General features: G+C 62.2%; 50 protein-coding genes and 1 tRNA gene (1 of these 51 running past the window's edge). 27 read left to right on the forward strand and 24 right to left on the reverse strand.

Annotated elements, in window-relative coordinates; all coding sequences use genetic code 11:
* Positions 1-146: 146 nt before the first annotated feature.
* The 7 genes from PQQ52_RS31345 to PQQ52_RS31375 form a co-directional block, all read right to left on the reverse strand.
* Positions 147-1,454, reverse strand: a complete 1,308-nt coding sequence (locus PQQ52_RS31345; protein WP_408220370.1) for a solute carrier family 23 protein — start codon at positions 1,452-1,454, stop codon at positions 147-149.
* A gap of 127 nt (positions 1,455-1,581) precedes the next feature.
* Complete coding sequence (locus PQQ52_RS31350; protein WP_408220371.1) at positions 1,582-3,147, reverse strand: methyl-accepting chemotaxis protein; 1,566 nt, start codon at positions 3,145-3,147, stop codon at positions 1,582-1,584.
* A 416-nt stretch (positions 3,148-3,563) separates the two neighbouring features.
* Complete coding sequence (locus PQQ52_RS31355) at positions 3,564-4,178, reverse strand: DUF2239 family protein (RefSeq protein WP_408220373.1); 615 nt, start codon at positions 4,176-4,178, stop codon at positions 3,564-3,566.
* Positions 4,179-4,285: 107 nt separating this feature from the next.
* Positions 4,286-5,797, reverse strand: coding sequence for a sensor domain-containing diguanylate cyclase (locus PQQ52_RS31360; RefSeq protein WP_408220375.1), 1,512 nt, complete (start codon positions 5,795-5,797; stop codon positions 4,286-4,288).
* A gap of 299 nt (positions 5,798-6,096) precedes the next feature.
* Positions 6,097-6,798 carry an NAD(P)H-binding protein gene (locus tag PQQ52_RS31365; protein WP_408220377.1) on the reverse strand — a complete coding sequence of 234 codons (702 nt, stop codon included), beginning with the start codon at positions 6,796-6,798 and terminating at the stop codon, positions 6,097-6,099.
* Positions 6,799-6,969: 171 nt separating this feature from the next.
* The gene (locus PQQ52_RS31370) at positions 6,970-7,845 is read right to left on the reverse strand and encodes an SDR family NAD(P)-dependent oxidoreductase (protein ID WP_408220378.1); all 876 of its coding nucleotides are present in this window, start codon (positions 7,843-7,845) and stop codon (positions 6,970-6,972) included.
* A gap of 55 nt (positions 7,846-7,900) precedes the next feature.
* Complete coding sequence (locus PQQ52_RS31375; protein WP_408220380.1) at positions 7,901-8,473, reverse strand: TetR/AcrR family transcriptional regulator; 573 nt, start codon at positions 8,471-8,473, stop codon at positions 7,901-7,903.
* A 524-nt stretch (positions 8,474-8,997) separates the two neighbouring features.
* On the opposite strand from PQQ52_RS31375, the gene PQQ52_RS31380 reads away from it, so the two are divergent.
* Complete coding sequence (locus PQQ52_RS31380) at positions 8,998-10,677, forward strand: methyl-accepting chemotaxis protein (protein WP_408220443.1); 1,680 nt, start codon at positions 8,998-9,000, stop codon at positions 10,675-10,677.
* Positions 10,678-10,850: 173 nt separating this feature from the next.
* On the opposite strand, the gene PQQ52_RS31385 is transcribed toward PQQ52_RS31380, so the two are convergent.
* From PQQ52_RS31385 to PQQ52_RS31405, 5 genes are all read right to left on the reverse strand, one after another.
* Positions 10,851-10,926: transfer RNA gene (locus PQQ52_RS31385), tRNA-Ala, on the reverse strand.
* Between the two features lie 76 nt (positions 10,927-11,002).
* Complete coding sequence (locus tag PQQ52_RS31390) at positions 11,003-11,323, reverse strand: c-type cytochrome (RefSeq protein WP_408220445.1); 321 nt, start codon at positions 11,321-11,323, stop codon at positions 11,003-11,005.
* 26 nt (positions 11,324-11,349) lie between these two features.
* A complete protein-coding gene (locus PQQ52_RS31395; RefSeq protein WP_408220382.1) occupies positions 11,350-12,144 on the reverse strand; it encodes a BON domain-containing protein in 795 nt (264 codons plus the stop codon).
* Between the two features lie 26 nt (positions 12,145-12,170).
* Complete coding sequence (locus PQQ52_RS31400) at positions 12,171-12,758, reverse strand: phosphoheptose isomerase (protein WP_408220384.1); 588 nt, start codon at positions 12,756-12,758, stop codon at positions 12,171-12,173.
* A 215-nt stretch (positions 12,759-12,973) separates the two neighbouring features.
* On the reverse strand, positions 12,974-13,417 hold the full coding sequence (locus tag PQQ52_RS31405; RefSeq protein ID WP_408220447.1) for a YraN family protein: 444 nt from the start codon (positions 13,415-13,417) through the stop codon (positions 12,974-12,976).
* 37 nt (positions 13,418-13,454) lie between these two features.
* Between PQQ52_RS31405 and rsmI the strand changes: the two genes are divergently transcribed.
* Positions 13,455-14,333: a 16S rRNA (cytidine(1402)-2'-O)-methyltransferase gene (gene rsmI, locus PQQ52_RS31410; protein ID WP_408220386.1), complete on the forward strand. Its 879-nt coding sequence runs from the start codon at positions 13,455-13,457 to the stop codon at positions 14,331-14,333.
* A gap of 179 nt (positions 14,334-14,512) precedes the next feature.
* Here the strand turns inward: rsmI and PQQ52_RS31415 are convergent, their stop codons facing one another.
* Positions 14,513-15,115, reverse strand: a complete 603-nt coding sequence (locus tag PQQ52_RS31415; protein ID WP_408220388.1) for a septal ring lytic transglycosylase RlpA family protein — start codon at positions 15,113-15,115, stop codon at positions 14,513-14,515.
* 638 nt (positions 15,116-15,753) lie between these two features.
* On the opposite strand from PQQ52_RS31415, the gene PQQ52_RS31420 reads away from it, so the two are divergent.
* The 3 genes from PQQ52_RS31420 to PQQ52_RS31430 all read left to right on the forward strand — a co-directional run bounded on the left by PQQ52_RS31420 (position 15,754) and on the right by PQQ52_RS31430 (position 17,573).
* Positions 15,754-16,398, forward strand: a complete 645-nt coding sequence (locus PQQ52_RS31420) for an MBL fold metallo-hydrolase (RefSeq protein WP_097390963.1) — start codon at positions 15,754-15,756, stop codon at positions 16,396-16,398.
* Complete coding sequence (locus tag PQQ52_RS31425) at positions 16,395-17,024, forward strand: 3'-5' exonuclease family protein (protein ID WP_408220390.1); 630 nt, start codon at positions 16,395-16,397, stop codon at positions 17,022-17,024. Before PQQ52_RS31420 ends, PQQ52_RS31425 begins: the two co-directional genes overlap by 4 nt.
* Positions 17,025-17,114: 90 nt before the next feature.
* The gene (locus tag PQQ52_RS31430; protein WP_012431468.1) at positions 17,115-17,573 is read left to right on the forward strand and encodes an Lrp/AsnC family transcriptional regulator; all 459 of its coding nucleotides are present in this window, start codon (positions 17,115-17,117) and stop codon (positions 17,571-17,573) included.
* 65 nt (positions 17,574-17,638) lie between these two features.
* Here PQQ52_RS31430 and PQQ52_RS31435 read toward each other — a convergent pair whose 3' ends face one another.
* The 3 genes from PQQ52_RS31435 to PQQ52_RS31445 form a co-directional block, all read right to left on the reverse strand.
* Positions 17,639-18,883, reverse strand: a complete 1,245-nt coding sequence (locus PQQ52_RS31435; protein WP_408220392.1) for a cation diffusion facilitator family transporter — start codon at positions 18,881-18,883, stop codon at positions 17,639-17,641.
* 256 nt (positions 18,884-19,139) lie between these two features.
* Complete coding sequence (locus PQQ52_RS31440) at positions 19,140-19,442, reverse strand: H-NS histone family protein (RefSeq protein ID WP_120297377.1); 303 nt, start codon at positions 19,440-19,442, stop codon at positions 19,140-19,142.
* A gap of 396 nt (positions 19,443-19,838) precedes the next feature.
* On the reverse strand, positions 19,839-20,501 hold the full coding sequence (locus PQQ52_RS31445) for a HugZ family pyridoxamine 5'-phosphate oxidase (RefSeq protein ID WP_408220394.1): 663 nt from the start codon (positions 20,499-20,501) through the stop codon (positions 19,839-19,841).
* 117 nt (positions 20,502-20,618) lie between these two features.
* Between PQQ52_RS31445 and PQQ52_RS31450 the strand changes: the two genes are divergently transcribed.
* Entirely contained in the window at positions 20,619-21,830 is a 1,212-nt protein-coding gene (locus PQQ52_RS31450; protein WP_408220396.1) for an MFS transporter, read from the forward strand.
* A gap of 257 nt (positions 21,831-22,087) precedes the next feature.
* On the forward strand, positions 22,088-23,791 hold the full coding sequence (locus PQQ52_RS31455) for a collagen-like triple helix repeat-containing protein (RefSeq protein ID WP_408220398.1): 1,704 nt from the start codon (positions 22,088-22,090) through the stop codon (positions 23,789-23,791).
* Positions 23,792-24,010: 219 nt separating this feature from the next.
* Here the strand turns inward: PQQ52_RS31455 and PQQ52_RS31460 are convergent, their stop codons facing one another.
* The 3 genes from PQQ52_RS31460 to PQQ52_RS31470 all read right to left on the reverse strand — a co-directional run bounded on the left by PQQ52_RS31460 (position 24,011) and on the right by PQQ52_RS31470 (position 27,851).
* Positions 24,011-25,027, reverse strand: coding sequence for a cupin-like domain-containing protein (locus PQQ52_RS31460; RefSeq protein WP_408220400.1), 1,017 nt, complete (start codon positions 25,025-25,027; stop codon positions 24,011-24,013).
* Between the two features lie 141 nt (positions 25,028-25,168).
* Positions 25,169-26,314, reverse strand: a complete 1,146-nt coding sequence (locus tag PQQ52_RS31465) for a branched-chain amino acid ABC transporter substrate-binding protein (RefSeq protein ID WP_408220402.1) — start codon at positions 26,312-26,314, stop codon at positions 25,169-25,171.
* Positions 26,315-26,747: 433 nt separating this feature from the next.
* The gene (locus PQQ52_RS31470; protein ID WP_408220404.1) at positions 26,748-27,851 is read right to left on the reverse strand and encodes an NAD(P)H-dependent flavin oxidoreductase; all 1,104 of its coding nucleotides are present in this window, start codon (positions 27,849-27,851) and stop codon (positions 26,748-26,750) included.
* 274 nt (positions 27,852-28,125) lie between these two features.
* Between PQQ52_RS31470 and PQQ52_RS31475 the strand changes: the two genes are divergently transcribed.
* Both PQQ52_RS31475 and PQQ52_RS31480 read left to right on the forward strand, forming a co-directional pair.
* Positions 28,126-28,824, forward strand: coding sequence for a dienelactone hydrolase family protein (locus tag PQQ52_RS31475; RefSeq protein WP_408220406.1), 699 nt, complete (start codon positions 28,126-28,128; stop codon positions 28,822-28,824).
* Between the two features lie 245 nt (positions 28,825-29,069).
* Positions 29,070-30,590, forward strand: coding sequence for an amidase (locus tag PQQ52_RS31480; RefSeq protein ID WP_408220408.1), 1,521 nt, complete (start codon positions 29,070-29,072; stop codon positions 30,588-30,590).
* Between the two features lie 4 nt (positions 30,591-30,594).
* Here the strand turns inward: PQQ52_RS31480 and PQQ52_RS31485 are convergent, their stop codons facing one another.
* From PQQ52_RS31485 to PQQ52_RS31500, 4 genes are all read right to left on the reverse strand, one after another.
* Positions 30,595-31,887, reverse strand: a complete 1,293-nt coding sequence (locus tag PQQ52_RS31485) for an MFS transporter (RefSeq protein ID WP_408220410.1) — start codon at positions 31,885-31,887, stop codon at positions 30,595-30,597.
* A 265-nt stretch (positions 31,888-32,152) separates the two neighbouring features.
* Positions 32,153-32,464 carry a high-potential iron-sulfur protein gene (locus tag PQQ52_RS31490; RefSeq protein ID WP_408220412.1) on the reverse strand — a complete coding sequence of 104 codons (312 nt, stop codon included), beginning with the start codon at positions 32,462-32,464 and terminating at the stop codon, positions 32,153-32,155.
* Positions 32,465-32,665: 201 nt separating this feature from the next.
* On the reverse strand, positions 32,666-33,772 hold the full coding sequence (locus tag PQQ52_RS31495) for an NAD(P)/FAD-dependent oxidoreductase (RefSeq protein ID WP_408220414.1): 1,107 nt from the start codon (positions 33,770-33,772) through the stop codon (positions 32,666-32,668).
* Between the two features lie 429 nt (positions 33,773-34,201).
* Complete coding sequence (locus tag PQQ52_RS31500) at positions 34,202-35,179, reverse strand: AAA family ATPase (protein ID WP_408220416.1); 978 nt, start codon at positions 35,177-35,179, stop codon at positions 34,202-34,204.
* Positions 35,180-35,470: 291 nt separating this feature from the next.
* On the opposite strand from PQQ52_RS31500, the gene PQQ52_RS31505 reads away from it, so the two are divergent.
* Together PQQ52_RS31505 and PQQ52_RS31510 are read left to right on the forward strand one after the other, a co-directional pair.
* Entirely contained in the window at positions 35,471-35,977 is a 507-nt protein-coding gene (locus PQQ52_RS31505) for a hypothetical protein (protein WP_408220418.1), read from the forward strand.
* Between the two features lie 83 nt (positions 35,978-36,060).
* A complete protein-coding gene (locus PQQ52_RS31510; RefSeq protein WP_408220420.1) occupies positions 36,061-36,858 on the forward strand; it encodes an endonuclease/exonuclease/phosphatase family protein in 798 nt (265 codons plus the stop codon).
* Between the two features lies 1 nt (position 36,859).
* Here the strand turns inward: PQQ52_RS31510 and PQQ52_RS31515 are convergent, their stop codons facing one another.
* Positions 36,860-37,840: an aldose 1-epimerase gene (locus PQQ52_RS31515; protein ID WP_408220422.1), complete on the reverse strand. Its 981-nt coding sequence runs from the start codon at positions 37,838-37,840 to the stop codon at positions 36,860-36,862.
* A 338-nt stretch (positions 37,841-38,178) separates the two neighbouring features.
* On the opposite strand from PQQ52_RS31515, the gene PQQ52_RS31520 reads away from it, so the two are divergent.
* The 16 genes from PQQ52_RS31520 to PQQ52_RS31595 all read left to right on the forward strand — a co-directional run.
* A complete protein-coding gene (locus tag PQQ52_RS31520; protein WP_408220449.1) occupies positions 38,179-39,231 on the forward strand; it encodes a LacI family DNA-binding transcriptional regulator in 1,053 nt (350 codons plus the stop codon).
* 112 nt (positions 39,232-39,343) lie between these two features.
* Positions 39,344-40,363, forward strand: coding sequence for an ABC transporter substrate-binding protein (locus tag PQQ52_RS31525; RefSeq protein WP_408220424.1), 1,020 nt, complete (start codon positions 39,344-39,346; stop codon positions 40,361-40,363).
* 400 nt (positions 40,364-40,763) lie between these two features.
* A complete protein-coding gene (locus tag PQQ52_RS31530) occupies positions 40,764-42,329 on the forward strand; it encodes a sugar ABC transporter ATP-binding protein (RefSeq protein ID WP_408220451.1) in 1,566 nt (521 codons plus the stop codon).
* Between the two features lie 40 nt (positions 42,330-42,369).
* The gene (locus PQQ52_RS31535) at positions 42,370-43,347 is read left to right on the forward strand and encodes an ABC transporter permease (RefSeq protein WP_175052177.1); all 978 of its coding nucleotides are present in this window, start codon (positions 42,370-42,372) and stop codon (positions 43,345-43,347) included.
* 29 nt (positions 43,348-43,376) lie between these two features.
* The gene (locus PQQ52_RS31540; protein WP_408220425.1) at positions 43,377-44,336 is read left to right on the forward strand and encodes an ABC transporter permease; all 960 of its coding nucleotides are present in this window, start codon (positions 43,377-43,379) and stop codon (positions 44,334-44,336) included.
* 757 nt (positions 44,337-45,093) lie between these two features.
* Positions 45,094-45,864, forward strand: a complete 771-nt coding sequence (locus PQQ52_RS31545) for a ferredoxin--NADP reductase (protein ID WP_153134273.1) — start codon at positions 45,094-45,096, stop codon at positions 45,862-45,864.
* Between the two features lie 430 nt (positions 45,865-46,294).
* The gene (locus PQQ52_RS31550; protein WP_408220427.1) at positions 46,295-47,131 is read left to right on the forward strand and encodes a sensor histidine kinase; all 837 of its coding nucleotides are present in this window, start codon (positions 46,295-46,297) and stop codon (positions 47,129-47,131) included.
* Between the two features lie 10 nt (positions 47,132-47,141).
* Positions 47,142-47,798 carry a response regulator transcription factor RqpR gene (rqpR, locus tag PQQ52_RS31555; RefSeq protein WP_325044702.1) on the forward strand — a complete coding sequence of 219 codons (657 nt, stop codon included), beginning with the start codon at positions 47,142-47,144 and terminating at the stop codon, positions 47,796-47,798.
* A gap of 143 nt (positions 47,799-47,941) precedes the next feature.
* A complete protein-coding gene (bcaP, locus tag PQQ52_RS31560) occupies positions 47,942-49,333 on the forward strand; it encodes a branched-chain amino acid transporter BcaP (protein ID WP_408220429.1) in 1,392 nt (463 codons plus the stop codon).
* Positions 49,334-50,557: 1,224 nt separating this feature from the next.
* Positions 50,558-51,076: a (2Fe-2S)-binding protein gene (locus PQQ52_RS31565; protein ID WP_408220431.1), complete on the forward strand. Its 519-nt coding sequence runs from the start codon at positions 50,558-50,560 to the stop codon at positions 51,074-51,076.
* 10 nt (positions 51,077-51,086) lie between these two features.
* Positions 51,087-53,468: a xanthine dehydrogenase family protein molybdopterin-binding subunit gene (locus PQQ52_RS31570; RefSeq protein ID WP_408220433.1), complete on the forward strand. Its 2,382-nt coding sequence runs from the start codon at positions 51,087-51,089 to the stop codon at positions 53,466-53,468.
* Between the two features lie 22 nt (positions 53,469-53,490).
* Positions 53,491-54,288: an FAD binding domain-containing protein gene (locus tag PQQ52_RS31575; RefSeq protein WP_408220435.1), complete on the forward strand. Its 798-nt coding sequence runs from the start codon at positions 53,491-53,493 to the stop codon at positions 54,286-54,288.
* A 247-nt stretch (positions 54,289-54,535) separates the two neighbouring features.
* Positions 54,536-55,423 (forward strand): AAA family ATPase, encoded by an 888-nt coding sequence (locus PQQ52_RS31580; RefSeq protein WP_408220437.1) that lies wholly within the window; start codon positions 54,536-54,538, stop codon positions 55,421-55,423.
* Positions 55,424-55,461: 38 nt separating this feature from the next.
* Positions 55,462-56,715: a vWA domain-containing protein gene (locus PQQ52_RS31585; protein ID WP_408220453.1), complete on the forward strand. Its 1,254-nt coding sequence runs from the start codon at positions 55,462-55,464 to the stop codon at positions 56,713-56,715.
* Positions 56,706-57,302 (forward strand): SRPBCC family protein, encoded by a 597-nt coding sequence (locus PQQ52_RS31590; RefSeq protein WP_408220439.1) that lies wholly within the window; start codon positions 56,706-56,708, stop codon positions 57,300-57,302. Before PQQ52_RS31585 ends, PQQ52_RS31590 begins: the two co-directional genes overlap by 10 nt.
* On the forward strand, positions 57,275-57,671 hold the start of the coding sequence (locus PQQ52_RS31595) for an XdhC family protein (RefSeq protein WP_408220441.1). Its footprint extends 626 nt past the window's final position; only the first 397 of its 1,023 coding nucleotides appear in the window; it begins with the start codon at positions 57,275-57,277; its stop codon lies beyond the right edge, outside the window. The genes PQQ52_RS31590 and PQQ52_RS31595 overlap by 28 nt, the downstream gene beginning before the upstream one ends.

Raw genomic sequence — 57,671 nt, forward strand, 5'->3', positions numbered from 1 at the left:
GCAAAGAGAAGTAAGTGCCCGCCCCGCACAGGGGCGACACTAATAAACCAATAAGAAAACAAGGAAAGGCCAACCCCACAGGCGAACAGACAAACAAGCGCCCCGCAGCCAAAAAAACCACAGGCCAAAGGCAAAAAAACCACCCCTTAAGCCACCGGCCCTTGCGCCGGCTTCCTCCTCAGGAGAGCATAAAGAATAATCGCCCCAAAGGTCGCGGTACCAATACCACCGAGTCCAAATCCGCCAAGTTTCAACGAAAAATCCCCCGCGCCCAACACAAGGGTCACAGCGGCTACGATCAAATTCCGGTTGTCGGAAAAATCAACTTTATTCACAACCCAGATACGTGCGCCGGTCACGGCGATCAAACCGAACACCACAATCGACACGCCGCCGAGCACCGGCCCCGGAATGGTCTGAATCACCGCCCCAAACTTCGGCGAGAAGCCAAGCACAAGCGCAATAAGCGCGGCAATAACAAACACCAGCGTCGAATAAATCTTGGTCACCGCCATCACGCCAATGTTCTCGGCATAAGTCGTCACCCCGGTGCCGCCAGCAAAGCCAGACAGAATCGTCGCGAGTCCATCGCCGAGAAACGCGCGGCCGACAAAGCGGTCAAGGTTCTGACCGGTCATCGCGCTCACGGCCTTGATGTGCCCGAGATTTTCAGCAACAAGGATCACCGCGATCGGCGCGAGCAAGGTCATCGCCTGCAGGTTGAAAACCGGCGCGGTGAAGTGCGGCATACCGAACCACGCGGCGTTCGCCACAATCGCGAAGTCGATCGGCTTACCCATGCCGAGACCATTCGTGACGATCGCGTAAATCACGTACGCCATCAGCAAGCCGACCAGAATCAGCAGACGCTGCAGCATGCCGCGCGCAAACACCGCGACCGAGCCGACGCACAGCACCGTCACCAGCGCCATCCACGAATCGAAGTTGCTGCCGCTCACGCCATGCACCGCGATCGGCGCAAGATTCAGTCCGATCACGCAGACAATCGCGCCCGTCACCACTGGCGGCATCAGCGCTTCAATCCATCGGGTGCCCACCGCCGACACGATCAGGCCGATGATCGCGTACACCACCCCGCACGCGATGATCCCGCCCAACGCCACCGGAATGTTCATGTTCGGACCGTGGCCGCCATATCCCGTCACCGCGATCACCAGACCGATGAACGCGAAGCTCGAGCCGAGATAGCTCGGCACGCGTCCGCCCACCAGTACGAAGAACAACAGCGTGCCGATCCCCGACATGAAGATGCACAGGTTCGGATCGAAACCCATCAGCAGCGGCGCAAGCACGGTCGAGCCGAACATCGCAACGACGTGCTGAATGCCCATCGCAAACATCTGCGGCCACGCGAGGCGCTCGTCGGTACCAACAATGCGGCCCTCGGCAGCGTCCGGCTGGGCGCGCCAGCGTGGGAAATAGGAATCGGCCATGGCGGGGGTTCTCCTCTGTCGGCGTTATGGTGGACGGCGCAGCGAATCGGCGCCGCCTGGGAATTACGCGCGAGTGTACGGAGAGCCATCAGGCCTGGCAAGCGCGGCTGAAACCACGCAAAGAGCGCTACCCTTGCCGCGCCTCCAGCGAGAACACGGTGACCGCTGCTTGCAACTGCCTTGCCTGGTCCGCCATCGACGCCGCAGCAGCCGCCGCCTGCTCGACCAGCGCCGCGTTCTGCTGGGTCACGTCGTCCATCTGCGCGACGGCACGGTTTACTTCCTCGATGCCGGTGCTCTGCTCCTGCGACGCCGACGAAATCTCACCCATGATGTCGGTCACGCGTTTCACCGCATGCGTGACTTCCGCCATCGTCTGACCGGCCCGCTCGGCCAGTTCAGCGCCGCTGCCCACGCGCGCCGTCGAACTCTCGATCAGCTCCTTGATCTCCTTGGCCGAAACCGCGCTGCGCTGGGCCAGTGAGCGCACTTCTCCCGCCACCACCGCAAAACCGCGACCCTGTTCACCGGCGCGCGCCGCTTCCACCGCAGCGTTCAGCGCGAGAATGTTGGTCTGAAACGCGATCCCTTCGATCACCGCGATGATGTCGGTCATACGCTTCGAGCCGGCCGCCAATTCGCGCATCGTTTCGACCACATCGCCGACCAGATTGCTGCCACGCGCCGCCACTTCCGACGCGCCATGCGCGACACCGCCCGCCTGTTGCGCATTCTCAGCATTCAGCTTCACCGTCGACGTCAATTCCTGCATGCTCGACGCGGTTTCCTGCAACGCGGCAGCCTGCTCTTCAGTCCGCTGCGACAGGTCGGTGTTGCCCTGCGCGATCTCACCCGAGGCCATCAGGATCGATTCGCTCGAATCGCTGATGCCCGACACGATGCCCGCCAATCGCTCACGCATGTTGTGCAGCGCGAACAGCATGCTGTCGGTATCGCCCGCACGGGTGTCGACGCGCACACTCAGGTCACCATCGGCGATACGGTTGGCGATATGCATCGCGTAATCCGGTTCGCCGCCAAGCTGGCGCGCGAGGCGTCGCGCAATCACGGTCGCGAGCAGCGTGCCCGCCGCGATCGCGCCCAGCACCAACACAAGCATCACGACACGCATGTGCTGATACTGGGCGCTCGCCTCCTGCTGCGCTTCGTTGGCTTGTTGACGGCGATAGTCGATCAGCGCCGTGATGCGATCGCGCAACGCCTCGCTCGACGCAATCGCGCGCCGCACGAGTTCGTTGTTGTCGACGCCGGCGGGAATCGGTTCGAGGCCGATCTGCTGATGCACGATACCCTCCCACACCGCCGACTTGCGCAGCACTTCGTCGAACATCTCCTGACCTTTGCTGGTCGCGATGGTCGCGCGATACTGGTCGTAGGCGCCGTGCATCTCCTTGAGCGAGCCCACGATGCTGTCCTTCAACTTTTGACGGCCGGCGTCGTCGGCGGCATAGCCAAGATTCGCGGCGGCAAGATCGGAATCGATCTTGTGGCGGTTCGCCTCTTCCATCCAGTAGAGGCCGTTCATGTGCTGGTCGCAGATGGCGTCGGTAATGTCATGCATTGACGACAACGTCTTCAGCGAAGTCCCGCCGATCACGACGCAGAATCCGATCACAACGGCAAACGCCAACAGCAGCTTCCTGAACACGGTCATGCGGTCGAACCACTTCATCTCACCATCCTTCATAAGTCCTGAGGGGACGCTCGCGCCGCTGCGCCATAGCGAAATATTTCGCGTTTTTTCCGGATACGTGGCGACGCTCCCACCTCTTTTACGGCGGCCGCAACCGAGACTTGAAGCGATAAATGGCGGGAATAACCGGGACAGGATGATGTAAGGAATGCCTGGCACACGGGGCCAGTTCGCTCCAGCAACGTGTTCTGGGCGTCGGCGCAGCGATTGGGATTTGTCTGATATATGGGGATGAGTCGAACTCTTAAACTTTATTTGCTGCGTTCATCTCCATGAGTAAGCGCACGCGATGTTGTTGTAACTCTCCGACTTTCCGCTCACGCTCCCCCGGCGTGAGCGGCTTTTTTTCGTCCATACGTTTCGTTGACCTGCGCACTCGCCAGTGCGCAGTCGAATTACGGATGCGTGACGAACGCACCTTGGGCAAGACGCAGCGTGTGATTGCGCACGTCCTCTGGCCATGCCGCAACGATGTCCTCAAAACGCGACCGGTTGTCGGCGTAGAGCGCGCGCGTTGCATCTTCATAGTCAGGCAGGTTGCCGGCGAGCGCGGTCATGAATCGATACGCCGCTTCTTGCGCCGCGCGTTTGCGGCCCTTGTCCTCGCCCGCAAGCCGCGCCGCCTCGACCAGTTTGCGCAGCGCAACCGAAGCGCCACCCGATTGCCCGTTGAGCCACTCCCAATGACGCGGCAGCAACGTGACCTCTCTTGCCACCACACCGAGCTTGGGACGGCCGCGGCCACGCGGAGCATCGTCTTCTTTGGCGCCTACTGTTGGCTCGGCTTGCTCGCCGGACGCCTGGCTTGCCAGCCGCGCCAGAATCTCTTCGGGTGAGCCGCGCAAATCAAACTCGACCGGACGACTCGTGATGTCGTCGAAAATCAGCACAGGCGCCTGTTCTCCACGCGCCAGCACCTCTCGTACAGCGAGCGCCACCTCGGACACGGGACCCGAGGCGATACGACGATATCCCTCGAAGGCAATGCAGATAGCAGGATGGGGGGTCATGACAAACTCCAGAAAGATGAATTTGTCGGATTATACCCGGATATAAAATAGATGCAACATATTACCCGGGTTAAATTAACCAAGGGACATTGGCCCTTTCGCGCCCTTCATCGCGCTGGCGACACCACGACGCTCTGCCGATGCGTCCGCGCCGCCACCGGATAACACAGCACGCGGTTGCGGCCGGCGTCCTTGGCCTCGTAGAGCGCCTCGTCCGCGGCGTTGACAAGCGCCCGGCTCGTCGCGAATACCTGGTTCCCAGTGCACGCAATGCCGATGCTGACGGTCAGCACATGGTGCGAGCTCGCGACATGGCGAAGCTCGAGCGCCTGAATCTCGGCGCGAATTTTCTCGGCGATGTTGAGCGCCCCGGCTTCGTCGGTATCCGGCAGCAGCACGGCGAACTCTTCGCCGCCGTAGCGCGCCGCGGTGTCGCCCGGGCGCCGCACGCTCTGCCCGATGCAGCGCGCCACGGCGATGAGTGCATCGTCGCCGGCCGAATGGCCGTAGAGATCGTTGAAGCCCTTGAACGTGTCGACGTCGATCAGCAGCATCGACAACGGCCACCCGTTGCGTTGCGCGCGGCGCCACTCCTCCTCCGCGTGTTCCTCGAAGGTGCGGCGGTTGTTCAGGCCGGTCAGCCCGTCGGTGCACGCCAGCACGCGCAACTCTTCTTCGGCCGCGCGGCGCTGCCGCAGTTGCTGCGAGAAGAGAACGGCGAGCGCGATGATCGCGAGGTCGAGCGCCGCGATCAGCGAGCCGATGATCCACGCGCGACGCCGCCATTCCACATAGATATCGTGCGTCGAGAGCGCGACATCGAGAATCAGCGGATACATATCGATATGGCGGAACGCGTACCAGCGCTCGACGCCGTCGATCGCCGCCGTGCCGAAGAAGTCCCCGCTCGGCTGGCCAGTAAAGCGCGAATAGTTCGAGGTGCCGGTCAGATTGAGACCGATGATCTTCGCGTCGTAGGGGCGCCGCATCAGCATCGTGCCGTCGCTCAACATCAGCGCCATCGAACCACCCGCGCCGAGATTCATGCCGGCGAACAGATGCCTGAAGTAGGTGAGTCGCATCGTGCCGACCACCACGCCGCCGAAGCTGCCGTCCGGCCGCGAGATGCGGCGGCTCAATGCAATGCTTACGTCCTTGCCGGTTATCTTGGGCTGGAAGGGATGGCTGACATACAGGCCAACATTGGGAGAATCGCGCTGAACTTTGAAGTAATCGCGGTCGGCAAGATTGACTGGGCGCGGAGGCGTTGATTGCGAATCGAACATGACGTTGCCGGCTGCATCGACGACGAGAAGCGAACCCAGGTCTTTTGCGCTGGCGGAGCCGTCGAACAGCACCATCTGACGAATCGCCGGCGGCAAGTCCAGTACGCCGGGTTGTTTCAGGCCGTCGATTACCGCCCGTAGCGACAGGTCGTAGATCTCGAGATTGCGCGACACGTCGCGTTCAACCAGCAGAGAGACGTTGAAGACGGAATCCTGTGCGCGCCGCAGCGCGTCATCGCGCATCTGCGCCAATACCCATACCGCAATCGCGAGGATCGCACTGGCCAGCACGATGCTGATGGCAATCACGATGTTCGGTCGGCGCGTCACCATGAGCTTTTCATTCGAGCATGCGCTGACCCACGCGCGTGAAGAAATTGGCCGCGTCCGGAAGGCGCGTCCTGTGAACCGGTAGCCTACCAGACGCTGAGGCGCGTCAAACGAGGGAAATGACCCGTCTTTTGGCGGCCTGCGCGAAAATTCCGACGATGGCGTGCCTCATACCACGGCCGCCAGCACTGGCGCGGCGCCGGCGCCCTGCCTCCAGAACGGCACAGAGCGCAGATGGGCCGTCCGCAAGCGTGCCCGGCAAAAGGCAAAGCAGGAGGCAGCCGTCACGCCCGCCCGGGCGCTCAATTGGCGTGCAGATCGAGCGCCGGCTCGGAAGCGGCGCGGCTGAGCACGCGGATATCGGCGACCTCGAGCACCGCTTTGGCGGCGCCATGGCGCGCGACCTGCAGCATCGCCTGGCCAATGTCTTCGGTACTCAGAATGTAGTTGGGGAAAAGCGCGCGCAGCGTCGACAGGAGAGGTTTGGCCACTGTGTAGAACAAACGGTACGAGCGGGTCTTCGAGCGAGCGCCGTTCAGCGGCTCGATCACACCGGGACGAAACAGGTAGACCGCCTTGAACGGCAGCCGCCGCAGGGCGTTCTCGGTCTTGCCCTTGACCCGCGCCCACATGCTGCGGCCGCGTTCGGTGCTGTCGGTGCTTGCACCGGACACGTAGACGAAGGTCATCTGCGGATTGAGACGCGCAAGCGTCTGCGCCGCGGCCAGCGTCAGGTCATACGTGAGGCGCGCATAGTCGGCCTCCTGCATGCCGGCGGATGAGACGCCCAAACAGAAAAAGCACGCGTCGAAACCCGTCAGCGACGCTTCTACTGCCCGGTAGTCCATCAGGTCCGGCTGAACCAGTTCGACAAGGCGCGGATCGAGCTGGCCAGTGCGAGTACGGCCAACGGTCTGAACCGCCTCGACGTCGGGCGCCCGCAGGCATTCGCGCAACACGCCCTGGCCGACCATACCGGTCGCGCCGAATATCAAAACCTTCATGATGTATGCTCCGTGATCGCGCTCGGCCTGCGCGCGCTGGTCAATCCTTCGAATATGTCGCACAAGCGGGCGGCGACCGCTGTGTCCTAAGCCCGCCGGGAGAATTGAGCGTCGCCCGGCGGCCCCTTCAACTCGAAAACGCCGCGTGGCCCGTCATAGCCAGATCGGCGCTCAAGCTTTCGCCGATGCACTGGGAAACGCCGGCAGCGGCGCGGCCGCGGAGAAATCGGTCGCTGTACTGATCGCTCGCCACGCTTCCGCGCTTGCAGCACGGGCTTTGTCGCCTTCACCGGCGTAATGCAGTGCGTCACTACCCAGCAGAAGATGGGCCGGCAACGAATCGTGATACGCCAGTTTCAGGACGACTTGCGCAACCTTCGCCGGATCGCTGGTTTCGTGGCCGATGTGTTGGGACAGCATATCCACTATCGCGCCCACCGACGGCACATAATCCGGCAGTAACTCTGGTATCGCGCCGCTCGCCTCCGTACCCCAGTCTGTTTTCATGCCACCAGGCTCGAGCGCAGTCACGTGAACGCCGAACGGCGCAAGCTCCTGGCCGATCACCTCGGTGAAACCGCCGACCGCCCACTTCGCCGCCTGATAGGCGCTCAATCCCGCGATCCCGACACGGCCGCCCACCGACGAAATCTGGATCACGTGGCCGGATCGCTGCTTCCGCAGCACCGGGAGCGCCGCGCGCGTGACGTTAACCACACCATAGAAGTTGGTGTCGATCTGCGCACGAAAATCGTCCTCGGTGGTTTGCTCGAACGGCGCCAGATGACCAAAGCCCGCATTGTTCACGACGACATCGAGCCGGCCGAAGGCATCGACAGCAGCCTGCACCGCATTGCGTGCCGCTGCCGGATCCGTAACATCCAGCGCAACGGCCCGAACCTGCTCGCCATAGCGTGTCAGCAGATCGTCCAACTGACGCGGATCGCGCGCTGTCGCCAGGACGCGCTCACCGGCGCGCAATGCTGCTTCGACAATTTCACGCCCAAGCCCGCGGGCACTTCCTGTAACCAACCAGACCTTCGACATCGTATGCTCCTTCATTTAAATGAGCATGTAAGCACTCATTAATTGGACAAAAAATTTAGTTCTGGGCAATCGCGTGCCAGAACGCCTCAAAGCCGGCCTTGCGATAACGGTCGGCCTCGCCCGGTTCGCGAGCGATGAAATCCATGGTGGTTTCCGCCAGCGCCGCCATGATCGCCGACAGGAAAGCCGGCGGATGATCACGCAAGGCGCCGCTCGCCACGCTTGCCTGAATCATGGTGTTGATGTCCGCGAAAGACTCCATGCCGGTCGCGCGCGTGCAGTCGGTCAGCCGCTCCGACACGGACAACTGCGCCATCGCCCGGCGCTTTTGCGGCTGCGCCACGCCCCAGTCGACGAACTTGTCCCACACGTATTGGGCGCGATCGCGCACGCTGGCTTGCTTCGGGTAAGTCGTCATCATCACTTCGCGCAACTCCGCCTTGATGTCCAGGTAGAGCTGGTTCAGCAACTCGTCCTTATTGTCAAAGTAGGTGAACAGCGTTCCTTCAGCCACACCCGCGAGTTTTGCGATGCGTGCGGTGGGCGCGCTCAGGCCCTGCTCGGCAATGACCTCGGTTGCGGCCGCCAGGATGGCGTTGCGCTTGTCTTCGCTTTTCGGACGGGCCATACGTGGTTCGCTTCGATTACAAATCTATAAATGAGTGATTGCTCAATCATATCCAGGAATGCCCGCTTGTTCAAGCCGTTTTATTGATGCTGCCCGGGTGGCACTGGAAGGTCATTTGCTCAGGCGGCGGGCACCGGAACACGAAACGAAAATGCAATTAAATGCTTTCATGTTGCGCCAAAATATATTCAAATCCCTCGCAAATGATGATTTCTTCGCGCATCGCGTGCAAGTTTGCTAGAGAAATACCCGCAATTCCTTAAGTACATGGGGCTCCGATCCGATAACCGGTAAATGGGATACTCATTTGTTGTCCGACATTCGGCGCGTTTTAGCGATGCGTTTGATGGAGGGCATGAAGGGTAAACCGCGCGGGGCTGCCGGGATGATCGGCAGCCAGATAGACGCTCCCATACCCGGACCTGAGAGTCCATTGCGAACGCTTTACCGTTTCGTTATTGGAGAAAAAAATCGTGGCACTCAAAAACCTCACCATCAAGACCAAACTCATTGCCGGCTTCGGCATGCTGTCTCTTATTGTCGTCGCGGTTTCCGGCCTTTCCCTGAAGGCGCTGAGCGATTCAACCGATGGGTTTTCAAACTTTGTACGCGGTATCAACGCACGCGCTGACATGGTCGTGCAGGTTCGAACCGCTGTCGACCGCAGGGCGATTGCGGCGCGCAACCTTGTGCTCGTCACCAAGCCCCAGGACCTCGAAATAGAAAAAGCCGATGTAACGCGCGCGCATGAAAATGTGCAAGCCGACCTGAAAAAGCTCAACGACATGATCGCTAACGCGACTGATACGACGGAGAAAGCACGCAGCCTTGTTGCCGAGATCAACCGGGTCGAATCGGCGTATGGTCCGGTTGCCACCAACATCGTCAATCTCGCGCTTACCAACAAGCGCGACGAGGCGATCGTCGAAATGGACGACCATTGCCGACCGCTGCTCGCCGCGCTGATTCGCGCGACTGACGCGTATGCCGACTACACGCACACACGTCAGGAACAACTTATCAACGAATACACGGCGCATTACGAGAACCAGCGCAATCTGCTGATCACTATCTGCCTTATCGCGTTGGCGCTCGCTGTCAGCGCGTGCGTGGTGATCACGCGCGCCGTGACCGGGCCGCTGCGTTTTGCGATCGACGTCGCGCGTACCGTGTCGGAAGGCGATCTGCGCACGCGCATCACCGTCGACGGCAGCGACGAAACCAGCAAATTGCTGACCGCCCTGCGCGAAATGAACGAGCGGTTGACGGCGATCGTTGGACGAGTGCGCGACAGCAGCGCCAGTATCGCTGGCGCAGCGCGTCAGATCGCAGCGGGCAATATGGACCTGAGCCAGCGCACTGAGCAGCAGGCTGCTTCGTTGCAGGAAACCGCTTCGAGCATGGAGGAACTCACTTCCACCGTTAAGCAGAACGCCGACAACGCGCAGCAAGGCAGCACGCTGGCTGCGAATGCTTCTTCGGTGGCGCAAAAAGGTAGCGAGGTCGTCGGTCAGGTGGTGAACACGATGCATGACATCAGCGACAGTTCGGCCAAGATCGCGGACATCACAGGCATCATCGAAGGCATTGCGTTCCAGACGAACATCCTGGCGTTGAACGCGGCCGTTGAAGCCGCGCGTGCGGGCGAACAAGGCCGGGGTTTCGCGGTGGTCGCGAGCGAAGTCAGAAGTCTGGCCCAACGTTCTTCGAGCGCTGCAAAGGAGATCAAGGATCTGATCACCAACTCCGTGGACAAGATCCGCGACGGTTCGGCGCTTGCAGGCGAGGCGGGCAAGACAATGGCCGAAGTGACTCAGGCTGTAGCACGCGTGACCGACATCATGTCGGAGATCGCCGCGGCATCGACCGAACAGAGCCGTGGGATCGAACAGGTCAACCTTGCGATTACCCAGATGGACAACGTCACGCAACAGAATGCGGCTTTGGTGGAGGAGGCAGCGGCGGCTTCGCGGTCAATGGAAGATCAGGGGCAACAGCTGAACGAAGCCGTGGCATTTTTTCAGGTGAAGGATGTTGCACCTGCGGTTGCGGCTGTTCCTGCCCGGCGTGAAGCGCCGCGGCGCGAGGTAGCTGCTGCTGTTGCAATTGCCCCGAAGCGCGTTGCGCGGGCCACGGCAGTTGCGCCGGTTCCCGCGCTTGCTACTGCGGCTGCAGGCGTGGATGACGGATGGGATAAGTTCTAATCGGAGTCTTTCCGATGACGCGTCGCTCACCTCATGGGCGACGCGTGAGCGAAATCACAAGCAATGCTCAAGGGAGCAGACGGCAGGGTATTCGCAGCGGCGGGTAGAAAACCCGACGCCAGAAATGCGAAAACCGGCGTATAGCCGGTTTTCACCTGGAAACAGAATCCTCTTGGTGGAGAGGAGGAGGATCGAACTCCCGACCTTCGCATTGCGAACGCGACGCTCTCCCAGCTGAGCTACCCCCCCAACGTGCAAACAATTCTAGCACAGGCATTTTGCGTTTGGCCAAGCCCCCTGGGCGGCAAAACCCGATGGCAAAACTTCACTTCGACGGGGCGCCAGCCAGCACCCAATCCACCACCGTGCGAATGTCAGGATCGCTCATCGATTGATGCGCCGGCATCGGAATCATGCCCCACACGCCGGAGCCGCCCTCCTTTACCTTGCGCGCCAATTTTGCCGGCGCTTGCGCATCGCCCTTGTACTTTGCAGCGATCTGCTGGAACGACGGGCCGACCAGTTTACGGTCCACCGCATGACATCCCATGCAGGCATTCGAGTTAGCAACGATCTGACCTCGCGGCGCGTCGGCCGCACGCGCTGAAGATGCCAAAGCCCCCACCAACGCGTTAACTGTCAACATCGCGGCAACAGACGCGGCGCCCCGCTTCATGGCGTCGTTGCCGCCGGATTACCCGGATGCACCGAGTTCGAATTGCTGACCGGCGCCGGCGCCTGCTGATCGAGCGGACGCGAACTTACCGATGAATCGGGAATCGCACCGACGGTCGGCACGCTCGCGTCAGGCTGCGAAGCGGCTACCGGCGCGGTCGCCGCTGCAGCGGCAGCCGCCGCCGCTTCCTGCGGCTGGATGTACTGGAACACCTTGACGACCTGCGTCACACCCGGCACGCGGCTCGCGACGTCGGCGCCGCGATTGCCTTCGTCCATCGTGACAAGCCCCATCAGATACACCGAGCCACGCTCGGCCACGACCTTGAAGTTGTTCGCCGAAATGTTCTTTTCGGCGATCAGCGCGGTCTTCACGCGCGTTTCCAGGTACGTATCATTGGTGCGCGACGAGAACGAGCTCGCCGGCATAATCGCCAGTTCGTTGACGATCGTGTTCACGTTGTTCAAACCACGTACGATGGTTTCGGCCCGCTGCTTCGACGCGTCCCCCGCCACTTCGCCGGTCAGCAGCACGCGGCGGTTGAACACCGCCACGTTGACGTGCGCACTGTCGGGCAAGTTCTGGCTGATCTGCGACAGCGCCTTCACCTGCAACTCGCGATCCTCGGTCTGCGCGCCGAGCGTGCGCCGGTCGGTCGCCATCAGCGCGCCGCCGCCCGCCGCGCCGGCAACGGCCAGAAAGCAACCCTGCAATGTCGCGGACAGTCCCGCCGCGAACCCAACCACCAGCACGGTTCTCACCAGTGTCTTCTTGACGCGGAATACGCTCATCAACTAGCTCTCCTTCGGAATCAGTCTCAGTCTTCGCCCAGCAACATGGCGTCAATGCCGTCGCACAGACAATGGATGGTCAGCAAATGCACTTCCTGAATACGCGCAGTGCGATCGGACGGTACACAAATGTGGATATCGGTATCGCCCAGTACTTCCTGCATACGACCGCCGCCCTTACCGGTCAGCGCGACCACGATCATCTCGCGTTCGTGCGCGGCCTCGATCGCGGCCAGCACATTGGCGGAATTGCCGGACGTGGTGATTGCCAGCAGCACATCGCCAGGCTGGCCGAGGGCCCACACCTGCTTCGAAAAAATCTGCTCGAATGAGTAGTCGTTGGCGATGGCGGTGAGCACCGACGTGTCGGTGGACAGCGCGATCGCCGGTAAGCCCGGGCGCTCACGCTCGAAGCGGCCGATCAGTTCAGCGGCGAAATGCTGCGAGTCGGCCGCCGAGCCGCCATTGCCGCACGCAAGAATGCGGCTACCGTTGGCAAGCGCTGCGAACATCGTGTCGATCGCAGCGGCGATCGGCATCGACAGTGTTTCGAGGGCTTCGAGTTTGACTGCCGCGCTGTCGCGGAAGTGTTGTTGAATGCGTTCGACTGACATCGAGTCTCTTTTTTCTACCGCGAATGGACCGCAAGGCGCGGCCGTGTTGTGAAGTCGTACCGCTCGGATGAACCATACCGGCAACGCAGTGCGTATGCGCAAAATCATCGCGAAATGCAGCGTTTCCTCGCTGCTTCCTGTATGCCGGCGTCGTCCACGAGGCCCGCACGCGAGCGCAAGTTTATCGCACTCACGCGCGTTCTCCGCGCACTGCGTCAGACTTCGTCGGCGCGAAATGCATCCCGCAGCCATACGAGCCGGCCCGCTTCGAACGCAATCACGTCAAAACGGCACGCGGGCTCGTCACACGAACGTCTGCTGCGGGTTGCCAGGTAATGCCGCGCGGCACGCACGATCCGCCGCTTCTTTTGCCACCCGATGCTCGCTGCCGCGCCGCCGTAATGCTGCTGCGCGCGCGCTCGTACTTCGACGAACACCAGCGCGCCGTCACGGTCGCGCATCACCAGATCGATCTCACCGCCCCGGCATAGCACATTGCGCGCGACGAAACGCAGACGCTGCCGCTGCAAAAACTCCATCGCACGCGCCTCGAAAGCCGCGCCGACGAGTTTGGACCCCGTTGGTCTCGAAAAGTTGTGGCCGTCGGCCCGCGCACTCACCTGCCCACCACCCGGCTCACGCGCCGCTGCGTGGCACAATGGCGGCCTCGTTCCGTCTGTCTGCGTCTTCTGCCTCATGACTCCTCTCTCCGAACTCGCGCAAGGGCAGCAGTACCCTGCTGCCGCGCTGTATGTGGTGGCCACGCCGATCGGCAACATCGCCGATGTCACGCTGCGCGCGTTGCATGTGCTCGGACTGGTGGATCGCATCGCCGCCGAAGACACCCGCAACACAGGTCAATTGCTCGCGCGCTACGGCATCTCGAAACCGCTCGTGGCGGTTCATCAGCACAACGAGCGGGCCGCGGCGCTGCGCCTGATCGAACACCTGCAAGCAGGCGAACGCGTGGCCTACGTCTCCGATGCGGGCACGCCCGGCATTTCGGATCCCGGCGCGAAACTCGTCGACGCCGTGCGCGAAGCCGGTTTCCCGGTCATCCCGCTGCCTGGCGCAAGCGCGCTCGCCACTGCCTTGAGCGCGGCCGGCGACTGGGTCGCGACGTTCTCGTTCCTCGGCTTCCTGCCGCCGAAGGCCAAAGCACGCGCTGCGGCTCTGCAACCGCTCGCGAACCATCCGCACGCCATGGTGTTCTACGAAGCACCGCACCGGATCGTCGAAACGGTGCAGGCGCTGGCCGACGCATTCGGCGGCGAGCGCAAGCTCCTGATCGCACGGGAATTAACGAAGTTACATGAAGCGCTGCACCGCGGCACCCTGGCCGAAGGGCCAACGTGGCTCGCCGCCGAGCCGAACCGGCAACGCGGTGAGTTCGTACTGGTGGTGGAAGGCGCGCAGCCGGAAATCGCAGGCGAACACGATCACGACGCGTTGCTGGGCATTCTGCTTGAAGAGTTGACGGTGAGCAGCGCGGCAAAAGTCGCGGCGACCCTCACCGGAGCATCGCGCAACGCACTCTATACGCGTGCTTTGGCGCTGAAGAAAGACGAGGAATAGAGCGCATAGGCAAAAGAAAAGGGTCGCGCCATGAAAAACACCCCAAAGGTTGGATCGGCGTCCAACTTTTGGGGTGCACTTCACGATGCGACCCTTCGTCTTTCGGCAAACACGGCATGCGATGCCGCCGTGCTGCCCGGCGTCACGAACGCGCTTGCGGCGCGCCCGCGGCCATTACATTACTTCTCTGCGGTCGAACCGGAGTTCGACGCCAGCATTTCATTACGCGCAGCGCGTGCTTCCTGCTGCGTCAAACCTTCGATCTGTACACGTGCAGTACCGGCATGGCGCATGTCGAGCGCGGCGGCAGCAGCCATCGACAGGTCGATGATCCGGCCGCGTGCATACGGACCACGGTCATTGATGCGTACGACGACCGAGCGCGAAGTGGCCGGATTGGTCACGCGAACATACGAGCCGAGCGGCAACGTACGGTGTGCCGCGGTCAACGCGTGCATGTCGAAACGTTCGCCATTGGCAGTGCGGCGGCCATGGAAACCGCGGCCGTACCACGAAGCGCGGCCGGTTTGATGAAAGTCCGAAATGCTCGAACCGTCGTCCGTCAGCGGTTTGGCATCAGCCAGCGATGAGCCTTTGGCGGCTGCGTCGGAGGCCGGCGCGCTACCGAAGGATTGCGGGCCGAACGAGCCTGCCTGCGCGCTCTTCGTGCTCAGCGGCATGCCGCTTTCGGACGTGCTGCTCGCGCCCGGAGGCATGGCACAGCCGGCCAGCACAAAAAAGGCAAAAAGAGTCCCCAGACTGCGGGATAACCGAGTTTTCATAAGACGTGCAATCAAATTGTCGAGCCGCATCACGCGAAAAGTTGAGCGTGTTGCCTGCGACTCCGGCGGCAATGGGCGACAACGCGCCGCGCAGAAAAGCGCAGTACGTCAAAGCCCGGATGCGGCTACCCAGCCGCTACCGCACGGTTAATTTTCACGTCTGGCGCAACCTGTCCCCGGCAGCCTGACCAGACCCCACATGCCGCCATCGAACGTGGCAAACACGTTCTTGCGCGCGGAACTCAGCGCGCAGGAACAGCGGCGTAGGCCCCACCCAGCGTCACGGCATTTAAGTCCGTTGCAGGCGCGCGGCGCCCGGCTGGGTAAGACGTGTGCATCGAATGCATCGATACCTGATGGCCGCCGATAAAGCACGACGGCCCATACTTGAGTGGCGATCCGCATTCCCATTTTTGATGGGGACGCATCGCCTTGTGGCATGCACAATTCCCTGTGCATAGACGCATTATACCCAAAAGAAAATTTTGGGATGGCAAGCGACTGAAATCCTTGATGAATTTTCACTCTTGCTGCAAAAATAGGCAGCCGAAAGCCCGCCGCAGCGGGGCTTCGACGCCCTCGACGGACGCTGGCGAGACGCCGGTACAATCAACGTTTTTCCAGCGGCGCCGTCATCCATGAAAGTCACCTTGATCCCCGTCACGCCGTTCCAGCAGAACAGCTCGCTACTCGTTTGCGAGGCAACCGGGCGCGCGGCCGTCGTCGATCCGGGCGGCGACCTGGATGTCATCCAGGGTGAAATCGCGCGCCAGAATGTGACGGTTGAAAAAGTATTTCTCACGCATGGCCACATCGATCACTGTGCCGGCGCGAAGACGCTCGCCACACATTACGGCGTACCAATCGAAGGCCCGCATCCCGACGAAAGCTTCTGGCTCGACAAGCTGCCGGATCAAAGCACGCGCTTCGGCTTTCCCGCGGCCGAGGCGTTCGAGCCGGACCGTTGGCTTCAAGACGGCGAAACCGTGCAATTCGGTGACGAAACCCTCGAGGTCTATCACTGCCCCGGGCACACACCGGGCCACGTGGTGTTTTTCAGCCGCGCGCATCGGCTCGCGCTGGTGGGCGATGTGCTGTTCGCGGGCTCGATCGGCCGCACGGATTTTCCGCGCGGCAATCACGCCGACCTGGTACGCGCGATCCGCGAAAAACTCTGGCCGCTCGGCGACGACGTCACCTTCGTTCCCGGCCACGGTCCCACCTCCACGTTCGGCGCCGAACGCCGCACCAATCCGTATGTGGCCGACGGAGTCAAAGCATGAGCAGCGAAATCTATGTGAGCACCGATGTTGAAGCAGACGGTCCGATTCCCGGCCCGCATTCAATGCTCAGTTTCGCCTCCGCCGCGTACACGGAAGACAAGCAGCTGATCGCCACCTTCTCGGCAAATCTCGAATTGCTCGACGGCGCGAGGCCGCATCCTGTGCAGGAGGCATGGTGGAAAACGCAGCCTGAAGCATGGGAAGCCTGCCGCAAGGATTTGCAGGATCCGCTGGCCGCGCTGACGGCCTACGTCGAGTGGGTCGAAGCGTTGCCGGGTAAGCCAGTGTTCGTGGCGATGCCGGCCGGTTTCGACTTCACCTATATGTTCTGGTACATGATGCGGTTTGTCGGCCGCTGCCCGTTTTCGTGGTCGGCGCTCGATATCAAAACGCTGGCCTTCGCATTGACCGGCCTGCCGTATCGCAAGAACATCAAGCCACGCTTCCCGAAGCACTGGTTCGACGAACATCCGCACACGCATGTCGCGCTGGACGATGCGATCGAACAGGGCGCGCTCTTCTGCAACATGCTCAAGGATCTGCGCGCCGTTCAGGCGGCCACACTGGCGGCGAATAAAGATGGGGACGCCTCAGGGCAAAACGCCGCTGCGGAACCGGCAAATTAGGTAATCTCCCTCGTCGAGGCCGTTTTACGTTGCGTTTCGTTTTCGCGCCCTCTACTATGCGTTGATACGGCGACGCCAACGGAGGCGCAGTTGACACTCGATACCTTCTCTCAAAAAATCCTGCGCCTGCTACAGCTCGACGCACGCCGATCCGTGCAAGAGATTTCCGACCAGGTCGGCCTCTCGAGCACCCCATGCTGGCGCCGTATCAAGGATATGGAGCAATCCGGGGTGATCCAGCGCTACACGGCTTTGCTGGATCGCGAAAAGCTGGGGCTGCACGTCTGCGCGCTCGCGCATATCCATCTCACGCGCCACACCGAGGGCGGGGTCGAACAGTTCGAGCGGGAAATCGCCACTTGCCCGGAGGTCACCGAGTGTTACAGCACGACCGGCGAATCCGACTACATCCTCAAGATCGTCGCGCCTGACATCAAGGCGTACGACAGCTTTCTGCACGAACGCATCTTCAAGATTCCCGCCGTCGCACAGGTGCGCACGAGCGTTGTGCTGCGCGAAATCAAATTCGATACGCAATTGCCGCTGTGAGACGGTGAAGCCGCTCGCGCGTTCCGGGCGGGCTCGGCTCGATTGACGTCATCCAGTGACGACAATCAGGCGGCGCTATGCGGTTCCGCAGCCTTGACGCGGGCGATGGCCTCCCCAGACCCTGCCTCCGTCGAGACGCCGCTTTCGGCCGATGGTGCGTCCAACCCCTGCAGCACGTCCAGCTTGCGGGCACCCAGGCTGAGCTTGAGCGCGTCCAGATCGACACGCGCCAGACATGGCTCACCGCTTTCCGCCGTGCGCGGACCCGCCGCCGGCAAAACCACTTCAATATCGAGCCCCGTACTCAAGTAGTGAATATTGACCGCGGCGGCCTTCACACCACTCGCGGCGAACGCCGCATTGACTGCGGCGACTACCCGATCCCGGTCCGGCAGATTGACGGGCGGGCGCGCAACCGCGTCGTTCTCCGGGTCGACATGAATCAGCGCGTCGAGCACACGGTTGTCGGTCAGCACGCGCAAGCGCGCCGATTCGGCGATGTAGTGCCCTTCCGATACCGAGATCAGCGGGTCGACCAGAATATGCGCATCGACGAGGGCGAAGTCACCCGTCTTGCGGGTGCGCATTTCGTGCACGTCGCGCACGCCGGGTGTCGAGAGCAATAGCGCGCGCATGTCGGCGGAGGCGGCTTCGTCGAGCGCGCGGTCGGAAAGATCTTGCAGCGCATCCCAGCCAAACATCCAGCCCATGCGCGCGACCATGAAACCGACAATCGCCGCGGCGATCGGATCGAGCAGGCGCACGCCTGCGAGGCTACCGACAATACCAAGCGCGACCACTAACGACGAAGCGGCGTCCGAGCGGGCGTGCCACGCGTTTGCAATCAACATCGCTGAACGCACGCGTTGCGCTTCGCGCAGCATGTAGCGAAACAGGCTCTCTTTGGAAATCAGCACCAGCACGGCGACCGCGAGCGCGCTCATATGCACGGCGGGGATGCTTTGCAAATCGGCGAGACGCGTCCCGGCGCGCCACAACATACCGACGCCGACCACAATCAGCAGCGCACCCAAAAACAATGACGCAACCGTTTCATAGCGGCTGTGCCCGTAATTGTGATCCGCGTCGGGCTTGGCTCCACTGTGCCGATTCGCGATTAGCACGACAAAATCGGAAATCAGATCAGCTAACGAATGGATACCGTCGGCGACCAACGCCTGTGAATGCGCAAACACGCCGATGACGATTTGCAGCGTCATCAACACCGTATTGAGCGCAATACTGACAAAGGTACTTTTGCGCGCAACGCGATGTTTCTCAGCGGACTGGACGGCGGCGGTGGAAGGCATATCTGAAACGAAGTAAAAAGTTCAATGCCTGCATTCTACCCGGCGCATCTCGATATGCGCTGAAGAGACCTTAAAAAATCCTTTTAAATCAGATGCTTATCTAAACGAAAAGCATTCGCGTTCCAGTTTCATGGAGTACATGTGACAAAGAGTCACAATAATTTGCAGAAACAATAAAAAAACCGCGCCCTTGACGGTACGCGGTTCTTTCTGGCAACACCGGGCGCTATAAGCGCCACTGATTGGCCTGGGAGTATTACTTCTGGATCAGAAACTTCTCACGATCCAGACCTGCGATCCAGCGCGGCGGCTTGCCACGGCCCGACCACGTGCTGCCGCTATCCGGGTCACGATATTTCGGCGCAACGCCTGCTCGCGGACGGCCAGCTTTAGCAGCCTTGGCACCACGGCCACCACCAAGTTCGGTCAGCGAAATGCCGTAATCGGTCATTTTTTGCTTGATCTCATTCAACACTTCTGCGTATTCGCGCGACTTTGCTTCTTCGATCTGCTTTTCAAGCTTCTCGCGCTGAGCGAGTAGTTCTTTGTAGGACGACATAGGTTCCCTTGTGGTTCGGATAAAATGACTGCCAGTCTTAAGCCAGCTTGCCCTTTGAAGGTGTTCATGCCTCGGAATTTGATGGCGAGATTAACACAAAATAGAAAGCCTACAAAAGCGCCGTCGTAAAATTAATCCAAATTCGTTTCAAAAAATTTCATTGGACCGTGATGTTGCGCAGACCCTTTCAAATAGATAATTTTCGTCCTTTGCTGAAAAACAGGCCCATGCATCAGTAATTATTGGATTAATTATCAAAAAATGAAATTTAAGTCGAGAAATTTGCATCAACATTTCATGGCATGAAAGCTTTAACATGAAACGTCAGAACATATTCGGACGCACGCTGCGCACCGTTATTGCGGCGTGAGTGTTTTCCCGAAACAGCATCAGAACTTAATTAGCGTGCCGCTGGATGCAATCCTCGAGCGCCGCATGCAAGATTTCGGTATTAAGTTTGGCGTCGTCAAAGACAAAACGGGTACGCGTACCATCCAGCGTCAGATCGGCGCCATATCGATCGACCCCGAGCAGTTGAACTCCTCCGGCAATCGAGGCATGACCGGCGAAGTGTCTGATCAGCGCATCTTCTTCATCGAAGCCGAGGCGCGGCAGCGGATCGAGTTCGGCGCCGTCGAGCCAGCCCATCGCGCCGAAGCCCCCGATATAGCGCAGCCGTTCGACTCTCATCGCCCAGAAAGTGAAATCACCGAGAGCCAGGTACCGTTCCGCGTCCGCGTGATAGCGGAGATAACGCCGCACGACTTCGGGGGTCGCGTCGATCGGCTCGAATGTGCCGAGCAGCGTGACGCGCTGACCACTCAGCACGTCACCGTCGGGGGCGTCGACGACCAGAAACCCGGCGCGCGGGTCGGCGTGCAGGTTGTGCGTATGCTCGGCAAGCCGGCTCACGAGGATCGTCGGACGATGCTGCGGGTCCGGGGCGAACGGCAACACCGACGGATAAGGAAAGCCTTCCGGCTGACGCGCGTGGGTAGCGAGCGTGCCGGTAGCGGCCAGATGCAGCAGATGGAGCGGAGCGGGAGCGGGAATGTTCAAGTGCGCGTTCCTCAAGTGTTGGATCAATCCGCTCCAAGCATAAGACAGCGTGCTTCGTTAGAATCGGAAATTCGCTTTCAACGCGCTTTCTTACGCGTCCTCCTTCACGAGATTTCAGTGTCCGACCGCTCCTCCGAATTCGCCACCCTCCCCGCAGCTCATCGCGATCTTTCCGACAGCGCCCGGCAACGCGCGCGGATCGCCACGATGGCGGTGTTCTTCATCGCCGGCATGATGTACGCGTCGTGGGGGGTCCATGTACCGACGGTGCGCGACCGCTTCCATCTGAACGCGGCGATGCTCTCGTTCGCGCTGCTGGCCGTCGCCGGTGGCTCGATCGGCGCAATGGCGGCGACTGCGTCGTGGATCGCGCGGGTCGGCACGCGCCGCGCCTGCCTGACCGGCGGCCTGGTGATGACAGCGTGCGCGGCGCTAATCCTGATCGTGCCGGCTTACTGGATGTTGCTGATCGTGCTGGCCGTCTTCGGTGCCGGCATGGCCACACTCGACGTCGCGATGAATGCGGAAGCCAGCGCGGTCGAGAAGGCGCTCGGCCGGCCGATCATGTCGGCGCTGCACGGCATGTTCAGCGTCGGCGGCATGTTCGGCGCGGCGGTGGGCGGCGCCTTGTTGTCGCGCGGCATGGCACCGGCTGTGCATCTCGCGCTGGCCGCGGCGGTCAGCGCGCTGGTGCTGCTCGCGGCCTGCCCTTCGGTACTGCCGCACGTGCCGCACGCCGACCATCCGGACGCCGCCACACCACGCGCCAACCGCTGGCGCTCGCCGGCCCTGTGGGCGCTCGGCGCGATGGCGCTGGTCGCACTGATCGCCGAAGGCGCGATGTACGACTGGGCCACTGTTTATATGCGCGACGTCGTATTGTCTACGCCGGCCCTCGCGAGCGCGGCCTATGCGGCGTTTTCGGGCGGCATGGCAGCGGCGCGTTTCGCCGGCGACACCGTGCGAGCCCGCTTCGGCGCACCGCAACTGGTGATGGCGAGCGCGTCGCTCGCCTGCGCGGGGATGGTAGGCGCGCTGCTACTGCCGAACCCGGTCGCCGCGCTCATCGGCTTCACGCTGATGGGTCTCGGGCTTGCGAACATGATGCCGGTGCTGTTCGCGGCTGCAGCGAGCGTCAAAGGCATTCACGCTGCCGAAGGACTCGCGCACGTCGCCGGGCTGGCGTACTTCGGCCTGTTGCTCGGGCCTGTGATCATCGGCGCGGTGACGCAGGTGACCAGTTTGCCGATCGGCTTGTCCGTGGTGGCGGTGTGTTCGGCGCTGATCGCAATCGCAGGTCCGAAGGTGCTGCGGCGTTTGAAGATTTGACGTAGACGCGCGCTGCTGCTGCATCGGCGGACGTTGCGCAATATGAAAAACCCCAAGCTTACGTTACGTTACGCGGAGCCTGCGCACTGATGTGTTCCTCACCACATCGACGGCGTCCGCACGCCCAGCATTTTACAAATTCGCCTACAAGATATTGATTCATATGAATTTATTCAACTCATCGACGCTGCAAATATAAATGGCATAGGCCTTGCAGTTAGCTCCCCAGCAATTTCCAAATTACGGGGGAGCAGACCATGAATCGCAATTTCAAACTATCGGCGATCGCCATGTGCGTGTCGTCAATGATCTTACTGACGGGATGTGGAAGCACGCTGGTCAAGCCGGGCACCGGGAGCGGTTCGGGCTCGGGTTCCGGCTCGGGTTCTGGTTCGGGTTCTGGTTCGGGCAGCGGAACGCCGACGCCGACACCCACGCCCACGCCCACGCCCACGCCGACGCCGACACCCACGCCCACGCCCACGCCCACGCCGACGCCCACGCCCACGCCCACGCCCACGCCCACGCCGACACCGACACCGACACCGACGCCTACACCGACACCGACACCGACACCCACACCGACACCCACACCGACTCCCACACCGACTCCCACACCGACTCCCACGCCGACGCCAACCAGCGCCAACCCGATTGGCGTCGTCGTTCAGAACACCGGCAATGTGGTCACCGCGACCGGCCAAACCGTTTCCGCGGTCGGCAGCCAGATTGGCCTCACGCCGATTCCCGGCGCGAACCCGGCTACCACCACCGCGCTCGGCAACGTCGTTTCGAATCTCGGCGCCGGCGTCACCGCGATCGGCACAGGCACGGCGACCGGCCTTGGCCAGCTCGGCAATTCCAAGGATCCGCTCGGCACGACACTGGCAAGCAGCGGCGGCCTGGTTTACGACGCAGGCCAGGCGGTCAATAGCGCCGGCCAGCTCGTGACGAGTCTCGGCAGCGGTCCCACCGCACCGCTCAGTCCGCTGACCACGCCGCTCGGCAGCGTGGTCTCGACGGTCGGCGTTGCGGTCAGCGGCCTTGGCACGCAACTGACCTCACAACTGACGAACGGCCCGATCCAGCAAGTCACGCAAACCGTCAGCACAGTGATCACGCCGATCACCAGCACGCTCGCGCAAACGACGCAAACCGTCGGCGATACGACCGGTCTCGGTGCACCGCTGAACGGATTGCTGTCGACCATCGGTCACGGCCTCGACAGTGCGGGTAGCCAGGTCGGCAGCGCGACCAACAACCCGATCGGCCAGAATCTCGGCAATGTCGTGACCAAGCTCGGCGACACCGTCACCTCGGCCGGCGGCCTGCCGACCGCGGGCGGCTCGAGCAGCGGCAACCCGCTTGGCGGCCTCACCGGCATTCTGAATCCGGGCGGCAGCAGCGGCTCTACGGGCAATCCGCTGGCACCGTTGACCAGCATTCTCACCGCGTTGCCGGGCACCTTAAGCGGCGGTCTGACAGGCGGCAGCGGCTCGAGCAGTCCGCTGGCCCCCCTGACCAGCATCCTCAGCACCGTGACCGGCAGTCTCGGCGGCATCTCCGGCGGCTCGGGCAGCCCGCTGGCACCGCTGACCAGCGTCCTCAGCACCGTGACCGGAAGCCTCGGCAGCCTCGGCGGCACCTCCGGCGGCACGGCCAGCCCGCTGGCACCGCTGACAGGCATTCTGACCTCGGTCACCGGCGCATTGAGCGGCGCGACCGGCAGCAGCAGTGGCAATCCGCTGGCACCGGTAACAGCTGCGGTGTCGTCGCTGACAGGCGCCCTCGGGTCGGCTGCGGGTTCGGGCAGTAGCGGCGGGACCACCAACCCGCTTGCGCCGATTACCGGCTTGCTGAGCACCGTCACCGGCGCATTGACCGGCACGGCGGGCACTGCTGGCGGCACCACGGGCGGCGGCTTGCTCGGCGGTCTGGGCGGCCTGACGACGAAGAAGTAACGAATATGAATAACGACAGCAAATAACGGCGCGACAAAAAACAAGCGCCAAAGGGGGGACGGCGAACCGGGTCAACCGGTTCGCCGTTTTTTTTATCGCTGTAACAGGCGGGGGGGGGTGAAATGCGCAATCCGGAGCGACTACCGCAAGGACACGGACGCGGCACGTGAAAGCGGCCGCGGCAAAGATATTCAAAACGCCGGCACATTCACCAGCGCATCACAGTTCGTGATACGTAACGTAATTACTCGAGAAGTCGTTACGCTGCAGAAAATTGGTAAACGTCATCGTGACCGAGGCGTCGAGTCCTTCCACGTAATGCCACCAGCCGATCGGCAAAAACAGCAATTCGCCAGGTTCAAGCGTGCACTCCACCAGATGGGCATTACGCATCGACGGGAAACGCTCGTGGTCGATCGCGCTGCCGTCCACCTGCGAATAGCAATGGAGAAAGTTGGCCATATGCGGTGTGTCGGACAACGGCACCAGCTTGATCTGTTTGCGTCCGATCACCTGCGCCATGAAGTTATTGGTCAGATCATGGTGAAACGGCGTCTTCGTTCCAGCCGGTCCCATCCAGAAAAACCCGGTATCGGGCGATCCGGCATCGAGATATTCGCCGATAGCCGGAACATCGGCCCATAACGCCGCGAGTGCCGCGCGATTGTGCGAGGTGTTATTGGCCGTCATGTAGAAATCGTTAGTCGAGCCGCTGCGCTCGACGAGATCGACATAATCGGCAAAGCGCATCATGCGCTTGAGCTTGGGCTGATTGATTTCGTAATTCGCATCCGACTCGCGGCCGAACTGCACTTCGACTTCGCAATCGCCACAACGCTCGCGAAAGTAGTCGAAACTCCACTGCCTGCGCGCCGGCCAGAAATCGAAAGCGCCGGTGATGATGACCGGCCGGTTCTGAAAGTAGTACTGCTCAAAGAACGCGTCGCGCGATAAACGCTCGCGCCTTTCGATCACGCCGCTTCCCGCACGCATGCGATTGAGCGTGCCGTACACCGACAATATCCATTCGCGTTTGCGCAAACGATTGCGCAAACGTGTTGCCCCCTCAAAGTAAGGACTCGCGAGCGCTGCCTCGATTTCACGCGCCGCTTCGGCCGGATCGAAACCATGTCCGACCAGCGCACCATGCACGCCGGGCGGCGGTGCGTCGAGCAGCAGATTCTCGGCAATCCAGCGGCGCCAGCCGTTATCGATCGAACGGATCACAGTGGTCACGGCATTCTCCCAAACGATGTTCGCAAACCCACCAGCGTCACACACAGATGTCCAAAAGAAAAGGCACGCGAGCCATACGGCGCGCGTGCCTTTTAACTACCTGACCGAAGACAAACAAAGCTGTCTTCCGCCATGCGGCTTTTACATCTTCACTACGTCGAGCAGCGTTTTCTTGCCGCCCTTGTAGTCATACAGCGAGATCACGCCGTGTTGAAGGTCGCCCTTCGAGTCGAACGTGGTTTCACCGATCACACCCTTGTAGTCGGTGCTCGGCATTGCTGCCAGGATCTTCGCCGGATCGGTCGAGTTCGCACGCTTCATTGCGTCGACGATGATGTACACAGCGTCATACGTGAACGGAGCGTAGATCTGGATCGGCTGACCGAAACGCTTCTGATACTTGGAGAGGAACGCTGCGCCGCCAGCCATCTTCTCGAGCGCCATACCGGCTTCCGAGCAGACGATGTTGTCGGTTGCGTCGCCAGCCAGGTCCGACAGCTTGTCGGTACACACGCCGTCACCTGCCAGCACCTTCGCGCGCAGGCCGAGCTGCTTGGCTTGCTTGGCGAACGGGCCGCCGGTGGCGTCCATGCCGCCGTACATGATCGCATCCGGGTTTTCGCCCTTGATCTTCGTCAGAATTGCGCGGAAGTCGACAGCCTTGTCGTTCGTCGCGTCATGCGACATCACGTTCATGCCGAGCGACTTGGCGGTCTTCTCGAATTCGTTGGCGAGACCCTGGCCATAAGCGGTCGAGTCGTCGACGATCGCGACGCTCTTCATCTTCATGGTCTTGGATGCGTAGTTAGCCAGTGCCGGACCTTGTTGCGCATCGGTCGCCACGACGCGGTACGTCGTCTTGAAACCTTGTTGCGTGTAAGCCGGGTTCGTTGCCGACGGCGAGATCTGCACGATGCCAGCATCGCTATAGATCTTCGAAGCCGGAATCGAGGTACCCGAGTTCAAGTGGCCAACCACTGCGACGACCTTATCGTCGACCAGCTTCTGCGCGACTTGCGTAGCCGTACGCGGGTCAGCTGCGTCGTCTTGTGCGTCGAGTTGCAGCGTGATCTTCTGGCCACCGATCGTCAGGCCCTTGGCGTTGATTTCCTCAACTGCCAGGCGCGCGCCGTTTTCGTTGTCTTTACCCAGGTGAGCAATACCGCCAGTCAGCGGCGCAACGTGACCGATCTTGACGACCGTGTCGGCCACAGCCGAAGTTGCCAACGTAGCGAACAGCATCGCCGCGGCGCTGATCGGCAACAGCTTTTGAATCTTGATGTTCATGTAAGTCTCCAGTTTCGGTCCCAAAAACAACGTAATCGCCCTGTGCCCCCGCGTCCCTACACGTGTCGCTCAGTCCCGTGGACGACCACGCCGGTTGCATCGTTCATGCACTTGGCCAGTACGTTCACCAACCTGTTTGTGGCAGGCGGCAACCCGTACTTGCGCGCAAGTGTAGGCCATCAAATTAAATTGTGGGACTTTTTTGAGGAAGTGGGATGAACACTAATAGCGTTTATCCAACAGAGACCTATTACGGGCGGACAGACAGGCTGGAAAGCACCAACCCATGCGGGTTTCCGCCAGGTGAGAGTTTCGTCTAACGGCAAAGCCTAAAGCTTTTAGTGCTTTAAACCGTTAATGGTTCAAATAGGCTTTGCGTTTAAAAACAAGGCGCGTCGCAGATCGCTGCAAGACACGCTTGAGTCAGGCTGAATCAACGTTTGAGCGCGGCGATCCGTGCTAATGCCGCGTGCCATTCCTGCTCGAGTTGCCCGACCAGTTCGGCAGCACCGAGGCCTTCCCGGCGCTTGCGGCCAAGCGGCGCGCCCTGGCCAGACCAGAGCGACAGATAGTCGCCGTTATCCGCGCGGCTCGCGGTTTGCCGTAGTTCCTGAGTCAAGGCGTTTTGCACTGGATACGGTGCGACCTTATCCGCCGACCCGCTCAAGCGCTGCATCAACGGATTGCGTATGCCGCGCGCATGACGGCCGGTGATCGCGCGCGTCACGGAGGTCGACGTGTCGGACATTGAACGTACGCGGGTTTTCCATGCCTGCGGTATCGCACTCTCCAGACAGGTGAGGAACGCGGTGCCCATCACCGCGGCTTGCGCGCCCAAGGCGAGCACGGCGACGATGCCGCGTCCGTCCATGATGCCGCCCGCGGCCAGGACCGGCAGGCCGGTCGCATCGACGAGTTGCGGTACGAGCGCCATGGTGCCGACCAGCGCCTCCTCGAATGCGCCGATGAAGGTGCCGCGATGCGCGCCGGCCTCCGCGCCTTGCGCGGCGATTGCATCGGCGCCCGCGTCGCGCCAGGCGACACCTTCGGCCACATGCGTCGCGGTGCCAATTACATATAGGCCGTTTGCATGCAGACGAGCGACGTCCTCGGCGGAAAGCAGCCCGAACGTGAAGCTCACCACCGGCACGCGCAATTCGATCAGCATGTCCAGTTGCGCGCGAAAATCCGGCGCGTAACGTTCGAGCGGCTGGCCCGACGGCAAACCGAGGTCCGCGCGCAGCGGATCGATTGCTTCGAGCGCTTGGCGCACGGTGGCTTCGTCCGGCGCAGCCGACTCCAATACAAACAGATTCACGCCGAACGGACGATCCGTCAGCGCGCGAATCGCCGCGACTTCGCTCGCGATCTTCTCGGGCGACAGCGCTGCCGCCGCCAGAAAGCCCAGGCCGCCGGCATTCGATACCGCGGCGACCATCGCGGGCGTCGTCGCGCCGCCGGCCATCGGCGCCTGTACAACCGGCACGCGCAACTCGAAACGCGCCGCGAACGGCGTCACAAAATTGCCTGCGTTCATGTTCGTTTCCTTTTCCGACAACGCGCTCGCGACACGGGCAAGCAGATACTCCGGACTGTACCGAGCGAGGCCACGACGGGGAAATGAATTATCGAGAATGTTTCAATCGTCTTACGAGATGGTCGCGGTGCTACGAGCGTCGTAAGGGCGCGCGCGGCCTCGCTGCACGGCGTTTCTTTTGATGGCAAACTGATCGGCCGCTTCAGGTATTCAAGCCTCTGGCATTCATTCAGACCGACCCCGCGCATCAACGCACGGGTAAATGGAGAGCAACATGAGCACGACTTCCCGCTGGATCGACATTCCCGCCGGCAACGACAGTTTCGGCGGCTATCTGGCACTGCCCAAAGGCGGCAAGGGACCGGCCGTCATCATCATTCAGGAAATCTTCGGCGTGAACAGCCATATCCGTTCGATCGCGGATCAGTACGCGCAAGACGGCTATGTCGCGCTTGCGCCGGACGTGTTCTGGCGCGTACAGCCGCGCGTCGAATTGACGTATGACGGTGCGGATCGTGAGAAAGGCATCGAGTTGATGCAAAAGACCAATGTCGACCTGGCGGTGGCCGATATCGGCGCAGCCGCCGCAGCGCTGCGCGCCATGCCGGAAGTGACCGGCAAGATTGCGGCGATCGGCTTCTGCTTCGGCGGTCAACTCGCGTATCTGGCAGCCGCGCAAGGTACGCTCGACGGCGCGGTCGCGTATTACGGCGGTGGCATCCAGAACAAGCTCGATCAGGCCGCGAAGATCAAAGTGCCGATGCAATTCCACTACGGCGAACTCGACGCGCATATTCCGCTGTCGGCTGTCGGCCAGATTCAGGAGCGCTTCGCGGGTCGCGCCGATGCGGAATTCAACATCTATCCGAACGCCGATCACGGCTTCAACTGCTCGGATCGCGCATCGTATAACCAGCCCGCTTCGGCGCTCGCGCATGGCCGCACGCTGACCTTCCTCGGTGAACGGCTGTAACTCGCGGCTGTAACTCGCGGCTGTAACCGGTGCTCGCAGCTTGCGCCAGTCATTCGCGACTTTAATCGGCGGCTGCAACGTGCGCCTGTACTGGGTTACTCTCTCAAAGACGACGTGCCATCGGCGCGTCGTCTTTCTTCCATGCGTATCGACGAACTGGGGACGACGGGACGTCCGGCACAGCCGTTCATCATGCGCATAGGCAACCGGCAGATCCAACACTCGATAGTGAGGGCCCCTCCGTCGTGCAATCAGACTATCTCGCTCATGACGCCATCGGCCTCGCCGAACTGGTTCGAAGCCGCGAAGCAAGCGCGCGCGAGTTGCTGGACATCGCGATCTCCCGCACCGAAGCCGTCAATCCCGCGATCAATGCGATCGTCCTGAAGGACTACGACGCCGCGCGTCAGCGTGCTTCGCGTGACGATGCAAACAGAGCGAATGGTGCGAACAATACGGATAGGGGAAGCGCGCAGGCAGCACTCGCGGGTGTGCCCTATCTGATCAAGGATCTGGGCGCAGCGGTCGCCGGGCTGCGCATGGCGATGGGCAGCCGTCACTATCGTCACTTCATTCCTACCGAGGACGCGCCAGTCGTCGCGCTCGCAAAAGCGGCCGGCCTCAATATCTTCGCCAAGACCAGCACCTCGGAACTCGGTCAGATGCCTTATACGGAGCCCGAACTGTTCGGCGCGTGCCGCAATCCGTGGAATCTCGACCATACGCCCGGCGGGTCCAGCGGCGGTGCGGCCGCGGCGGTCGCCGCGGGCATCGTGCCGCTCGCGCATGCATCGGATGGCGGCGGCTCGATCCGCATTCCCGCTTCATGTTGCGGACTGTTCGGCCTCAAGCCGTCCCGCGGACGTGTGCCGCGCGCCACGCCAACCGCCGCCGTCGGTGAACTCGGTATCGATCACGCGGTATCGCGCAGCGTGCGCGACAGCGCGTTGCTGCTCGATCTGCTGGCAGGCAACGCGGACAGACCACTCGGCGCACCCGGCACTTTCCTGGGCGCAAGCCGCGAGCCATGCAAGCCGTTGAACATTGCCTACGTCACCGATTCGATGCTGGCGCCCTCGCTCTCTGCCGACTCGCGCGCCGCGCTCGAAGACGCCGCGCAACTCGCCAGTTCACTCGGCCATAACATCGAACCGGTGTCGCTGGACATCGATTTCGCGGCAGTCCGCCATGCATTCCTGATGCTCTGGTCGGTGACGGCGGAAGAAATGGTGCTGAACGCCGATCGCATCACCGGCCGCAAACCGCTGCGCGACGAATTCGAAATCTCGACGTGGGCCATGGCGCATGTCGGCCGCAAACTCGGCGAGCGCGGCTTGCCCAGCGCACTGGAAGAACAGCGCCGCATCACCGAACGCCTCACCGATTTGCTGAACCGCTACGACGTGCTTCTGTGCGCGACGCTCGCCGGCTCACCGATCAAGATCGGCGAAATGCAGCCGACGTCAGCCGAGCGGATGCAGATGCGCGCTGTCACGGCGATGCCGCTCGAAGCCCTGATGAAGAAGCTGCTAGCCGAAGCGTCGAACAAGGCATTCGCATGGGCGGGGTGTACGGAATTGTTCAATCTGAGCGGGCAACCGGCGATGTCGGTGCCGCTTTACTGGAACGCGCGCGGATTGCCTATTGGTGTGCAGTTCGCCACGCGCGAAGGCGGTGAAGCTACGCTGTTGCGACTGGCCGCGCAACTCGAAGCGGCGCGGCCGTGGTTCGACAAACGGCCGCCGTTGATACAGGCGCGCAGCTAGATGTTCAGGCCGGTTTGCGCTGTGCGTCGAGATCCGCATGGTGCTTGCCGGGGATACAGGCCACCGCAACAATCGATAACGCCAGTCCGCCCATCACGTAGTAAGTCGGCGCGAGCGGCGAACCCGTGGTGTTGATGAGCCACGTCACGACGAAAGGCCCGAAGCCGCCGAACAGCATCACCGCGACGTTGTACGCGAGCGATAAACCAATCGAGCGCACGTTCGCCGGGAACAGTTCGGCAATCAACGCGCCGAACGGTCCGTAATAGCCGGACAGCGCGATCGACAGAAGCGCCTGCACGAGAATCAGTTTCGACACGCTCGGCTCCGCCGCGAGCCACGCGAACAGCGGGTAGATGATCACGAGCGTCAGTACCAGCGACCACAGCGAAAGCCCCTTGCGTCCGATCCTGTCCGACCATGCACCCGTCAGCGGCGAAAGCACCGTTAACAGCAGATTGCCTACGATCACCGCATAAAAGGATTGCGCATAGGGCAACTTCAGTTGCTTGACCGCGAAGGTCGGCAGATAGCTGATCAGCACATAGACCGTCACGGTGAGCGCGATCACCGCGCCGAGTCCGCACAACACTTCACGGCTATGGCTCGTGAACACTTCGCCGAGCGTCGCGCGCCGCGCCGTTTTTTGCGCAAGTAGAAAGGCTTCCGAATCGGAGAGATGCCGGCGGATATACAAGCCGATCGGTCCGATGATCAAGCCCAGAATGAACGGTACGCGCCAACCCCAGGACTTCAATGCCTCGGGCGAGAGGCCGCGCGTGATCAATGCGCCAACCACGGCACCGAGCAGAAGCGCCGCCGCCTGGCTCGCCATCTGCCAACTGCCGTAGAAGCCGCGCTTCGAGAACGGCGCTGCTTCGATCAGCAAAGCAGTAGAACTGCCGAATTCACCACCGGCGGAAAAGCCCTGCAACAAACGCCCGAGCACAATCATCAAAGGCGCGCCGATGCCGATCGCCGAATACGGCGGGGCAATCGCCAGCAGCAGAATGCCGAGCGTCATCAGCCCAATGACGAGCGACAGCGCCGCCTTGCGCCCCGCCCGATCCGCATAAAGCCCAAGGACGATGCCGCCGATCGGCCGCATGACGAACGCCACACCGAAGGTTGCGGTGGTCAGCAGCATCGACGAATAGTCGTTGCCTGCCGGGAAGAACAATTGTGCGATCACCACCGTGAGGAAGCCGAACACGGTGAGGTCGTACCATTCGAGTGCATTGCCAATCACAGCCGCCACGACGGCGCGTGTATTGAGGCTCCTTGACGCTGGTGCCATTCGAATCTCCAGCCTGCGAAAAGTGTCGCGTGGTAGGGCGTCTCAGCGTAGATATGCGTCGGCGTGCTTTAGCGCGAGCGAGAAAAAACAGCACCAACCGCGGCAATCGGATTGGAGTGTAAAGAGCGCGCAAGCTGTTTTCAATCAACAAAAAGGCGTCTGTTGCTCAGGGCAGCAGACGCCTCGATGATCGGACCGCAGTCCGGCGCCATGATGTTGCGGCGCATTTGCCGCGACACTGAATGTGCGCGCGGCTGGAGCGTAATCAGGCCTTCTTGTTATATGCGCTGCACCAACCCTTGCTCGCGACCTGCTTGCCCGCAAACATCGGGCAACCCGCGTAGGCGTCAGTCGGTTTGCCCTGGTAGAAGCTGCAGTTGCCGCAGTCCTGACCCGCCGCGTATTTCGCGTACTTGGCCTTGTCGACTTTGCTTGCGTCAGCCTTGTAGCCGAGCGCTTGCGCGGTCGGGTCGGTCTCGGCGACCTTCGGTGCATCGGCAAAAGCCTGGCGCGACAGAGCGAAGGTGGAGGCAACACCAATGCTGGTGATCAAAAACGTACGACGGGAAGATTTCATGGGGGACTCACTCCATTTATATTGAACTGATCGCCGTTCTGATGACAGCGGTCCCCAAGGATAGCAATGAAGCCGTCGCGCGTGACGACCCAAATGATAGAGATAACCGAATTGGTACGACCTCGCGCGCGTGTTTCGAGCGCGAAATGCCGCGGGATCGCATGACGTGAGCAGCGCGGCGAGCATTCAGGGGTGCGACAATTAAGCGCGCCCACTCAGTTCGCAGACACGCTGAGCGATCGCGAGCGAGGCCGTGAGTCCGGGCGATTCAATACCGAACAGATTGACGAGCCCGCGCACGCCATGCGCGGCCGGACCCTGGATCACGAAGTCGGCGGCGGGCTCGCCTGGGCCTGAGAGCTTCGGACGAATCCCCGCATAAGCGGGTTGCAGGGCATCGTCGGGAAGCGCGGGCCAGTACGCGCGAATCGCCGAGTAAAAGGAATCCGCACGACGCGGATCGACGTCGTAATTGATCGCATCGGCCCATTCGACGTCGGGACCGAATCGCGCCTGGCCGCCGAGATCGATCGTCAGATGCACGCCGAGGCCGGCTTCGTTCGGCATCGGGTAGATCAGCCGGCTGAACGGCGCGCGCCCCGAGATGCTGAAGTAGTTGCCGCGCGCGAGGTAGAGCGGCGGCACATGGCGCGCGTCGAGGCCGCGAATCGTGCGCGCCAGCGCGTTCGCGTACAACCCGGCGCTGTTGATCACGCAAGCGGCGCTGATCGTGGTCGGCGCGCTGCCACCTACCTTGATGATGAAGCGGGCGTTGCTCGCCTCGATCGCCTCGACCGGCGCATGGAACGCACATACCGCGCCGTCGCGCTCGGCATCGCCCTGAATCGCCAGCATCAACTGGTGACTATCGACAATGCCGGTCTGCGGCGAGAACACGGCCTCGACACATTCGAGCGCGGGTTCGAGCGCTTGCGCCTGATCGCCGTTGATCCGCATCAGATCGAGCACGCCGTTTTCACGGCCCTTCGCCATGATGCTTTCGAGCTGGGGCACCTGGCTGCGCGAGGTGGCCACCAGCAATTTGCCGCAGCGCGAATGCGGCACGTTGTGCTCGACGCAGTAGTCGTAAAGCATTTCGCGGCCGCGCACACAGAGTGCCGCTTTCAGCGAGCCGCGCGGATAGTAGATCCCCGCGTGAATCACCTCGCTATTGCGCGAGCTGGTGCCCACGCCAATCGCTTCGGCCGCTTCCAGCACGATTACCTCGCGCCCGCGCGCCGCCAGTGCGCGTGCCACTGCGAGACCGACCACGCCCGCGCCGATCACTACACATTCGATTTGATCCATGTCCCTTGACGCGGCTGACCTCGCCGCGCGCTGCCTCATTCACCCGATATAGATGAAGACCGGATGCGGCTATGGAGGACCGCACACCGCTCACTGTCGAACGCACCTGGCCTTACGCAATCGCTTTGCAAAATTGTACGACGCTGCACAGACGGAAATGCCCACAGTCGGGCAACTGCGGGCATTCGGTCTTGATCAGGTCTTAAACGTAGGGGCCGGACGAGTTCAGTGTACGCCGTCGACGGTCGCCGCGCTCGACTCTTCATGTCGGCGGGAGGCGGCGTGGTGCCGTGTCGTGACAGGCAATCGCATCTCATAATTAGCAACAATTGCCGAAGCATTCATCGCATTTCCGGTATAGACACCCGATTTCAGGCCACAAAAAAGCCGCCCGGAGGCGGCTTTCAGGCGAAAACAGGCCAAAAAACCTCAAAAACCGATCGGTTTCCGGCGATTTCCGTAATCCAGGCGAATATCGCCAGCGTCGATCTGATCACGCCCATCGATCCGTGCGGCGCCAAAGCCATTCAGAATCGCGCGCCGCATTTCACGCGGCGATGCCAGCTTCAGCGCATCGAGCGCGGCGTCGCCGAGCGTGCCGGGAAAGCGCAGACCCCAGTTATGCGCCGAGCGAATCTCGTCGTAGATCGATTGGGCGATACGGCGCGCGCCGTGATGGTCCGGCGGCGGAATCTCGTACACGTTCATCCGGTTCAGAATCGGCTCCGGGATCGAGCGCTCGTCGTTCGCCGTCGCGATCCAGATCACGTGGCCGGCATTGATCGGAATTTCGGCGAATTCGTCGATGAAGGTCTGCGCCGTATCGTGCTCGAGCAACGCGTAAAGCGCGCCAAGCGGATCGTATTGCGAATCACCGGTGGCCTTGTCGATTTCGTCGACCGCGATCACGGGGTTCGCGTAGCTGCCATTCACGAGCGCATCGAACACCTTGCCTGGCTTCGCGTTCTTCCACTGCGATGAGGCACCCGACAGAATCCACCCCGCCGTCAGCGAGCTCATCGCCACGTATTGGTAGGCGGTGCCGAGCAGACGCGCCAGCTGCTTGGCAAAGTGCGTCTTGCCGATGCCAGGATCGCCGAGCAGCAGGATCGGCATCAGTTCGAGCCGGTCTTCGGTCTCGATACACAAGGCGACCTGCTTGCGGATGTCGTCGAGCGGCGCTGAAAAGTTGGGCAGTGCGTCGATCAGATCGTCGATCGACGGCATCCGGTTCGGCTTGACGCAGAAGCGCAGATTGCCGGTTTTCAGCATCTTTTCGTACGTGGCGCGCAGTGCCTCGTTCGCGCCTTCGCCGAGATCGTTCAGCGCGGTTTCGACCTGATCGAGGTCGTATACCCGGCTGAAAGATGCCACGGCGATTTCCTGTTTGACCATTGCTGTTGTCATCGCTTACCCCGTCTGGCTGGTCTTGCTGCTGCGGCACCTGGTGGGCACCGTTTCAAGCCCAGTGTAACGAGGACATATTCGCGTGCAAGCCAGCAGTCATGCGGCTCTGCTGCTAACAACGGTCTGTTTCCGGCGACGCCCCGGAGGAAGTCCCCCGCGGATTCCCCTGCCCGCGAAATGGTGTGTTGCTGAACCCGGCCCCGTTTCACGTGTCAGAAAAGCGTTCAGCCCATCAGGCGTAAGATGGCCTTCTGATTACTCTGCCGGACGCAGTGACCGGAGACTCCTTCTATGTGGAAAACCAGTATCGTCGCGGTGCTAGCCGCCACACTGTTCGGCACTTCGCCGCTTGCGAACGCGCAACAGCAGTCGGCGCAGCAGGTCGTGCAATGGCAGTTGCAGGTCATGCGGGACGGCCAGCAGATCGACGCGTTCGAAGGCACCACCACCGTCGGCCAGGCCCGCACGGACACGCATCACAAGGTGGTGCAGCATAACGTCGGCTGTAAAGACCAACCCGGCGGCAGCATCGATCTGGCGCGCACGCTGACGGTCTCGCCGCTGCAGGCGGACGCGAATGCGGTCACGCTGTCGATCGAAGCCCAGGAAACGTTCGAAGACGACACCGCGCAACAGACCGACACCGGCTGCAAGCTGCCGCCGCAACCGCGTCAGGTGAGCGCAAGCCATCCGGGCCTGAAGGTGCCGGCGGGACAGTGGGCCAGCTGGACGATCGTCGATAAGAATCCGAACCTCGCTTACCGCGTGCGTGCAAGCCTCGCAAACAGTCCGAATTAGCGCAAACCCGCGCGGGCCCGCGCGAATCAAAGCGAATTGAAGCGAATAACCGAAGCCTCAACAGAACACGTGGACAACGCGGCATGCGAAACCCAGAAGAATTGATCCGCGAGAGCGTAGCGCCCAAGGATTTCATTGCGGTGAGCTGGAATCTGCATAAGGGCCGCACACCGCTCGGCTTTCAGGCCTGGCAGGCGATGCAGCGCTGGGTTCAGTCGACCCACGCGGACGCGTATTTTTTACAGGAAGCCATGGCGCGACGCATGCCTTCGCCGATCCTGGCGAGCAGTTTCGGCGAGCCACTCGCCGATCCATTGAGCGACGTCTGGCATTGTCAGGCCACCGAAATCGCACGCGCGGCCGAACTCGAAATCGCGCTTGGGCCGAACGTGTTCAAGCCGTCGTGGCGACACGGTAATGCGATTTTGTCGCCGCATCCGCTCGATCTCGGCGGCCGCTGGGATATCTCCGCGCATCGCTTCGAAAAGCGCGGACTGCTGGTGGCGCGGGCGACCTTCGGCGGTCATTCGGTCACGCTGCTGTGCGCGCACCTCGCGCTCACACGCTCGGCGCGCTTGCGGCAGATGAACTGGATCGCGCACTGGATCGCGAAGGAAGCGCCGGAGGGTCCGCTGGTGCTAGCCGGCGACTTCAACGACTGGCGCAACGACTCGGTACCGCTCTTCGCCGAACACGGCTTGCAGGAAGTGGCGACGCTGCTCGGTGAATCGGGCCGCACGTTTCCGGCCTTCTCGCCAGCGCTCGCGCTCGACAAGATGTTCGTGCGCGGCATGAAACCGGTCGAATGGATCCAGCCAACGCAGGAAACCGCGTGGCTCTCGGATCACTTGCCGTATATGGCGCGGTTGCGGGTCGAGTGAGCTAGCCTCTTCGCGGCGTCCAGTTCAGCGTTGCGGCGATCTCCTCGCCCGGCTGCAACACGCAGCCACCCACCTGTTCCTGCATGCCGACCGCGTTGAAGCAATCGGTGGTGTTGGTCACCGGTTCCACGCACAGTTGCGGATCGTTGGCCGGCGCGAATACCACCATGTGATTGAAAGGCGCATCGGCGGTCATCGTCAGTTGACGGTGTTCGTCGGGCCACGCAATCGTCGCCTCGCGCGACCAGTTAGCGAAGTTATTGTCGAGCTCGAACGCGTCCGGCGACATGCCGTGGCGCAGCGCCTCGACCGCGGGGTGCGGGCCAAGATGCGTCGGCAGCACGTCGGCGTCGGCATGCCACATGTCTTGCACGTCGGCATAGACGCGGGTCTGCGCAGTGCGTGGATAGTACGGGTGATGGCCCATGCCGAAGGGCATCGGCCGATCCCCCAGATTCTGGGCGGACAGCGTGATGCACAGCGCGCCGCCGATCAACTCGATGCGCTGCCGCGCGCGATAACGGAACGGCCAGTCGCCGGGCTGCCTCGCATCCGGTTCGTGGTCGAAGTGCAGTTCCACCGAGCTTTCCGTGCGCGCCCCCACCTGCCACGGATGCCGCCACGCATTGCCATGCAGCGCGTGCGCAAAACGCAGGTCATTGCCGCTCAGATCGACGGTGCCGCCGTCGAACGGGAAACGCGCGTCGCGAATCCGGTTGCAGTAGGGAAAGAGCGGAAAGCTCGCCATGCGAAGCGGATCGCGTTCATCGAACGCCGCTTGCGTGGCCGGCCGCAACCAGTGCAGCGGGCCTTCAGGCGTCGATTCGTAGTAAGCCGCCAGCGCGCCGCCAACTTCAGGCGCGATTACGACTCGCATGGCCCCTGCCGTCAGCGTGACAAGCGTGGGGGCGATCGCGGGGTCGTCGAGCCACGTGAGCCCGGTTGCGAATGGCCGGATCGAATTCAAGGAAACGTCGCGCATGGTCAGAAAAGGCAGGGCCTCAGGCGGATGGCGGCATGAACGCGCATCAATGTCTCCTATGACATGCCGCGCATAACGCGTGGCCGGCGAACCGCCATGGTCCGCGCGACCGAGAATCGCACGCCAAAGCATATCGGTCAATATTATTAGTAATAAATTTGTTAGAACGAGCCAGCCATTGCCTTACCAAAACTCCCAAATGGCGGGTTAGCGCGCGTTGCCGCGCGCATATTATTAGTGGTACCGTCAGCACCACAAGTGCCATCGGCATGCTCCTGCTATCGCGCCGCTACAGCGCGGCCCGCACAATGAAAAAATCGACTCAACGCCGTCCGACCATGACCGACATCGCCAAGATCACCGGCGTGTCGCAATCCACTGTCTCGCTGGTCCTGAACAACGCGACCGGCGCGAAATTCTCCGAGACCACTCGCAACAAGGTGCTGAAGGCCGCGCACGACCTCGGCTACCGGCTTTCGCTGCGCGAGCCGGTCTCGGCTTCGAACGACGAACGCAACCTGATCGTCTATCTCGCCGACGAGATTTCCACCAGCCCGCACCCCGTCGTCAATGTGGACGGCGCGCGCGATGCGGCCTATGCGAGCGGCAAGATGCTGGCCGTCTACTCGACGCACGGCAACGCCGATATCGAAAAGCAGGTACTCGACGCGACGCTGTCGAACCCGCACGTGTTCGGCGTGATCTACGCGACCGTGTACACCCGCAAGGTCACCCTGCCGGCGGCGCTCTCGCAGGTGCCCACCGTGCTGCTGAACTGCTACACGAGCGAAGGCGGGTTTTCGTCCGTGGTGCCCGCCGAAGTCGCCGGCGGCCACCTCGCGACCGACTATCTGCTGCAGTCGGGGCATCGGCGGATCGGCTATATCAACGGCGAGCCCTGGCAGGATGCCTCGAAAGACCGCCTCAAGGGCTATCGCACCGCGCTCGCCACCGCCGATCTGCCGTACGCGCCGGAACTGGTGCGTGACGGCGACTGGAGCTCAGGGGTCGGCTTCGAAATGACGCTCTCCCTGATGCGCGAGGCACATCCGCCGACCGCCATTTTCTGCGCCAACGACCTGACCGCGCTCGGCGCGATCGAAGCACTGAAACAACTCGGCCTGCGCGTGCCCGAAGACGTGTCCGTGCTCGGCTACGACGACCAGGAAATCGCCCGCCATACCCACCCACCTCTGTCGACCGTGGTGCTGCCGAACTACGAGCTGGGACGCTGGGCTGTCGAAACCTTGTTGCAGGACGAACACAACCGCGCAGCCGGCGCGCCGGTGCGGCATCGGCTGGTGAAACTCGACGGGCCGCTCGTCGAACGCAGCTCGGTCAGGGTAATTACCGAGGCAGAAAAGCCAATAATTAATATTATTAGTGATTGACCGATAATAATTCTCGATGGAATAATCGGCACGTCCGGTCAGAGTGAAAAACTCGGTCGGCAGGAGAAACACTAAAAAGCAAATACACCTCACCCGGTACTGGAGGAAGACAATGGCGTCGCTCAACACGCAGTCGCGCAAGCACGTGCGCAAGCAGCAGATTCGTCCGCTGGCAGGTTCGCTGCTGGCTCTGGCCATCGGTTTCGGCGTCGCCACGGCGCACGCCGACGACGCGCTGCCGAAGCTGCCCAACAAGACTCCGCTGAAGGTCGGCTTCGCGCAGACCGAAAGCAACAATCCCTGGCGTCTCGCGGAAACCAAGAGCTTCAAGGACATCGCCGCGAAGTGCGGCTGGCAGTTGGTCATGACCGACGCCAACAGCTCGAATTCCAAGCAGGTATCGGACATCCAGAACATGATCGCGCAGCACGTCGATCTGCTGGTATTCCCCCCGCGCGAAGAAAAACCGCTTGCGCCGATCGTGCTGCAAGCCAAAAAGGCCGGCATTCCGGTGATCCTGGTCGACCGCGACGTCGATCAGTCGGTGGCCAAGGCGGGCCGCGACTACATCACCTTCATTGGCTCCGACTTCATCGATCAGGGTCATCGCGCTGCTAACTGGCTCGTCAAGGCGACCGGCGGCAAGGCCAAGATCATCGAACTCGAAGGCACCACCGGCGCCTCCGCGGCGAACGATCGCAAGAAGGGCTTCGACGAAGTCATCGCGAAGAATCCGGGCATGACGATCATTGCTTCGCAAAGCGGTGACTTCGCGCGTGACAAGGGCCGTCAGGTGATGGAGACGCTGTTGCAGGCGCATCCGGATGTGACCGCCGTCTACGCGCATAACGACGAGATGGCGCTCGGCGCGATCGCCGCGATCAAGGCGGCCGGCAAGCAACCGGGCAAGGATATCCAGATCGTCACGATCGACGGCACCAAGGGTGGCATGGACGCGATCGCCGCCGGCGAACTCGGTGCGAGCGTGCAGTCGAGCCCGTTCTTCGGCCCGCTCGCCTGCGACGTCGCCCAGCGCTACGCGAAGGGTGAAAAGATCCCGACGTGGGTCAAGGTGTCCGACCGCTTCTACGACAAGAGCAACGTGCAGCAGAACATGCAGTACGGCTATTGATCGATCTGATCGTCCACCGCTGTCGTACACGCGGTTGTGTAGCTTGAGGGCAGTGCTTTAGCGGAGTGTCCAAGCGCTCCGTACTTCGAGGAAAGCTTCTTCGAGGGCAGTGCCCGCAGGACGTCCCCGCCCCGAATCCGTCTCCTCGGGGGGCGGGCGACGGGAAGGGTTCGGAGCGACGCGTTCGTGGCAACACGGGCCGTCGCTTCGCTTTTATGCGGCGTAACATGGTTCGGCGCGCGCCTCTATAAAGCCCGAACGAATGGCCACAGCGGCTCGCAAGTGCAAAGCATGCAGCGCACGCAGCACATGAAGCGGCACATGCATCAGGAGGACACCCGTGACGGAATCCGGCAAAGAGACGCCACACTCTCCCCTTACCCGTTCGCCGCTGCTTGAGATGCAGGACATCGGCATCAGCTTCGGCGGCGTACCCGCGTTGCGCAGCGCCAATCTGAGCGTGGCAGCCGGAGAAGTACATGCGCTGATCGGCCAGAACGGCGCCGGCAAATCGACCATGATCAAGATCCTGACCGGCGCCTATCGGCGCGGCTCGGGCAGCGTGCGCTTCGAAGGCCGCGGAGTCGATTTCCGCACGCCCAAACAGGCGCGCGAAGCCGGCATCAGCACGATCTATCAGGAGATCAACCTGGTGCCGTTCCGCTCGGTGGCGGAGAACATTTTCCTCGGCCGCGAGCCGCGCCGCTTCGGCCTGATCGACTGGCGCGCGGTGCAGCAACGCGCCGCCGCGCTGCTCGAATCGTTCGGTTTGCAGATCGATGTGAAGAAACCGGTCAACCGCTATTCGACCGCGATCCAGCAGATGGTGGCGCTGGCGCGCGCCGTCTCGTCGGACGCGAAGATGGTCATCATGGACGAGTCCACCTCGTCGCTCGATGAACGCGAAGTGGAACTGCTCTTCACCGTCGTGCGCAAGCTGCGCGACGACGGCCGCGCGGTGATCTTCGTCTCGCACCGGCTCGACGAACTGTATGCGCTATGCGATCGCGTCACTGTGATGCGCGACGGCCAGACGGTCGCGCAAAGCACGATGGCGGAGATGGACAAACTGCAACTCGTCACGACCATGCTCGGCCGCACGCTCGCCGCCGTCGTGCAGGAAGACGCCACGACGCGCGAAGCGAATCTCGCGCGCCGCGGCAAGCAGGCGATCGCCGCGACGCATCTGGGCGCCCATCCGAAAGTGAGCGACGTCTCGCTCGACGTGCATGCGGGCGAGGCGGTCGGTCTCGCGGGCCTGCTCGGCTCGGGCCGGACCGAAACCATGCGCCTGATGTTCGGCGCCGATCCTGTCGAACAAGGCACATTGTCGATTGGTGGAGAGACGGTGTCGTTGAAGTCGCCGCAGGACGCCATCGCGCGTGGCCTCGCTTACCTCACCGAGGACCGCAAAGCCGAAGGCATCGTCCCCGAGCTCTCGGTGCGCGACAACCTGACGCTCGTCTGTCTGCGCACGCTGGCGAAAAACGGCGTGGTCGACGTGAAGAAGCAGCAGGCGATCGTCGACCGTTTCATTGCGTCGCTCGGCATCAAGCTGCGCTCGGCCGATCAGCCGATTCGCGAGTTGTCCGGCGGCAATCAACAGAAGGTCCTGCTCGCCCGCTGGCTCGCCGCCGAGCCGTCGTTGCTGCTGCTCGACGAACCGACGCGCGGCATCGACGTCGGCGCTAAAGCCGACGTGGCAAAGATCGTGCGCGAACTGCGCGACGCGGGCCTCGCTGTGCTGCTGTCCGCCTCCGAACTCGAAGAACTGACCGCCGTGGCCGACCGCGCGGTGGTGATCCGCGACGGCCGCACGGTCGCCGAACTGAACGGCGCCGACATGAGCGAGACCGCGATCATGGACGCCATCGCCTACGGCAGTGAAGGCCAGTCGCAACTGGTCGAAGCCGCCCAGACCGCACATATCGAAGACGCGTTGGAGGGCGACCGTCATGGCGCTTAAGTTGCACACAGAGTCGCTGCATAACGAAACCGCACCGTCGATGCCGGCCACAGCCGCACCGCGCGCCACGGCCGCATCGACGGTGAAGAAATGGCGTCATCTCGCCATGCAACGCGAAGTCATCGTGTTGCTCGCGATGGTGCTCTTCAACCTGATCTTCACGCCGCACTTCTGGTCGCTGCAAACCTTCAACGTCAACATGACGCAGGTGGTGACGATTGTGATCGTCGGCATCGGCATGACGCTGGTGGTGGCGACGGGCGGCATCGACCTGTCGGTGGGCGCGTCGATGGCGATCTCGGGCGCGCTCGCGCCGATGCTGTTCCTGAACATTCCAGGGCCGGGCGGCATCGCGCTCGCATTCGTGTTGCCGGTACTGGCAGCCGCTGCTTGCGGTGTCTTCAACGGCTTGCTGGTGACGAGGCTATCCGTGCAGCCGATTGTCGCGACGCTGGTGCTGTTCATCGCCGGGCGCGGCATCGCCCAGGTCGTCACCGATGGCAGCCTGCAGGCGTTCAACACGCCCGCCTTCCAGTGGATCGCGCTGGGCAAGGTCGCCGGCGTGCCGTTCCAGGTGCTGCTGATGCTCGCGCTGGTCGTGCTGTTCGCGTGGATCGTGCGCAAGACGCTGTTCGGCCAGTATCTGCTGATTACCGGCGGCAACGAAAAGGCCGCCTATCTGTGCGGTGTACCGACAGCCACTGTGAAGCTGATCGCATACACGTTGTGCGCCGCGCTCGCCGGGCTGGCGGGGCTGATCTCGATCTCGGTGAATTCGTCTTCGGATGCGAATGTGGTGGGGCTCGGCGTCGAACTCGATGCGATCGCCGCGGTGGCGGTCGGCGGCACGGCGTTGACAGGCGGCAAGGCGTATATCGGCGGCACGCTGATCGGCGCGCTGATCATCCAGTTGCTGCGCTATACGCTGCTCGCGCACGGCATTCCCGACGCGGCGGCCCTGGTGGTGAAGGCCGGCATCATCGTCGCGGCGGTTTACGTGCAGCGACGCTCGCGCTAACGCCTGAAGGACACTCCGGACTCGATGCGATGAAAAAGAACCTTCCTATCCTCCTTGCGCTGGTCGCGCTGATCGTACTCGGCCTCGTGCGCTACGACCATTTCGGCTCGGCCTACAACATCACCTCGTTCTGGCGCTACAACTCGATGTTCGCGCTGATCTCGATCGGCATGGCCTTCGTGATCATCACAGGCGGCATCGACTTGTCGGTCGGCACGGTGGCCGCTCTCTCGAGCGTCGTGGCCGCATTGACCAGCGTGTATGGCGGCTGGGTTGCCGTCGTCGCCGGCTGCGCGGCGGGCATGGCCGTCGGCGTGCTCAACGGTCTGATCATCACGCGGCTGAAAATCCTGCCCTTCATCGTGACGCTCGCGACCAGCCTCGGCGCGCACGGCGTCGCACTGCTGCTCGGCAAGAACGATGCGGTATCGATTGCCGCCGACTCGAACTTTGGCAACTTCGGACAAGGCGATCTGTTCGGGCTGCCGATCCCGGGGATCGTGGCAGTGGTCGCCGCAGTAGCCGGCTGGCTCGCGCTGCGCAGCACGCGCTTCGGGCGGCATTCGCTGGCAATCGGCGGCAGTGAGGAAGCGGCGCGACTGATGGGCCTGAACGTCGACCGCACGCTGGTGATGGCTTATGCGGTGAGCGGCCTGCTCGCCGGTATGGCGGGTGTGATCCTGGCCGCGCAGTTCGGCGCCGGGCAGCCGAACGAAGGCGTCGGCTGGGAACTGTTCGCGATTTCGGCGGTGGTGCTCGGCGGCACCTTGCTGACCGGCGGCGAAGGCTCGATTGCGATGACGATTGCCGGTGTGCTGCTGCTCGGACTGGTGTTCAACCTGTTGAACTTCGAAAACGGCTTGGGGTTCATCAGCCTTTCGGCGTACTGGCAATCGGTGATTCGCGGGGTGTTCCTGCTACTGGTGATCGTGCTGCAGGCGCGAGTGTTGAAGCAGCGCGGCAAGAAGCGTGTCGCTGCTGCAGCGTAATCGGCAATTGAGCGGCGAACCGGCGAGCCAACTGTGGCACGGCATGCCGACGATCCGGCCAATCGCCGCTTTCCGCTGATTGCGCCGGTGTCCTCAAAACGCAACGCGCGACCCGCTTTGCGTAGCAGGGAATTCCGCCGCACAGCGTGATAGCCGACACCTCCCGGCATCACTCGGAGTAATTGCGATGTGATCGGCTGCGCCCCTTACACAGACAAGGATTCCGGCACCTCACGTGTCCGTTAATCGCTATTTGTGTACCAACCCAGTGCAGTCAACAAGCGCGGACAAAGGCGGCTGCACGTCCCTTCCCACTGCTGCGCTTCCCTCACCTTTCTCGCCGATCGCGCTGTTTTTGCCAGTTTTATCAGCAGGGTCAATGCTGCGGCGCACGGCGGGTTTCGGTATCATCCTGAAAATGTTGCCCGCGCGGCGCGCCTATCCGGCGCATGCCGGACAGCCGATGGCAGCCGCCCTGCGCGGTTTTCGCCCATCGCCGTACCCTTGCTGAAGCGCGGCTGCAGCCATGCCGACGTACTTCGCGGTGCCGATCGTAACAACCGTCGGCGCCGACGCTTCCAGGTCCGGTACCCGCTTCACCACGCTCAACCGCCGCGCCGCAGCCCCCCAGGCAGCGGGCGCGGTAAAATAGCGGATTGCGCGTGATTCCCGACCTCGGGTTAGCGCAGCATCGCCCTTGCCGTGCCGGCCGGCTAACACGACTGGCCGCCTTTGTTTTCGCACTATCCAAGAAGCCATGAGCAACCTGAATTCACAAACAGTCCTGAGCGTCCATCACTGGACCGATACGCTTTTCAGCTTCACCTGCACGCGCGATCCGTCGTTCCGTTTCGAAAACGGTCAGTTCACGATGGTGGGCCTCGAGGTCGAAGGTAAGCCGCTGATCCGCGCTTACAGCCTGGCGAGCGCGAACTACGAAGAGCACCTCGAATTCCTGAGCATCAAGGTGCAGGACGGCCCGCTCACATCGCGCTTGCAGCACCTGAAGGTCGGCGATGAAGTCCTGATCGGCAAGAAGCCGGTCGGCACGCTGATGGCCGACAACCTGCTGCCGGGCAAGACGCTGTGGCTGCTGTCCACCGGCACGGGCCTCGCGCCGTTCATGTCGATCATCAAAGATCCGGACATTTACGATCGCTACGAGCGTGTGGTCCTGACGCACACCTGCCGTTTCGTCGACGAGCTGGCGTACAAGGAATACATCACGGATCACCTGCCGGCACACGAGCATCTGGGCGAACTGGTGCAGGAAAAGCTGCTGTACTACCCGACGGTCACGCGCGAAGCGTTCCAGAACCGCGGCCGCATCACCGAACTGATCGAGACCGAAAAGCTGTTCGCCGACCTCGGCGTGCCAGGCTTCTCGCTTGAAGACGACCGCGTGATGCTGTGCGGCAGCCCGCATATGCTGCGCGACACCCGCAAGCTGCTCGACGACCTGGGCTTCCAGGAAGGCAGCAACAACGCGCCGGGTCACTACGTGGTCGAAAAGGCCTTCGTGGGCTAGGCGCACGCTTAGATTTAGCGGCTGACACCGCGTACTCAGCAAAAAGGAGCCTTCGGGCTCCTTTTTTTACTCAGTTACAAATCGGCGCTATCGGCTTAACATTTGGTGTCAGGATTATTCCTACAACACTGGGATTGAAAAACATCAACCATTGCATGAAATATAGGCGCTAACCCTTGGTGCGCCTGCATTTTTTCTTTTTTTGAGATATCATCGCGGCGCACGATCGGTCGGTTTACATGTCAGCCGCGGTACGGGCTTCATGTTACTGAATGTAAATTTCGTTACGGCACGCCGTAGCGATTTGTCCGTCGCGCACAACGCGTAACGGACGTCACTGGAGGCCAGAGATTCGCATGCGTTCTTTTGTCTTCGCGCCGCCGATGCGCATCCGCTTCGCCGTCCACACTGCTTCCTGAGAGGGAAAGTCATGGATACGTCGACTGTCGTCCCGTTTAGCACCCACGTTCCGCTTTCGCTTGCACACGCCGCGCCGCAATCCGCCGCAGAGCGCGAACTCGCGCAGCTGCGTGCCCGCGTGCGCGAACTGTCTACCGAGCTCGTTCAGGCGCAGGAAGCTGCCTGCCGCCATGTGGCGCGCGAACTGCACGACGGCGTGGGCGCCGAGCTGACCGCGACGCGCTTCGCCCTTGCCGGTGTCGAGACCTGGCTGCCCGCCGACGCGCCGCAGCAGTGTGCCGCCGCGCTCGCCGTCGCGAATCGTTCGCTCGACGCCGTGTGCGCCGCCAGCCGCCAGGCCGTTGCGGAACTGCATGCGCCGTCGCTCGAGGCGGGCATTGTCGGGGCGCTGGCGCAATGGACCGGCGACTTCGCCGCGCGCACGAACCTGCGCACGAGTTTCGTCTGCGCCGCCGACGTACGGCTCACGCGCCTGCCCACCGATGCGGCACTGGCCGTGTTCCGGGTCGCCCAGGAAGCACTGAACAATATTGCCAAGCACGCGCGGGCCGAATCCGCCGACGTGCGGATTGAAACCAGCCGCCGTCACCTGACGCTGATCGTCAGCGACGACGGCATCGGCGTGACGCGCAACGCCCGTAGCCGGCGCGGCCACTTCGGCCTGAGCGGCATGCAGGCGCGCTGCGCCGCCTTCGACGGCACGCTGCGGGTCAGCGCCCGGCGGGTCGGCTCACCATGCGGCGACGGTGGCAAAGCGCCGCGTGGCACGCTCTTGTGTGCACGCTTCGCGTGGGACGCGATGCTGGCGAGCGCACCAGGCGCCGAGCGGCGCGCGCTGCAATCGTGAGCACGCCAGCATGAGTCTGCGCATCCTGCTCACCGACGACCACGCGGTGGTTCGCCAGGGCGTCCGCCAGTTGCTGCTCGACCGCGGCGTGGCGCGCGAAGTCACCGAGGCGCAAAGCGGCGCTGAAGCGCTCGAGGCCGTCGCCCAACACAGCTACGACGTGGTGCTGCTCGACATTTCACTGCCCGACATGAATGGCGTCGAAGTGCTCAAGCGCCTGAAGCGCAAAGCGCCGCGCGTGGCCGTGCTGATGTTCTCGATGTACCGCGAGGACCAGTACGCCGTGCGCGCGCTGAAGGCCGGCGCCGCCGGCTACCTGTCGAAGACGGTCGACGCCGCGCAGATGATCGGCGCGATCCAGCAGGTCGCGGCGGGCCGCAAATACGTCAGCCCGGCCATGGCTGAAGCGCTGGCGGACTATGTTTCCTTCGACGGCGAACAATTGCCGCACGAAAAGCTCTCGGACCGCGAATACCAGACGCTATGCATGCTCGCGTCCGGCAAGCGGCTGACGGATATCGCCATGACGCTATCGTTATCGGTGAAAACGGTCAGCGTGTACCGCACGCGACTGCTCGAGAAAATGAAGCTGCGCAATAACGCCGAGCTGACTTTCTATGTGATGAGCAACCGCCTCGTCGATCTGAATCCGGCGATGGCCGGCTGACATTTTCTTGCTGCAATCGCTGATTAGCATGCGATTGCCTGCGACACCTTCTCAAAATAGTGCGGCGGCACGCATCCGTTAAAATCGTGGGTTTCCCGACATTCGGCGCGCAAAATGCGTGCACAACTGGAGACCCACCGCCAATGTCCCTGTTTCGCAAGAAGAGCGTCGAGCACATGATCGCCGCGAGCGCCCAGAACGCCGGCTTGAAGAAAGCGCTCGGCGCGCTCGATCTGACTTTCCTCGGCGTTGGCGCCATTATCGGCACCGGCATTTTCGTGCTGACCGGCACGGGCGCCGTTCAGGCCGGCCCGGCGCTGATGGTCTCCTTCCTGATCGCGGCGATTGCCTGCGGCTTCGCCGCGCTCGCTTATGCCGAGTTCGCCTCGACGATTCCGGTCGCGGGATCCATCTACGCGTATTCGTACGCCACGCTCGGCGAACTGGCCGCATGGATCATCGGCTGGGACTTGATGCTCGAATATGGGCTGGCCACGTCAGCCGTGTCGGTCGGCTGGTCGGGCTATCTGCAATCGCTGCTGTCGGGTTTCGGCGTGAGCCTGCCCGTCGCGCTGACGGCGGCGCCGGGTGCCTTGCCAGGGCACGAGACATGGTTCAATCTGCCCGCCTTTCTCGTCATGATGGCGATCACGGCGCTGTTGTCGCTCGGCGTGCGTGAATCCGCGCGGATCAACAACATCATGGTGGCGATCAAGGTGACCGTGGTGCTACTGGTGATCGGGGTGGGCGTGTTCCACGTGACGCCGGCGAACTGGCATCCGTTCATGCCGAACGGCTGGAATGGCGTATTCGGCGCGGCGGCGGTGATGTTCTTCGCGTTCATTGGTTTCGATTCGGTGTCGTCCGCCGCGGAAGAGGTGAAGGATCCGAAGCGCGATCTGCCGATTGGGATCATTGCGTCGCTGGGCGTATGCGCGGTGCTGTACGTTGCTGTGGCCGCTGTGGTCACCGGTATCGTGCCCTCGGCGCAGTTTGCGAATATCTCGCATCCCGTGTCTTACGCGTTGCAGGTAGTGGGTGAAAAGTGGGTGGCGGGCTTTATCGACCTTGGCGCCGTGCTGGGCATGCTGACGGTCATTCTGGTAATGGCTTATGGGCAGACGCGCGTGATTTTCGCGATGTCACGGGATGGCTTGTTGCCTGCACGGCTTTCCCGTTTGCATCCGAAGTTTGCTACGCCGTTTTTTACGACGTGGCTGGTGGGGATTTTCTTCGGGTTGATTGGCGCACTGGTGCCGTTGAATGTGCTGGCTGAGCTGATCAATATCGGCACACTGGCTGCGTTTTCGATGGTGTCGATTGCGGTTCTCGTTTTGCGGAAGACGCATCCCGAGTTGCCGCGGGCGTTTCGGTGCCCTGGTGTGCCGGCGGTGCCGGTGTTGGCTGTCGCGTCCTGTCTGTTTTTGATGATCAATCTTAAGGCTGTGACCTGGGTGGCGTTTGTGGTCTGGTTGCTCATTGGGATGGTTATTTATTTTGGGTATTCGCGGCGGCATTCCAGGTTGGCCGACTGAGAATTTGAGGTTTTTTTTGCCTGCGGCGCTTGTTGAGTGCCTATGGCGTTGGGCTTTGCTTGATTTGTTTGCCTGCGGGGCGCTCATTGTCTGTTGGCCTGTGGCGTTGGCCTTTCCTTGTTTTGTTATTGGTTTATTAGCGTCGCCCCTGTGCGGGGCAGGCACTTACTTCTCTTTGCCACCGCCGCAAAGAGAAGTAAGCAAGAGAAAGCGGCTCAAACCGCTAATTCTCAAGCGGGTCCCCTGGCTTGGAGGGGATAGTGGCGCATCTGGAATCTGTGTTCTCGCACATTCGACGTTCGTGACAAGGGCGTCATACTTCCGGCGGCGCTGCGCGCGCCGACGCGTATTTCACAGAACATCTGCTCGTTTTGCGCGCGTGACTCTCTCGACGCCGCGGCTCACCGTTGCATCCCCCGCGTTCCCGCCGTGCACCGGCGCGTCATTTCGAAGTGCGAATTCATCCCGGCATACGCTGTCGCGACTTATCAGTCGCTTGAGGCGCCCGCTGGCACTTCCCGAAACAGATATCTTTTGTCACTTCGCCGCGGCAAAGCCGACAGCCCCACCGTGCACTAACGAAGCCCTTGGCTTCGTACGCAGCCCCGTCCGCGCCGAGGCGAAGCAGAGGGCACCCACGCTCAAACGAAGCCCGGATTCTCCTGGCAGACCCATCCGCAACGCACGCAGTGCGGAGTGGGAGCTGATGAGCCCTGTGTCACTGACGCCGAATGTGCGAGGGCACGGATTCCAGATGTACCACTACCGTGGCTGTGCGGGGGACCCGCTTAAGAATTAGCGGTGTGAGCCGCTTTCTCTTGCTTACTTCTCTTTGCGGCGGCAAAGAGAAGTAAGTGCCTGCCCCGCACAGGGGCGACGCTAATAAACCAATAACAAAACAAGGAAAGGCCAACGCCATAAAAACGCAGACAAACAAGCGCCGCGCAGGCAAACAGATCAAGAAAAACCCAACACCGCAGGCGCACAAACGAACAGGCGCCGTCAGGCAAACAAACCAGACAAAACCCAACGCCGTAGGGAAACAACCAAAACCAAGCGCCGCAGGCACACAACCCAATAGCGCACCCAAGCAATTTGTGCTTTACTTTTCGGCAGACCCATAAAAAAGCGAAAAACCGCCTCACCCTCATCGGACCCCACGAACAGGCAGCTGAAGGCAGGAAAAAACAAAGGTCCGGTCTCACCCCACAAGGAGACAACTTCATGGCGATCAGCATCAGTCTGACGGTGAACGGCGCGCCCATCAGCGCCTCAATCGACCCGAGCACCCTGCTTGTCCAGTTCCTTCGCGATCAACTTCGCCTCACGGGAACGCATATCGGCTGCGATACCGCTCAGTGCGGCGCGTGTACGGTCCACCTGAACGGCCGCGCGATCAAGTCCTGCAACATTCTCGCGGTGCAAGCCGAAGGCGCGGACATCACCACCATCGAAGGGCTCGCCAAAGACGGCGCCCTGCACCCAATGCAAGCCGCCTTCAAACACTGCCACGGCCTGCAGTGCGGTTTCTGTACGCCAGGCATGGTGATGAGCGCGGTCTCGCTCGTCGAGCGTCAGCCCAATCTCACCGGTGACGACGTGCGTGCCCAGCTCGACGGCAATCTCTGCCGCTGTACGGGATATCACAACATCGTCAAAGCAGTGCTCGAAGGCGCTGAAGGCATGAAGTCCTCCGGCACGGCCCAAGCCAATGCGCCGGCCACCGCCCAAGCCACCGCCTGAGGAGACGACGATGAACGCACCCGACACCCACCTTATCGGCGCATCCGTCGAACGTAAGGAAGACTATCGGTTCCTCACCGGCAACGGTCAGTACACCGATGACATCGTCCTGCCGCAGCAAACCTACGCGGTATTCCTGCGCTCGCCACACGCGCACGCAAAAATCAACAGCATCGACACCGCCGCGGCCAAACAGTCGCCCGGCGTCGTCGCGATTTTCACCGGCGCGGACATGGCCGCTGACAACGTCGGCGGCCTGCCGTGCGGCTGGCTGATCCACAGCACCGACGGCAAGCCGATGAACGAGCCGCCGCATCCAATCATCGCGCACACGAAGGTACGCCACGTCGGCGATCAGGTCGCGCTGGTCATCGCCGATTCGATCAAGGCCGCGAAAGACGCGGCCGAACTGATCGAAGTCGATTACGACGTACTGCCGGCCACGGTCGACACCGCGCACGCAGCCGATCCGGGCCAGGCCGCGGTTCACGACGAAGTGCCGGACAACGTCTGCTACAACTGGGGCCACGGCGACAAAGCCGCGACCGACGCCGCCTTCGCCAAAGCTGCGCACGTCACCACGCTCGACATCGTCAATAACCGCCTGATTCCGAACGCGATCGAACCGCGCGCGGTCAACGCGAGCTATTCGGTGCAGGACGAGAGCTACACCCTCTACGTCGCGAACCAGAATCCGCACGTGGAGCGTCTATTGATGGCCGCCTTCGTGCTATCGCTGCCGGAATCGAAACTGCGCGTCATCGCGCCGGACGTCGGCGGTGGCTTCGGTTCGAAAATTTTCCTGTACGCCGAAGACGTCGCGCTGACGTGGGCATCGAAGAAGATTCGCCGTCCGATCAAATGGACCGCCGAGCGCTCGGAAGCATTTGTCTCGGACGCGCACGGTCGCGATCACGTCACCAAAGCCGAACTGGCATTGGATGCCGACGGCAAGTTCCTCGCAATGCGCGTTCATACGATCGCCAACATGGGCGCGTATCTGTCGACCTTCGCGTCGAGCGTGCCGACCATCCTGTACGCGACGCTGCTCGCTGGCCAGTACGCAACGCCCGCCATCTACGCCGAGGTGAAAGCGGTCTTCACCAATACCGTGCCAGTCGATGCCTACCGCGGCGCGGGCCGTCCCGAAGCAACGTACGTGGTCGAGCGTCTGGTCGAAACGGCTGCACGTGAGATGAAGCTCGATCCCGCAGAAATCCGCCGCCGCAATTTCATCCGTAAGTTTCCGTACGCGACGCCCGTGGGCCTCACCTACGATACCGGCGATTACGACACCATCCTGAATCGCTCACTCGAACTCGCCGACGTGAAAGGCTTCGAGGCGCGCCGGCAAGAATCCGAGAAGAACGGCAAGCGGCGCGGCCTCGGCTACTCGTGCTACATCGAAGCGTGCGGTCTGGCGCCGTCGAACATCGCCGGTGCCCTCGGTGCACGAGCTGGGCTCTTTGAAGTCGGCCAGATTCGCGTTCATCCAACGGGTTCCGTCACCGTGTTCACCGGCTCGCACAGTCACGGCCAGGGGCATGAGACAACCTTCGCGCAAGTCGTCGCCGATCGCCTCGGCATTGCGCTGGAAAGCGTCGAAGTCGTTCACGGCGACACCGGTCGCATTCCGTTCGGCATGGGCACGTACGGCTCGCGCTCGATCGCGGTCGGCGGCTCGGCGATCATGAAGGCGCTCGACAAGATCGAAACCAAGGCGAAGAAAATCGCCGCCCATCTGCTCGAAGCCGCGGCGGAAGACATCGAGTTCAAGGACGGCGTGTTCCGCGTCGCGGGCACCGACCGCACCAAGGCGTTCGCCGACATCTCGCTCGCCGCCTACGTGCCGCACAACTATCCGCTCGACGTGCTCGAACCCGGTCTCGAAGAAAGCGCGTTCTATGATCCGACCAATTTCACTTACCCGTCCGGTGCGTACATCTGCGAGATCGAGGTCGATCCAGATACGGGCGTCTGCCGCATCCAGCAGTTCACCGCGGTCGACGATTTCGGCAACGTGATCAATCCGATGATCGTCGAAGGCCAGGTGCATGGCGGACTCGCTCAGGGCATCGGGCAGGCCATGCTGGAGCGCTGCGTGTACGACAACGAAAGCGGCCAGTTGCTGTCAGGCTCTTACATGGACTACGCGATGCCGCATGCGTCCGATTTTCCGAACTTCACCGTCGAAACCGTGAAGGGCACGCCGTGCACACACAATCCACTCGGTGTGAAAGGCTGCGGCGAGGCAGGCGCGATCGGCTCTCCACCGGCGGTGATCAACGCGATCCTCGACGCGCTCGCGCCGCTCGGCGTGACCGACCTGCAAATGCCGGCGACGCCGCATCGCGTGTGGTCCGCGATTCACGCGGCCAAGCAACCCCACTGATATCCTGAGCGGAGCATTCGACATGTATTCATTCGAGTATCAACGCGCGACGGATCCGAAAGCGGCCGCCGCAGCCATCGCCGGCGACAGCGATGCAAAATTTCTCGCCGGCGGACAAAGCCTGCTGCCGACCATGCGTCTGCGGCTCGCACAGCCGTCGCAACTGATCGACGTGACGCGGATTCCAGCGCTCAAGTCGATCACGGTCGACGCCGGCAAGGTGACCATCGGCGCCGCCGTCTGTCACGCGGACGTTGCTGATCACGCCGAAGTTCGGCGCGTGCTGCCAGCGCTCGCGGACCTCGCCGGACACATCGGCGATCGCCAGGTGCGCGCGCTCGGCACCATCGGCGGCTCGCTCGCGAACAACGATCCGGCCGCCTGCTATCCGGCTGCGGCGATGGCCTTGGACGCGACCATCGTCACCGATCGGCGACGGATTTCGTCGAGCGATTTCTTCGTCGGCATGTATGAGACTGCGTTGGCGCCCGACGAGCTGATCGTGGCCGTCGAGTTTCCCGTACCCGAGCGCGCCGGCTACGAGAAATTCCGCAATCCGGCGTCGCACTTTGCGCTGGTCGGCGTGTTCGTCGCGAAGGTCGCGAGCGGCGTGCGCGTTGCGGTGACCGGTGCGGCGTCTTCGGTATTTCGTGTGCCGGAGCTGGAAAGCGCGCTATCGGCGAATTTCACGCCTGATGCCGCGCGAGCGGTAGCCGTGTCCGACGCCGACCTGAACACCGATATGCACGCGAGCGCCGAATATCGCGCGCATCTGATTCCGGTGCTGGCCGCGCGAGCTGTGACGAAGGCGAACGGATAGCGGCTCTTGCGGCTGACGTGGCTTGCGTTTGCGTGGCGCGTCAGCCGTGCTGACCACGCAGGCGGTTTGGCGCGACACTCGCTCGTCCTGATTCGCTCCGTTCTTCGGAAGATAGAGCAAAGCGTGAGACCGCCGCGACGCCGCTCGACCCGGCGCCTTGCCACAGCGCGCACCGCCGCGTATCGGCACGGCCGCAACGTTTCGCGGCCGGACGTTTTGCTCTTCACCGTGCAGATTCAGGAACGCTATGCAGCCTGCTTCAATCGACGACACTCTCGCGCAACTCGCCGCCCAAAGCTACTTCGCCAGCCGCGAACTCGCGACTGCGTTGTATCTCGCACTGCGCATGGAGCGGCCGTTGTTCGTCGAGGGCGAACCGGGCGTCGGCAAGACCGAACTCGCCAAAGCCGCTGCGGGCATGCTCGGCACCTCGATGCTGCGGCTGCAATGCTACGAAGGACTCGACACCGCCAGCGCGCTCTACGAATGGGACTACCCGCGCCAGATCATGGCACTGCGTCTGGCCGAAGCCGCCGGCGAGCGGCCTGGCAACGACACACTGTATCGCAGCGAATTCCTGCTGAAGCGTCCGTTGCTGCAAGCGTTGATGCCTGACGAGAATCATCCGGGCGTGCGGCGCGTGCTGTTGATCGACGAAATCGATCGCGCTGACGAACCGTTCGAGGCTTTCCTGCTGGAGCTGCTTTCGGATTTCCAGGTTTCGATTCCCGAGTACGGCACGGTGCGCGCGGCACAGCCACCGCTCGTCGTGATGACGTCGAACCGGACGCGCGAAGTACACGACGCATTGAAACGCCGCTGCCTGTATCAATGGATCGGCTATCCCGAGCGCGATCGTGAACTGGAAATCGTCGCCGCGCGGGCGCCGCAAACATCGGCGGAATTGCAACGGCGCGCGGTCGATTTCGTGCATCGGCTGCGTGGCATGGATCTGTTCAAGGCGCCCGGCATCGCCGAAACGATCGACTGGTGCCGCGCGTTGGAAGCGCTGTCGGTGACTGAACTCGATCCGCAATCGGTACACAACACCCTGGGTGTGCTGCTCAAGTATCAGGACGATCTCGCACGCGTCGACGCCGCGCAGATCGCGCAATGTCTCGCGACGCCGGGATAGCGGCGATGGAAAAGAAAACGGCCGCAAGCGCACGCTCAATGCCTGCATCCATCGACACATCGGCTGCGCCGATCGATATACCCACGTTGGCCCGCAACGTCGTGCACTTTGTGCGCTTGCTGCGCGGCGCGGGCTTGCCGATGTCGCCGGCACAAGCAGTCGATGCGCTCGCCGCGCTGCACTGGATCGATCTCGGCCGGCGCGACGATGTCCGCGCGGCGCTCGCTACGCTGTTGGTCTCCGCGCCGGACGAACGCGACCTCTTCAACGCCGCCTTCGATCTGTTCTGGCGCGACCCGGATTGGGAAGGCAAGCTGCGCGCGCTGCTGCTGCCGAAAGTCCGCGATGGACTGCCGCCACCTAAACGCAACAACCGTCTCGCCGACGCGCTTGCCGTGCGTACGCCACCCTCGCCGCACAACAAAACGCCGCAGGAAACGGAACAACATGAACTGCACGCCCACGTCACTTTCAGTGCTGAAGAGCGGCTGCGTCATCGCGATTTCGAGACGCTTTCCGCTGATGAATGGCGCACATTGCGGCATCTGATCCGCGGTCAGCGTCTGCCGCTCGCCACCGAACCGACGCGCCGCCTGAAGGCTGCATCGCACGGCACGCATGCCGACTTGCGCGCGAGCGCACGGCAAGCGGTGCGGGCGGGCGGCGACTGGACGGTGTGGAAGTTTCGCGCGGCCGTCGAGCGCAAACCACCGCTGGTATTGCTGCTCGACATATCCGGCTCGATGAGCAGTTATTCACGCGCGGTGCTGTACTTCTGCCACGCGCTTTTGCAATCGCGCGAGCGCCTGCAGGTGTTCCTTTTCGGCACGCGCCTGACCAATGCGACGCGCGCGCTGCGCAAACGCGATCCCGACGTGGCGATCGCGGCGCTCACCGATCAGGTGGTCGACTGGTCAGGCGGCACACGGATCGGCGCAGCGCTTGCCGAATTCAACCGACGCTGGGCACGCCGCGTGCTCACCGGCAGGGCCACGGTGCTGCTCGTCACCGACGGCCTCGATCACGAAGCGATCGACGTGCTCGACGCCGAAATGGCTCGCCTGCGCCGCTTCGCACACCGTATCGTGTGGCTCAACCCGCTGTTGCGTTTCAGCGGTTTTTCACCGAAGGCGCGTGGCGTGCAGGCGATCCTGCCGTATGTCGACGCGCATCGTCCGGTTCATAATCTGGACAGTCTGACAGCATTCGGCCGCGATCTCGCGCAACTCACGCGCGCGCCTCGTCCCGCCGTATCCGCCAGGACAACCGCAGGAGCAACGCCATGGAATTGAGTGAAACCCATACGCTGCCGGTTTCGCAGCAGCGTGCCTGGGATGCCCTGAACGATACTGAGATCCTGCGCGCGTGCATTCCCGGCTGCGAGAGCATCGATCCGGATGGCGAAAATGCGTACGCGGTGGTGCTGAGCGCATCGGTCGGTCCGGTGAAGGCGCGCTTCAAAGGGCGTATGCTGCTGACCGACATCGATGCGCCGAACACGTACACCATCGTTTTCGAAGGCCAGGGTGGCGCGGCAGGCTTCGGCAAGGGTAATACGCACGTCACGCTCGAACCCGAAGGCGACGCCGCGACGAAGCTCACATACACGGCAACGGCACAGGTCGGCGGCAAGCTGGCGCAGATTGGTTCCCGGCTGGTCGACGGCGCGGCGCGTAAAATTGCGGGCGAATTTTTCAAGCGCTTCGGCGCGCAGGTCGGCGGGGACGCTGACGGCGCAACATCCCCGGACAGCGGGGACACTGCAGCCGCCGAAACGGCGGCGCAAAATACAGAATCGAATGAGGCCACGGACACTGAGTCCGGCGGTGACGGAACGAAAAGGAAGAAATCATGGACAGCGTGGATCTCGAAGTCCTGAAGTCCAGCGCACGTTGGCTGGAAGAGGGACATCGCGCGCTACTGGTGACGGTGGTGAAGACGTGGGGGTCGTCGCCGCGTCCCGAGGGCGCGATGCTCGCGGTGCGTGACGATGGACTGGTGGTGGGTTCGGTATCGGGTGGCTGCATCGAAGACGATCTGATCGACCGCGTGCGGCAAAAGGGTATTGAGCAGACACGCCCGGAGGCGGTGAAGTACGGCATCACGGCGGAGGAAGCGCATCGCTTCGGCCTGCCGTGCGGCGGCACGATTCAGTTGGTGTTGGAGCCTTTGACGCCGCAAAGCGGCATTGCCGATCTGTGCAATGCGGTGGAGGACGGCCGTCTGGTGGCACGCGAAGTTGACATGG

The organism is Paraburkholderia sediminicola (genome assembly GCF_046030555.1).
Classification (GTDB): Bacteria; Pseudomonadota; Gammaproteobacteria; order Burkholderiales; family Burkholderiaceae; genus Paraburkholderia; species Paraburkholderia sediminicola_E.

Coding starts and splice junctions, on each gene's coding strand:
- PQQ52_RS31585 (WP_408220453.1), top strand. CDS start 55,462: ATGCCTGCATCCATCGACACATCGGCTGCGCCGATCGATATACCCACG.
- PQQ52_RS31465 (WP_408220402.1), bottom strand. CDS start 26,314: ATGAACATCAAGATTCAAAAGCTGTTGCCGATCAGCGCCGCGGCGATG.
- PQQ52_RS31485 (WP_408220410.1), bottom strand. CDS start 31,887: ATGGCACCAGCGTCAAGGAGCCTCAATACACGCGCCGTCGTGGCGGCT.
- PQQ52_RS31565 (WP_408220431.1), top strand. CDS start 50,558: ATGGCGATCAGCATCAGTCTGACGGTGAACGGCGCGCCCATCAGCGCC.
- PQQ52_RS31545 (WP_153134273.1), top strand. CDS start 45,094: ATGAGCAACCTGAATTCACAAACAGTCCTGAGCGTCCATCACTGGACC.
- PQQ52_RS31515 (WP_408220422.1), bottom strand. CDS start 37,840: ATGCGCGACGTTTCCTTGAATTCGATCCGGCCATTCGCAACCGGGCTC.
- PQQ52_RS31375 (WP_408220380.1), bottom strand. CDS start 8,473: ATGGCCCGTCCGAAAAGCGAAGACAAGCGCAACGCCATCCTGGCGGCC.
- PQQ52_RS31425 (WP_408220390.1), top strand. CDS start 16,395: ATGAGCAGCGAAATCTATGTGAGCACCGATGTTGAAGCAGACGGTCCG.
- PQQ52_RS31505 (WP_408220418.1), top strand. CDS start 35,471: ATGTGGAAAACCAGTATCGTCGCGGTGCTAGCCGCCACACTGTTCGGC.
- PQQ52_RS31435 (WP_408220392.1), bottom strand. CDS start 18,883: ATGCCTTCCACCGCCGCCGTCCAGTCCGCTGAGAAACATCGCGTTGCG.
- bcaP (WP_408220429.1), top strand. CDS start 47,942: ATGTCCCTGTTTCGCAAGAAGAGCGTCGAGCACATGATCGCCGCGAGC.
- PQQ52_RS31365 (WP_408220377.1), bottom strand. CDS start 6,798: ATGAAGGTTTTGATATTCGGCGCGACCGGTATGGTCGGCCAGGGCGTG.
- PQQ52_RS31345 (WP_408220370.1), bottom strand. CDS start 1,454: ATGGCCGATTCCTATTTCCCACGCTGGCGCGCCCAGCCGGACGCTGCC.
- PQQ52_RS31535 (WP_175052177.1), top strand. CDS start 42,370: ATGCCGGCCACAGCCGCACCGCGCGCCACGGCCGCATCGACGGTGAAG.
- PQQ52_RS31570 (WP_408220433.1), top strand. CDS start 51,087: ATGAACGCACCCGACACCCACCTTATCGGCGCATCCGTCGAACGTAAG.
- PQQ52_RS31380 (WP_408220443.1), top strand. CDS start 8,998: ATGCTGTCTCTTATTGTCGTCGCGGTTTCCGGCCTTTCCCTGAAGGCG.
- PQQ52_RS31550 (WP_408220427.1), top strand. CDS start 46,295: ATGGATACGTCGACTGTCGTCCCGTTTAGCACCCACGTTCCGCTTTCG.
- PQQ52_RS31490 (WP_408220412.1), bottom strand. CDS start 32,464: ATGAAATCTTCCCGTCGTACGTTTTTGATCACCAGCATTGGTGTTGCC.
- PQQ52_RS31540 (WP_408220425.1), top strand. CDS start 43,377: ATGAAAAAGAACCTTCCTATCCTCCTTGCGCTGGTCGCGCTGATCGTA.
- PQQ52_RS31520 (WP_408220449.1), top strand. CDS start 38,179: ATGACCGACATCGCCAAGATCACCGGCGTGTCGCAATCCACTGTCTCG.
- PQQ52_RS31395 (WP_408220382.1), bottom strand. CDS start 12,144: ATGAGCGTATTCCGCGTCAAGAAGACACTGGTGAGAACCGTGCTGGTG.
- rsmI (WP_408220386.1), top strand. CDS start 13,455: ATGACTCCTCTCTCCGAACTCGCGCAAGGGCAGCAGTACCCTGCTGCC.
- PQQ52_RS31360 (WP_408220375.1), bottom strand. CDS start 5,797: ATGGTGACGCGCCGACCGAACATCGTGATTGCCATCAGCATCGTGCTG.
- PQQ52_RS31575 (WP_408220435.1), top strand. CDS start 53,491: ATGTATTCATTCGAGTATCAACGCGCGACGGATCCGAAAGCGGCCGCC.
- PQQ52_RS31500 (WP_408220416.1), bottom strand. CDS start 35,179: ATGACAACAGCAATGGTCAAACAGGAAATCGCCGTGGCATCTTTCAGC.
- PQQ52_RS31530 (WP_408220451.1), top strand. CDS start 40,764: ATGCAGGACATCGGCATCAGCTTCGGCGGCGTACCCGCGTTGCGCAGC.
- PQQ52_RS31475 (WP_408220406.1), top strand. CDS start 28,126: ATGAGCACGACTTCCCGCTGGATCGACATTCCCGCCGGCAACGACAGT.
- rqpR (WP_325044702.1), top strand. CDS start 47,142: ATGAGTCTGCGCATCCTGCTCACCGACGACCACGCGGTGGTTCGCCAG.
- PQQ52_RS31415 (WP_408220388.1), bottom strand. CDS start 15,115: ATGAAAACTCGGTTATCCCGCAGTCTGGGGACTCTTTTTGCCTTTTTT.
- PQQ52_RS31525 (WP_408220424.1), top strand. CDS start 39,344: ATGGCGTCGCTCAACACGCAGTCGCGCAAGCACGTGCGCAAGCAGCAG.
- PQQ52_RS31355 (WP_408220373.1), bottom strand. CDS start 4,178: ATGACCCCCCATCCTGCTATCTGCATTGCCTTCGAGGGATATCGTCGT.
- PQQ52_RS31580 (WP_408220437.1), top strand. CDS start 54,536: ATGCAGCCTGCTTCAATCGACGACACTCTCGCGCAACTCGCCGCCCAA.
- PQQ52_RS31510 (WP_408220420.1), top strand. CDS start 36,061: ATGCGAAACCCAGAAGAATTGATCCGCGAGAGCGTAGCGCCCAAGGAT.
- PQQ52_RS31470 (WP_408220404.1), bottom strand. CDS start 27,851: ATGAACGCAGGCAATTTTGTGACGCCGTTCGCGGCGCGTTTCGAGTTG.
- PQQ52_RS31590 (WP_408220439.1), top strand. CDS start 56,706: ATGGAATTGAGTGAAACCCATACGCTGCCGGTTTCGCAGCAGCGTGCC.
- PQQ52_RS31370 (WP_408220378.1), bottom strand. CDS start 7,845: ATGTCGAAGGTCTGGTTGGTTACAGGAAGTGCCCGCGGGCTTGGGCGT.
- PQQ52_RS31440 (WP_120297377.1), bottom strand. CDS start 19,442: ATGTCGTCCTACAAAGAACTACTCGCTCAGCGCGAGAAGCTTGAAAAG.
- PQQ52_RS31350 (WP_408220371.1), bottom strand. CDS start 3,147: ATGAAGTGGTTCGACCGCATGACCGTGTTCAGGAAGCTGCTGTTGGCG.
- PQQ52_RS31455 (WP_408220398.1), top strand. CDS start 22,088: ATGAATCGCAATTTCAAACTATCGGCGATCGCCATGTGCGTGTCGTCA.
- PQQ52_RS31420 (WP_097390963.1), top strand. CDS start 15,754: ATGAAAGTCACCTTGATCCCCGTCACGCCGTTCCAGCAGAACAGCTCG.
- PQQ52_RS31390 (WP_408220445.1), bottom strand. CDS start 11,323: ATGTTGACAGTTAACGCGTTGGTGGGGGCTTTGGCATCTTCAGCGCGT.
- PQQ52_RS31400 (WP_408220384.1), bottom strand. CDS start 12,758: ATGTCAGTCGAACGCATTCAACAACACTTCCGCGACAGCGCGGCAGTC.
- PQQ52_RS31495 (WP_408220414.1), bottom strand. CDS start 33,772: ATGGATCAAATCGAATGTGTAGTGATCGGCGCGGGCGTGGTCGGTCTC.